This window comes from Emticicia sp. BO119 (assembly GCF_013912375.1).
In the GTDB taxonomy this organism is placed as follows: domain Bacteria; phylum Bacteroidota; class Bacteroidia; order Cytophagales; family Spirosomataceae; genus Emticicia.
Genome location: NZ_JACETV010000002.1, coordinates 1 through 57,671, shown reverse-complemented (window position 1 = coordinate 57,671; position 57,671 = coordinate 1). Strand labels below are relative to the sequence as shown.

35 protein-coding genes are annotated in these 57,671 nt (G+C 38.8%); 31 read left to right on the top strand and 4 right to left on the bottom strand.

The window, feature by feature from the left end; translation table 11 throughout:
- The first annotated feature begins 86 nt into the window (after positions 1 to 86).
- The 30 genes from H1R81_RS07270 to H1R81_RS07125 all read left to right on the top strand — a co-directional run bounded on the left by H1R81_RS07270 (position 87) and on the right by H1R81_RS07125 (position 49,995).
- Positions 87 to 1,367, top strand: a complete 1,281-nt coding sequence (locus tag H1R81_RS07270) for a sugar MFS transporter (protein WP_181840046.1) — start codon at positions 87 to 89, stop codon at positions 1,365 to 1,367.
- A 56-nt stretch (positions 1,368 to 1,423) separates the two neighbouring features.
- Positions 1,424 to 2,818: a Gfo/Idh/MocA family protein gene (locus tag H1R81_RS07265; protein ID WP_181840045.1), complete on the top strand. Its 1,395-nt coding sequence runs from the start codon at positions 1,424 to 1,426 to the stop codon at positions 2,816 to 2,818.
- Between the two features lie 6 nt (positions 2,819 to 2,824).
- Positions 2,825 to 3,556 (top strand): glucosamine-6-phosphate deaminase, encoded by a 732-nt coding sequence (locus tag H1R81_RS07260; protein ID WP_181840044.1) that lies wholly within the window; start codon positions 2,825 to 2,827, stop codon positions 3,554 to 3,556.
- Positions 3,553 to 4,737 carry an N-acetylglucosamine-6-phosphate deacetylase gene (gene nagA / locus H1R81_RS07255; protein ID WP_181840043.1) on the top strand — a complete coding sequence of 395 codons (1,185 nt, stop codon included), beginning with the start codon at positions 3,553 to 3,555 and terminating at the stop codon, positions 4,735 to 4,737. The genes H1R81_RS07260 and nagA overlap by 4 nt, the downstream gene beginning before the upstream one ends.
- 415 nt (positions 4,738 to 5,152) lie before the next feature.
- Positions 5,153 to 5,767 carry an RNA polymerase sigma factor gene (locus tag H1R81_RS07250; RefSeq protein ID WP_181840042.1) on the top strand — a complete coding sequence of 205 codons (615 nt, stop codon included), beginning with the start codon at positions 5,153 to 5,155 and terminating at the stop codon, positions 5,765 to 5,767.
- Between the two features lie 71 nt (positions 5,768 to 5,838).
- Positions 5,839 to 6,918, top strand: coding sequence for a FecR family protein (locus H1R81_RS07245; RefSeq protein ID WP_181840041.1), 1,080 nt, complete (start codon positions 5,839 to 5,841; stop codon positions 6,916 to 6,918).
- A 284-nt stretch (positions 6,919 to 7,202) separates the two neighbouring features.
- The gene (locus H1R81_RS07240; RefSeq protein ID WP_229251077.1) at positions 7,203 to 10,547 is read left to right on the top strand and encodes a TonB-dependent receptor; all 3,345 of its coding nucleotides are present in this window, start codon (positions 7,203 to 7,205) and stop codon (positions 10,545 to 10,547) included.
- A gap of 20 nt (positions 10,548 to 10,567) precedes the next feature.
- Positions 10,568 to 12,427 (top strand): RagB/SusD family nutrient uptake outer membrane protein, encoded by a 1,860-nt coding sequence (locus H1R81_RS07235; protein WP_181840040.1) that lies wholly within the window; start codon positions 10,568 to 10,570, stop codon positions 12,425 to 12,427.
- A gap of 136 nt (positions 12,428 to 12,563) precedes the next feature.
- A complete protein-coding gene (locus H1R81_RS07230; protein WP_181840039.1) occupies positions 12,564 to 13,931 on the top strand; it encodes a DUF1080 domain-containing protein in 1,368 nt (455 codons plus the stop codon).
- A gap of 43 nt (positions 13,932 to 13,974) precedes the next feature.
- Positions 13,975 to 15,681 (top strand): hypothetical protein, encoded by a 1,707-nt coding sequence (locus H1R81_RS07225; RefSeq protein ID WP_181840038.1) that lies wholly within the window; start codon positions 13,975 to 13,977, stop codon positions 15,679 to 15,681.
- Positions 15,682 to 15,705: 24 nt separating this feature from the next.
- Positions 15,706 to 17,706 (top strand): NPCBM/NEW2 domain-containing protein, encoded by a 2,001-nt coding sequence (locus H1R81_RS07220; RefSeq protein ID WP_181840037.1) that lies wholly within the window; start codon positions 15,706 to 15,708, stop codon positions 17,704 to 17,706.
- Positions 17,707 to 17,721: 15 nt separating this feature from the next.
- A complete protein-coding gene (locus H1R81_RS07215) occupies positions 17,722 to 19,740 on the top strand; it encodes an NPCBM/NEW2 domain-containing protein (protein ID WP_181840036.1) in 2,019 nt (672 codons plus the stop codon).
- A gap of 30 nt (positions 19,741 to 19,770) precedes the next feature.
- Complete coding sequence (locus H1R81_RS07210; protein ID WP_181840035.1) at positions 19,771 to 21,324, top strand: hypothetical protein; 1,554 nt, start codon at positions 19,771 to 19,773, stop codon at positions 21,322 to 21,324.
- A 21-nt stretch (positions 21,325 to 21,345) separates the two neighbouring features.
- Entirely contained in the window at positions 21,346 to 22,671 is a 1,326-nt protein-coding gene (locus H1R81_RS07205; protein ID WP_181840034.1) for a Gfo/Idh/MocA family protein, read from the top strand.
- A gap of 44 nt (positions 22,672 to 22,715) precedes the next feature.
- On the top strand, positions 22,716 to 24,983 hold the full coding sequence (locus tag H1R81_RS07200) for an alpha-L-rhamnosidase C-terminal domain-containing protein (RefSeq protein ID WP_181840033.1): 2,268 nt from the start codon (positions 22,716 to 22,718) through the stop codon (positions 24,981 to 24,983).
- A 27-nt stretch (positions 24,984 to 25,010) separates the two neighbouring features.
- The gene (locus tag H1R81_RS07195) at positions 25,011 to 26,522 is read left to right on the top strand and encodes an arylsulfatase (protein WP_181840032.1); all 1,512 of its coding nucleotides are present in this window, start codon (positions 25,011 to 25,013) and stop codon (positions 26,520 to 26,522) included.
- Between the two features lie 25 nt (positions 26,523 to 26,547).
- Entirely contained in the window at positions 26,548 to 28,920 is a 2,373-nt protein-coding gene (locus H1R81_RS07190; RefSeq protein ID WP_229251076.1) for a GH92 family glycosyl hydrolase, read from the top strand.
- Positions 28,921 to 29,368: 448 nt separating this feature from the next.
- Complete coding sequence (locus H1R81_RS07185) at positions 29,369 to 32,419, top strand: SusC/RagA family TonB-linked outer membrane protein (protein WP_409013550.1); 3,051 nt, start codon at positions 29,369 to 29,371, stop codon at positions 32,417 to 32,419.
- A 23-nt stretch (positions 32,420 to 32,442) separates the two neighbouring features.
- On the top strand, positions 32,443 to 33,948 hold the full coding sequence (locus H1R81_RS07180) for a RagB/SusD family nutrient uptake outer membrane protein (protein WP_181840029.1): 1,506 nt from the start codon (positions 32,443 to 32,445) through the stop codon (positions 33,946 to 33,948).
- Between the two features lie 184 nt (positions 33,949 to 34,132).
- Positions 34,133 to 36,826, top strand: coding sequence for a c-type cytochrome (locus H1R81_RS07175; protein ID WP_181840028.1), 2,694 nt, complete (start codon positions 34,133 to 34,135; stop codon positions 36,824 to 36,826).
- A 79-nt stretch (positions 36,827 to 36,905) separates the two neighbouring features.
- Positions 36,906 to 37,679: a DUF1080 domain-containing protein gene (locus tag H1R81_RS07170; RefSeq protein WP_181840027.1), complete on the top strand. Its 774-nt coding sequence runs from the start codon at positions 36,906 to 36,908 to the stop codon at positions 37,677 to 37,679.
- Positions 37,680 to 37,824: 145 nt separating this feature from the next.
- Positions 37,825 to 38,883 (top strand): aldose 1-epimerase family protein, encoded by a 1,059-nt coding sequence (locus H1R81_RS07165; protein ID WP_181840843.1) that lies wholly within the window; start codon positions 37,825 to 37,827, stop codon positions 38,881 to 38,883.
- 35 nt (positions 38,884 to 38,918) lie between these two features.
- A complete protein-coding gene (locus H1R81_RS07160) occupies positions 38,919 to 40,124 on the top strand; it encodes a hypothetical protein (protein WP_181840026.1) in 1,206 nt (401 codons plus the stop codon).
- Between the two features lie 35 nt (positions 40,125 to 40,159).
- Complete coding sequence (locus H1R81_RS07155; protein WP_181840025.1) at positions 40,160 to 41,188, top strand: sugar phosphate isomerase/epimerase; 1,029 nt, start codon at positions 40,160 to 40,162, stop codon at positions 41,186 to 41,188.
- Between the two features lie 19 nt (positions 41,189 to 41,207).
- Positions 41,208 to 42,371 carry a Gfo/Idh/MocA family protein gene (locus tag H1R81_RS07150; RefSeq protein WP_181840024.1) on the top strand — a complete coding sequence of 388 codons (1,164 nt, stop codon included), beginning with the start codon at positions 41,208 to 41,210 and terminating at the stop codon, positions 42,369 to 42,371.
- 61 nt (positions 42,372 to 42,432) lie between these two features.
- Positions 42,433 to 43,917, top strand: a complete 1,485-nt coding sequence (locus H1R81_RS07145) for a sugar ABC transporter ATP-binding protein (protein ID WP_181840023.1) — start codon at positions 42,433 to 42,435, stop codon at positions 43,915 to 43,917.
- Positions 43,904 to 44,842, top strand: a complete 939-nt coding sequence (locus tag H1R81_RS07140) for an ABC transporter permease (protein WP_181840022.1) — start codon at positions 43,904 to 43,906, stop codon at positions 44,840 to 44,842. Before H1R81_RS07145 ends, H1R81_RS07140 begins: the two co-directional genes overlap by 14 nt.
- A 1-nt stretch (position 44,843) precedes the next feature.
- A complete protein-coding gene (locus H1R81_RS07135) occupies positions 44,844 to 45,761 on the top strand; it encodes a sugar ABC transporter substrate-binding protein (protein WP_181840021.1) in 918 nt (305 codons plus the stop codon).
- 32 nt (positions 45,762 to 45,793) lie between these two features.
- Complete coding sequence (locus H1R81_RS07130) at positions 45,794 to 49,048, top strand: glycosyl hydrolase (RefSeq protein WP_181840020.1); 3,255 nt, start codon at positions 45,794 to 45,796, stop codon at positions 49,046 to 49,048.
- Positions 49,049 to 49,152: 104 nt separating this feature from the next.
- On the top strand, positions 49,153 to 49,995 hold the full coding sequence (locus H1R81_RS07125; RefSeq protein ID WP_181840019.1) for a ceramidase domain-containing protein: 843 nt from the start codon (positions 49,153 to 49,155) through the stop codon (positions 49,993 to 49,995).
- Positions 49,996 to 50,091: 96 nt separating this feature from the next.
- Here H1R81_RS07125 and H1R81_RS07120 read toward each other — a convergent pair whose 3' ends face one another.
- Positions 50,092 to 51,045 (bottom strand): transposase, encoded by a 954-nt coding sequence (locus tag H1R81_RS07120; RefSeq protein WP_310588069.1) that lies wholly within the window; start codon positions 51,043 to 51,045, stop codon positions 50,092 to 50,094.
- Between the two features lie 114 nt (positions 51,046 to 51,159).
- Entirely contained in the window at positions 51,160 to 51,435 is a 276-nt protein-coding gene (locus H1R81_RS07115; RefSeq protein ID WP_229251075.1) for a hypothetical protein, read from the bottom strand.
- A gap of 387 nt (positions 51,436 to 51,822) precedes the next feature.
- Between H1R81_RS07115 and H1R81_RS07110 the strand changes: the two genes are divergently transcribed.
- On the top strand, positions 51,823 to 53,037 hold the full coding sequence (locus tag H1R81_RS07110; RefSeq protein WP_181840018.1) for a site-specific integrase: 1,215 nt from the start codon (positions 51,823 to 51,825) through the stop codon (positions 53,035 to 53,037).
- Positions 53,038 to 53,571: 534 nt separating this feature from the next.
- Here H1R81_RS07110 and H1R81_RS07105 read toward each other — a convergent pair.
- Positions 53,572 to 56,442: a type I restriction endonuclease subunit R gene (locus H1R81_RS07105; RefSeq protein ID WP_181840017.1), complete on the bottom strand. Its 2,871-nt coding sequence runs from the start codon at positions 56,440 to 56,442 to the stop codon at positions 53,572 to 53,574.
- Positions 56,443 to 56,547: 105 nt separating this feature from the next.
- Entirely contained in the window at positions 56,548 to 57,474 is a 927-nt protein-coding gene (locus tag H1R81_RS07100) for a site-specific integrase (protein ID WP_181840016.1), read from the bottom strand.
- Positions 57,475 to 57,671 lie beyond the last annotated feature (197 nt).

Below are 57,671 nucleotides of genomic sequence, written 5' to 3'. Positions count from 1 at the left end.
TGCGCCTGAGTTAAGAATAGCCTTCAATCAGATAAAAGCAGTATAGAGATAAGAATAACCATTCAACCCTAAAATTCAAAGCCGTAATGTCATCGAAAAAATCGTATGTTACCTCTGTTGTTATTCTGGCGACATTATTTTTTATCTTTGGATTTATCTCATGGTCAAATGCAATCCTGATTCCTTACTTCAAAATTGCGTTCCAGCTCACCAGTTTTAAAGCCTATCTGGTAGCTTTTGCGTTCTATATCTCTTACCTGATTATTTCGTTGCCATCATCTATATTATTGAATAAATTCGGTTATAAACGAAGTATCGTTACCGGACTTTGGGTAATGGCACTTGGCGCTTTAGTTTTTATTCCGGCTGCCATGCTCAAAAGTTATGGCCTTTTTCTTACCGGCTTGTTTACGCTGGGTACTGGTTTATCTATTCTGCAAACGGCATCCAATCCTTACATTACCATTATCGGCCCTCTCGAAAGTGCTGCGCAGCGCATCAGCATAATGGGTATCTGTAATAAAGGTGCGGGTATTATAGCCCCACTCATTCTCTCCTTTATTATTCTTAAACCTACGGATATTAAGATAATTGAAAATCTGAGTGCTGAAAATCAGGTTGTAAGACAAGAATTGTTAAGTCAATTATTAGATAGAGTCATATTGCCTTATGGAGCAATAGCCTTCGCCTTATTTGTATTAGGTACTTTAATCTATTTTTCTTCGCTGCCTGAAATTGAGCATGAAAAAGAAGAGCAGACAGGCAACAAGTCTATTTTATCACACCCAAGCCTGATACTGGGCGCTATCGCCATATTTTTCCATGTGGGTACACAGGTGATTGCAGTAGATACCATTATCAATTATGGTGTTTTTCAGGGTCTTTCGCTGAATGCAGCCAAGGTTTTCCCTTCCTATGTACTCACCATGACAATTACAGGCTATATCACAGGCATTATTCTGATTCCTAAATTTGTGAACCAACATACTACCCTGAAAATCTGTACCATTTTAGGCTTGCTATTCAGCATTTCAATCATTCTTGCAAATGGAAAAGTAGAATTTCTGGGCGTTTCAACCGACATCTCAATCTGGTTTATTGTGTTGTTAGGTTTAGCAAACTCGCTTATCTGGGCAGGCATATGGCCTTTAGCTATCAAAGGCTTAGGGAATCTGACAAAAATCGGTTCTTCACTTATGATTATGGGATTAAGTGGAAACGCCATCATGCCTTTGATTTACGGATACTTCGCTGATATTTCTAATCCGCAAACCGCTTACTGGATATTAATCCCCTGTTTTTCATATCTGATTTTCTATACATTTTATGGATATAACCTTAAACATTGGACATTGAAAAATAAGTAGACCTCTATTTACAACAAATATAACGAGCTTCTTAAATAAGCCGAACTATTAAACAGATGAAAAATAACAGAAGAGATTTTTTGAAGATAGGTGGCGCTTCAGCCCTTACATTAGCAACTAACTGGGATACAAGTGCTTCAGATGCAAATAAGGATAAAAAGAAGGCAGCCTTTAATATGTCAGGCTATGCAGCCCCTAAGCTTGAAACCGTAAGAATTGGTTTTATCGGTGTTGGAAACAGAGGTAGTGGCTCAGTAATCAGAGTTAACCGGGTTGAGGGAGTAGAAACGAAAGCCATCTGCGACAAACGTGAAGTGAAAGCCCGTGAATCGGCAGACAAGCTTGAAAAAATGGGGATAAAAGTTGACCTATATTATGAAAATGAGGATTCCTGGAAAAAAATGTGTGAAAGACCTGATATTGACTTGATTTATATCGCTACCCCGTGGCATCTGCATACACCAATGGCTGTTTATGCAATGAAACAAGGCAAGCATGTAGCAATAGAAGTACCCGCCGCTGTAACGCTGGAAGAATGCTGGCAATTGGTTGAGACATCCGAATCAACCAAAAAGCATTGCATGATGCTTGAAAATACCTGCTATGATTTCTTTGAATTACTGACACTCAATATGGCTCGTCAGGGTTATTTTGGAGAGGTTATACATGTTGAAGGGGCATATCTGCATGATTTGAGAGATAGTCTGATGACTGATGGGAAATATTCAGATAACTGGCGATTGAAACAAAACCTGCGCAACGGCAGTTTGTATCCAACGCATGGCCTTGGCCCGGTGAGCCAGGTATTGAACCTGAATCGGGGCGATAGAATGGACTATCTGGTTTCTACCTCTTCAAATGATTTTACTTTACACGATATTGCAGTAGAAAACGCCAAGAAAGACAACTATTATCAACAATTTGTAGATAAGAAATTCAGAGGAAATCTGAATGTAACCACAATCAGGACACTGAAAGGGAAAACCATTATGATTCAGCATGATGTGTCTACTCCACGTCCATACTCTCGTATCCATCTGGTGAGTGGCACCAATGGGATTGCTCAAAAATACCCTGAACCGGGCAGAATCTCCGACCATCACCACGAATGGTTAAAAGAAGCCGAATTAGCCAAATTACAGGAAGAGTTTACACCACCTATTGTAAAAAAAATAGGCGAAATGGCAAAGCAGGTGGGCGGCCACGGCGGTATGGATTTTATGATGGACTGGCGCATGATAGATTGCTTACGCAATGGTATTCCGCTCGATCAGGATGTATATGATGCCGCACTTTGGAGTGCGGTTGCTCCTTTGAGTGAAGCTTCTGTCAAGAACAGGTCGAAATCTATTGATGTGCCTGATTTTACAAGAGGTAACTGGAAAACAAACGAGTCAATGGACATCACGATGTCAAAAGGAGGAAATACCGGAATCAGAAAATACAATTAATCAGCAATGGAGATAATAGTTAGCGAAAACAATAGGGAATTAGGAGAGAAAGCAGGGAAAAGTGCCGCAGAAAAAATCAGGAAAACAATTGCTGAAAACGGACAGGCCAATATCATTTTAGCAACAGGAAGTAGTCAGTTTCAGACACTTTTAAATTTGTTGAATGATAATGCTATCGACTGGTCAAAAGTAAATATGTTTCATCTTGATGAATACATCGGGCTTTCAGAAAGCCATCAGGCAAGCTTCAGAAAATACTTGAGAGAGCGGTTTATTAATCAGGTGCCTGCATTAATGAGTTATACACTGATAAATGGTGAGGGAGATATTACTGAAGAGCTAAAGCGGCTCAGCGAAAAAATCAGCCAGCATCCGATTGATGTGGCTCTGGTAGGCATAGGAGAAAACGGTCATCTGGCTTTCAATGACCCACCTGCCGATTTTGAAACTGCGCATGCCTATATTGTGGTTGATTTAGACCTGGCCTGCCGACAACAACAACTTGATGAGGGTTGGTTTAATAGTCTCGCCGAAGTGCCACAAAAGGCTATTAGTATGTCTATCAAACAAATCATGTTATCAAAAAGTATTGTTTGCTCTGTGCCTGATTTAAGGAAGGCAGGAGCTGTTAAGAACACGCTAAAGCAAAAAATAAGCCCTATGTTTCCGGCAAGTATCCTTCAGAATCATCCTGATTGTGAATTGTATTTAGATAATGATTCAGCAAGTCAGTTATGAGACTAACCAAAATAGTAAATGGTAGGGTAATTACCCCTCATGAAATCCTGCAAAATACTACTATTGTAGTGAAAAACGGAAAAATTGATAGGGTATTTACTCAACCCATTGAGATTGAAGAGGCTCAGATTATTGATGCCTGCGGAAATTTTGTGTCGCCTGGTTTCATTGACATTCATTTGCATGGCGGAGGAAGTTATGATTTTATGGATAATACCATAGAAGCATTTCAGCAAATTGCTATTACCCATGCCCAGCATGGTACTACGGCAATGGTGCCCACTACACTTACCTCTACCAAAGGGAATCTCATAAAAACACTTGAAACTTATGAATTAACGACAAAGACCCAATACAAAGGAGCCGGTTTCTTAGGTGTTCATATTGAAGGTCCTTATTTTGCTATGAGCCAGCGAGGGGCACAAGACCCTAAATATATCCGCTTACCTGATGCCGACGAATACAATGAAATTCTTAACAGGTTTCCGTTTATTACCCGTTGGAGTGCTGCACCTGAACTACCCGGTGCTGTTGAGTTTGGTAAGGTGCTGCATAAAAACAATATTATTGCTTCAATAGCCCATACAGAAGCATTATATGCTGATGTAATAAAAGCACAGGAAGTTGGCTATTCATTAATGACACACCTGTATTCAGGAATGGTGGGCGTAATCAGAAAAGAGGGCTTTCGCTATGCGGGTACGGTTGAAAGTGCCTTCTTATTAGATGATATGGATGTGGAGGTAATTGCCGATTTAAAACACCTACCTGTCGAACTGCTTCAATTAGTCTATAAAATTAAAGGTTCAGACCGTATGGCACTTATTACCGATGCCATGCGTGCAGCCGGAACGAATGCAACTACAAGCAAATTGGGAAGTCTTGAAGATGGGCTTGATGTAATAGTAGAAGACGAGGTAGCTAAGTTACCAGACAGACAATCCTTTGCTGGAAGTGTAGCTACCGCCGACAAGCTTTTAAAAAATCTTGTTAAAAATGTAGGTATATCCATTTTAGAGGCAGTAAAAATGCTCACAGCTACACCAGCCAGAATAATGAAAGTACAAAACTCAAAAGGGAAAATAGAAAAAAGCTTTGATGCTGATTTAGTGATTTTTGATAATGATTTTAACATTAGAAGCACTATTGTTAATGGCAAAGTAGTTTTCCAGAAACGTTAGAAATTAATCCTATTGGGTCAAAACCCTTATTCTTTTCAAAAGTATTTACTTTGATTACTTGTAATCAGATTCTATCAAAGAATAAATAAACCCTAAAACTATTAGAGAGATAAGTACCTTAAGAACATAAAATTGAAGTTTAGAACGATTTACTACAAATACTTTATCGATATTTTACTTTTTCGTAATATTTACAATAGAAAAAGCATAAAAAATACCTTCAAATGAATATTTTATAGATAGAACCTGTTTAAACTTATTTCTTTTGGCTACAAATGGCAATTCTTCTTGAAATATTTAATTTGTCTTCGTATTTAGTGACATTAGCTACATTTTAATAAAGAGGTAATCAATTATTCTAAAAATGTAGTTTATTTGTAACCCCTTTTGTTTCAAACTGTAATGTGAAGTATCAATGAGTTCGCAAGGAGTACATATAAATGCGTCAACCGACTCTCAACTTTGGCAACAGTTGAAGAATGGTAGCGAATTGGCTTTGGGAAAACTACTAAGAAAATATTTTAATACTTTACAAAACTATGGTTATAAATTTATCAAGAACGAAGATTTTGTAAAGGATTGCGTACAGGAAGTTTTTGTGGAAATCTGGAGCCGTAGAAATACCATTGCCCAACCCGAGAGTGTAAAAGCATACCTATTAAGCTCTGTCAGGAAAAAAATATTGCGTGAAAGCGTTCGTCAGAAAATCAATCAGGAAAGCGAAATAATCAACATCGAAAATGATTTGAATTTTGCAGAGCTTTCTCCTGAACTCCAGGTTATCGAACAGGAAAATACACAGGAAACCATAAAAAAAATAGCCGCATTACTTAATTCATTACCGAAAAGACAAAGGGAGGCAATTTATTTGAAGTATTACCAAAACCTGGAACGAGACGAAATTGCCCAGATTATGGGTATCAATGCTCAATCGGTTTCTAATCTTTTACAGGTAGGTTTCCAGACCATACGAGAAAGTTGGTTAGGTCTTTTCATACACTATTTGTTTCTGTTGAATTTTATTTTGTAAAAAAATATTTTCTGAAAGCAGTATTTTAAACCAGTTACTGACATCTTATACATATTACTTTCTTTTAGCTGATGAACTTAGATTATCGTAACTATAGCTTTGAAGACTTTAGTCGGGATGATTCCTTCCGGCAATGGGTTTTCAATCCAGACAACAAAAGCGAATTATTCTGGACAAATTGGATAGCCCAAAACCCTGACTGTGTTGAGAGCATCAATTCGGCCAAGGCTTTTTTGTTGACTCTCCATGAGAAAGAGATAGCATTAGACGACGATGAATTAGATATAATTACAGCCAGTATTATTAAAGAAAACGGCGTCAAAATTCCGTTCTGGAAAACGCAGGTATTCAGAATTGCCGCTTCAATTGCTATTATTTCAAGCATCGCATTCTTTGGTCTAAGATATTATGCTGACACTCAGAAAACAGCTTTTCTTGAAAAAATCAATCCAAGCCTGACCAACAATTATTTTGAAACTGAAAATCAGGCATCTGAGGCCAAAAAGATAACTCTTGAAGACGGGAGTATTGTTACGCTTTATCCGAAAAGCAGAATTCGCTATCCTAAGCAGTTCTCCGAACAAGCAAGAGAAGTTTACCTGGCTGGTCAGGCTTTTTTTGAGATTACTAAAAACCCTAAACAGCCTTTCTGGGTTTATACTAATTATATTTCCACTCAGGTTTTAGGAACCAGTTTCATGGTAAAAGCATTCGATAACGACAAGAATGTAAAAGTTGAGGTACACTCAGGAAAAGTTTCAGTATATAGCCGAGAAGATCTTGAAAAGGCTAAACTTCAGAAGAAGAATGAACTGGCTGGTATTATCCTGACACCCAACCAGGTTATTGACTATTCCATTACCGAGGCCCGCCTGCTTAAATCAATTAATAAACATCCAGAAATATTGAGTTCTGAATCTCCCAAAAACTTTGTATTTGACGAAGCTCCTATTGCCAAAGTTTTTGAGCAACTCGAAAACTCTTATGGTATCCATATTATCTACGACGAAAAAAATATGGAGAACTGTTATCTGACAGCCTCTTTCTCTGATGAGTCATTGTATGAAAAATTAAATCTGATTTGCAAAATCACTCATTCAACTTACGAAATGGTTGATGCTCAGATAGTTATACATAGTAATGGCTGCTGAAAAACATTTTTTTGCATTATTTCAAAAAAAACTTTAATAAAAACAAGTATCTGCATCCTATCTCTGCCATCCATAGTTAAAACCACAATTTCCTATGGATGGAACTCTATACCTTAGTAACCCTTCAAAAAAGACTTTTAAATTCTTGCCAGATCGCTCTCTTTCCGTATCACTAAGTATGCTTAGTGGGTAGCGTCCTATTGCTTTTTGCAAATGGAAAAATAAAATATTCCTATTTATTCTTTGATAAAAAACATATTAACCCTAAATTTTATCTCAATCTGATGAAAGAGTTTTTCTCCCCCCTATTATTAAAGAAACTTATGAGGGTTTCCTTTATACAATTATTATTAAGCTTGATTGGTCTGGGCATTTCTTATGCCCACTCTGCTATCGGTCAAGAGGTTCTTGAACAGAGAATTAGTGTCAAGGCTTCTAACGATAATCTGAAGTCCATGCTCAATTTCATTGAGCATAATGTAAAAGTAAAATTTGTCTACAATCCGAGAGAAATAAACATCGGCCAGAAAGTTTCTTTTGAAGCCAAGAACGAGACACTAAAAACCGTTTTAGAAAAAATCTGTAAGCCTCTGCAAATCTCTTATGAGGTAAATGGTAAACAGATATTACTTTATAAAGAAGCCGTTGGCTTTGTAGATGAGCCGAAACTGATACTGCCTGGCAATACAATTGAGGAAGAAAAACCATTAAAGATTATTTCAGGAAAAGTTTCCGATGAAAAAGGAGACGGAATTCCAGGCGTAAGTGTAGTAATGAAAGGAACTAACAAAGGAGTAACTACCGATATTGAAGGGGTGTTTCGTTTAGATGTACCCAATGAATCTACAATATTGGTTTTTAGCTATGTAGGTTATATTACACAGGAAATTGTAGTGGGTAATAAGACCATGATTGATGTAAAGCTCATGCCTGATGATAAAGCCCTTGACGAAGTAGTAGTGATTGGTTATGGAGAACAGAAAAAAAGTGATCTGACAGGAGCGGTTGCTTCTATGCAAACTAAAGATATCGTAAGAGCTAATCCCGTTTTAGCATCAAAAGCTTTACAGGGGCAAGTAGCCGGAGCAACAGTTACAAAGGCAGATAATCGCCCGGGAAGCTCCTATAACATAACTATCCGAGGTGAAAACACCATTAATAACTCGACAGCACCCCTCGTTGTGATTGATGGACTAATGGGAGGAGATATTAATAATTTGAATCCCAACGATATACAATCTATGGATGTGCTTAAAGATGCCTCTTCAACCGCTATCTATGGTGCAAGAGGGGCTAACGGTGTAATTATAATTACTACTAAAAAGGGGTTATCTGGTAAGCCAAGAGTGAATTATGATAGTTATGTAGGTGTGAAAATTCCGGCTCACTTACCCAAATTGATGAATAGTGAGCAATTTTATAAAGCTACTTACACCGATCGGATTTTAGAAGGAGCAACTGAAGCTAAGTTTACTACCATAGAATTAGATAATATTAAAAATGGCCACACAACCGACTGGGTTGACTTAATCACTGACCCTGGTGTGCAGACTAATCATACGCTAAGTATATCAGGTGGTAATGAAAAAACCACTTACCGTTTTTCAGGTGGATTTCTGAATGAAGATGGCAATGTATTGAGCACCAACTTTAAGAGATATAACCTTAATGCTGGGCTTGACAGCAAATTAGGCGAGCATTTTAAAGTAGGTTTTACTTCTTATGCTACTTATTCTATTCAGAATTTAGGCTCTCAGGAGTCTCTAAGAGGGGCTTACCGGGCAAGGCCTACCGGAGTTGCCTATTTTAAAGATTTACCAAATCCTTCAGAAAATCAGGATTTTGATATTAATGGTGCAGCTTTCTGGATGGGTATTAACGACAAGCAAGTACCCAACCCATTAAGTGATGTTGACCCCAATCAGTCGAAACTTCAAACTACAGTTTCTAATATTATGGCTAATGCTTATGTTGAGTATTCGCCAATTAAAGGTTTAAGTATTCGTTCATCCTTGTCTACTACTTATGGTACTACAAAATTAGGAGATTTCAGAGGAACATGGACTAAATCTCAGATTGGTCAAAAACCAAGAACCCAGTTAGATAATCGTATCGTAGGAAGTTATACACTTGATAACATCATTAATTATAACGTAGAATTAGGTCAGCACAAAATTAATCTGACTGGTCTGCAAAGTGCTTTCTATCAACGCAATGAGGCTTCTTCCATTGCCGTAAAAGATTTACCCTATGATTCAGACTGGTTCGCTATCAATACCGGAACTGTTACAGCGTATAGCAGTTCTTTAATTGAGCGCTCACTCTCTTCTTACATGGGTCGTTTGAATTATACTTTCCGGGACAAATACCTTCTAACCGTTACAGGTCGTTCAGATGGAGCATCTCAATTGGCCGCAGGTAATAAATGGGCTTTCTTCCCTTCAGTTGCTTTAGCCTGGAGATTGATTGATGAATCATTTATGCAACGTGTCAAAGTTCTTTCAAACCTGAAACTGAGAGCCAGCTATGGTGAAGTGGGCAACTCAACCGTGAACCCATACAGCACACAAGCAGGACTTTTGAATACAGGCTATGACTTTGACGGTACTGCTGCTTATGGATTTGCTCCGGCGAACCTTGGCAATAAAGATTTGCGTTGGGAAAGAAGTAAAGAGTTAAATTTTGGTTTAGACTTTGGATTATTCGGTAATCGTATTTCGGGAACTTTAGAATTATATGATAGAAAAACAGAAGATCTGATATTGAGTCAGAAAATCCCGACCACCTCGGGTTTTTCTGATGTAACCTCAAATGTTGGTAAAATCCAGAATAAAGGAATCGAAATTTTATTGAATACAGTCAATATTGCCACTAATGATTTTACCTGGAATACAACACTGACATTTACCAAAAATAACAATAAGTTGCTTGAGTTGTACGGCAATGGACAATTGGTCGATAAAGGAAATAAACTTTTTGTAGGATATCCTATCAGAGCTAATTTTGATTATGAGTTTGCTGGTATCTGGCAAACAACAGATAAGGATTTGGCTGCTAAATATAACCAGGTGCCCGGTTCGGTTCGTGTAGTAGATCAGAATAACGATGGTGTAATATCATCTACTGAGGGAAAAGACGACAGAGTCTATTTAGGTTCTGAATTACCTAACTTTATTATGGGTATGACCAACCGTTTTAAATACAAAAATTTTGATTTATCGTTCTTTGCCTATTATAGAAATGGTACCTTATACAACAACAGAACTTTATCAGGTACTTTCGGAGAAATAACTGCCCAACGCTACAACAAATTAGCTGAACTGGACTATTGGACAAGTGAAAACCCCTCAAATACTTACTTTGGTGTCGCAGCTCCAAACCCATATCGTAGTGCCATTAACTATCAGGATGCCAGTTTCTTACGGATTTCAGATATTACTTTAGGATATAACGTTCCTAAAGGTTTAATGGACAAATGGAAACTTTACAATGCAAGGGTTTATACACAGGTAATTAATCCTGTTATAACCTCAAAATTTGTTGGATTTGATCCAGAATTCAATTCAGCAATTTATCAGGATGATGTTCCGTCTATAACCATCAGCCTGGGAGTTAACCTTAGTTTCTAATCTATTTTAATCGAAAGACAATGAAAGTTATATATTCAAAAACTAAATTTTTGCTTGTCGCAGGTTTATTACTTGTTTCGATGAGTTGTAAAGATTCTTTTCTTGACGAAAATCCGAAGAGTACCCTCACTACCGATGTTTATTATAAAACAGAAGCCGGTTTTGAAGATTTAGTAAAAGCCTGTTATCCATTATTAAGAAATATCCATCAAAACAGAGCATTGGTGCAGAATGGTACTGACATCTTCTCTGCACAAGGAGGCTGGAATCCCTCAGCAGTAAATGGTAAGGAAACCCCGCCGAGTCAGTATGATGTATATGATACACGTTTTAATGCTACTATGCCCGAAATCCAGAGCCTTTGGCAAATGTTATATGCCGAAATCGCCCGAACAAATACTGCTATTACCCGCTCTGAAGGCATTACTACAATGACCGCAGCATTGAAAGATACAAGAGTCTCAGAAGCAAAATTTTTAAGAGCCTTGTGTTTCTTTTATGCGGTTCAGCATTGGGGTGATATTCCGATGCCTTTGGCTGAAATTACAACTCCTAAAAAAGATTTCCCAAGAGTGCCTGCTGCTGAAGTTTACAAACAGATTATTGCAGATTTACTCGAGTGTGAAACTAAATTACCTGTTACTGCCTCAAACTATGGTCGTATCACAAAAGGAGCAGCACAATTTTTACTGGCAAGGGTCTATCTGACAAGAGGTTGGAACTTCAACAATTCATTGGGTGGTTCAAATGCAGATTTTGATGCCGCGCTCCAATATGCTGATAAAATCATTGACACCTATCCTCTGGCCCCTAATTATAAAGATTTGTTTCCAAAACGCTCTGATAATCCGTTAACCCAATATACGGGAGCACAGAATGATAAAAATGCAGAAATTGTTTTTGCAGTTCAATATAATAGTGATGTACTAACTAATAAAACAGACCCTGCATTTACACAGGATGCAGCCGGAGGAAACGACCTACACTCTCGTTTTGGCCCAAGTGGAGAGGGTTTTATCGGTAGTAAAGGACGCACCAGTGACTATAACCGTTGTTTAGGTATTCACCAGATAAATACAGCAACATATCGTCTTTTCGACCCAGATAATGACACCCGTTATGCCCATAATTTCGTAAGTATAGGTTATGCGCTCTCAGCTGTAAAAGATTATAAACCGCTGCCGCAAAGTAACCCGAATCTCAAAATTAATTTTGCCGTAGGTGACACCGTTTTAGTTAACCGCCCCTGGAATAAACCGACAACCACTTTAGCAGAAAGAGGGGTTGATCTGGGAGGAACTAAAAACTATGCCGTAGTAAACACTTACGAATACGGTGGAGGTTATCCTATTGATAATTCCGGCTTGAACGTACAAGCGCCATTGATGTGGAAATTCTGGCAACCGGGTATTCCTTATGGTGATGCATATGGTACATTCAATGAAGCTATTTTCAGATCTGCCGAGGCCTATCTTATAGCTGCCGAAGCTATTGTAAAAGGAGCTAAAGGAGGGAAATTGAGTAGCGCAGAAAACTATTATAATAAGGTACTTGACCGCGCTTTAGGTGCTAAACAGGGCTCAGACCCGAAACGGGCTGCCACTCCTGAAGACCAGAAGTCGCTGGATGCTGTTTCATATCGGGCAACTGCTTCCAATATCAGTATTGATATGATTTTAGATGAAAGAGCTCGTGAATTAATGGGTGAATATGGTCGTTGGTTTGATTTAAAAAGAACAGGCAAACTGGTTGAGCGTATAAAAAAATACAATCCATGGGTAAAAGGACAATCAATCACTGACAAGCACAATCTAAGGCCGATTCCACAATCAGAAATAGACCTTTCTTTCCCTAAAATGACACAGAATCCAGGATATTAACTCTATCCCCAATCCTCACTCAACTATGGAGAAGGGAGTAAATTCTCTCTCCACAGTTGAAAAAAGGAATTTATAGATTAGGGCTACATTTAGACACACCTTACTTTAACCTAACCATCTATTCAACCTGAACACTATGATTCGTATAAGTAAAGTAGCATTCTTCGGAATGCTACTCTTAAATTTCACTTCGCAAGCTCAATGGAAAGACCTGTTTAATGGTACAGACCTGAAAGGGTGGATTAAACGTAATGGCAATGCTGAATATAAAATCGAAAATAAGACCATTATTGGAATTTCTCGGCTGAACACACCTAATACATTTCTTTGTACCGAAGCCCTCTACGGAGATTTTGTTTTAGAAGTAGACGTAAAAGTTGAGGTAGGTTTAAATTCCGGTATCCAGATACGAAGCATCAGTGACCCTAATATTATGAAAGGAAGGGTACACGGGTATCAGGTTGAGATAGACCCGGCCCAACGTGCATGGAGTGGCGGTATTTATGATGAAGCAAGAAATGGCTGGTTATACCCGCTTTCGGCCAACCCTCATGGGCAAAAAGCCTTTAGAAACGGACAATGGAATAAATATCATATAGAAGCTATTGGCAATAGTATCAAAACCTGGATTAATGGTATTCCATGTGCCAACGTGCTTGATTCACAGACAGCCAGAGGGCTGATAGCCTTACAGGTTCATCAAATCAAAAAGCCTGAGCAGGAGGGCTTGACCGTTCAATGGCGAAATATCAGAATTGCCACTGAAAACCTAAAAGAAGTAGTATGGAAAGGTGAAGAAGCACCCGAGGTGAGTTACCTGGTCAACCAATTATCTGAAAATGAAATCAGAAAAGGCTGGCGATTATTATGGGATGGCAAAACTTCGGCAGGCTGGAAACTGGCTAACGGCAGCACATTTCCGAAAGCTGGTTGGGCTATTGAAGATGGAGTTTTAAAAGTAATGGGTTCTAAAAAAGACAGTGTACGCAAAGGTGGCGATATAGAAACCGCAGAAGAGTTTTCAAATTTTGAACTTGAATTAGATTTTAAATTAACAACAGGAGCAAATAGCGGTTTGAAATATTTTGTAGTAGATGACCCTAAGAAAAAAGAAGGCACAGGTGCCGGGCCTGAATTTCAGATTCTGGACGACAACGTCCACCCTGACGCCAAAGCAGGAATAAATGGTAACAGAACCACAGCTTCATTATATGACCTTATCACCGCTGAAAACCTTTCAGAAGGAAATAAGGAGAAACGGATTAACCCACCTGGTAAATGGAACAAATTAAGAATTGTATCTAAAAACGGCCATGTAGAGCATTGGCTGAATAACCTCAAAATGGTAGAATATGACCGTCATTCGCAAATATTCCGAAATCTGGTAGCCAAAAGCAAATATGTATCTTATCCGAACTTTGCGCAGGCTTATGCCGGACATATCCTGCTTCAGGACCACGGCGATGAAGTGCATTTCAGAAGTATAAAAATCAGAGAATTATAGTTGATATGCTTCATCAACAAATTTTAAAAAATTAACCCTAATCATGAATAGACGGACATTTGTACATACAGGTTTTCTTTCGGTTTGCGCAGTACCCTTTTTAAAAATTAACGCTTACCCTACGAGTTTTCAAAGCAAACCTGGTTGGCTACTGGAATGGATAAAGATTCACGACCAACAACTTCCGAAGTTCGAAACATTTAAAGTAACCGATACCGGGAACAAATATTTCGGAGGATATATGGACGATGTAGAGATACCGAATCCGCATTCGACCGGTAGCTTTGTACTGAAAGCCTGTATGTTGATGTCCTGTCCTGAATCAATTTATTATCAGTCAAAAGATGTACTCAAAAATGTTGAAGAAGCTGCAAATGCCATGCTCAGATTTCAGCATTCAGACGGCACGATCGACTTGCTGGCAACCAACTTTCATTCAACCCCCGATACTGCTTTTATTTTAGAAAATATGGTTCCGGCCTATAAGTTTCTTAAACAATCGCAGACTAAAGGTTCTGAAAAAGCCTTGAGTTCATTACAAAGTTTTCTGAAAAATGCGGGTGAGGCATTGATTGTCGGGGGTATTCATACTCCTAACCACCGTTGGGTAGTATCGGCAGCATTGACCAAATTGAACGAACTATTTCCAGACAAACGTTATACCAACCGTATTAACCAGTGGTTAGCCGAACATATCGACCTTGACCCTGATGGGCAATATACCGAAAAAAGTACAAATAGCTATTCTCCAATCGTCAACCGCTCTCTGATTATTATGGCGAGAGGTCTTGGGAAACCCGAACTACTAGAACCTGTTCTAAAAAATCTGGAAATGACATTGTATTATGTTCATCCGAATGGTGAAGTGGTTACCGAGGCCTCTAACCGCCAGGATAAAGGCACGATTGGCAATATGTATAAATATTACTATTGTTACCGGTTCATGGCTATCCAGAAAAATAACGGCGAAATGGCCGCTATGTGCCGACAAATAGAAAAGACAAGTACAAAAGAACAATTAGCAGGCTATCTTGATTACTTCCTTGAAGACCCTTCATTATGGAGAGAATTACCTGCCGATAAACCTTTACCAACCAGCTATACCAAGGCATTTCCTTACTCTGGCGTTGTCAGAATCAGAAGAGGAAACTGGGATACTACCATTTTATCCAAAAATACCGGCTGGCTTACTTTTCATAAAGGAAATGCCGTTTTACAAGCCATGCGGGTAGCTGCTTCTTTTTTCGGCAAAGGGCAGTTTCAATCTGAAAATATAGAGAAAGAAGACAATGTATGGATATTAAAAAATCATCTGGAAGGCCCCTATTACCAACCTCTTGATAAAGATAAAATCTCTGCTGATGGTGATTTAGATAAAATGCCGCGAACACTACGGAAGCAAAGCGAGATTCAGAAACTGGATACTACAATAAAGATTCAGGAAACTAATAACGGAATAGAAGTAGAAATCGACATGGCGGGAACCGAAGGTGTTCCCGTCACGCTCGAATTGATTTTCAGAACGGGCGGAACATTTGCAGGAGTTAGCAGCCATCCTGTTAATCCCAAGGCCTATCTTTTTGCAGGTCAGAGTGGTTCGTATTCAGCAGGAGGCGATACTATACATTTTTCATCAGGAAGAATCGAACATAAAAACATTCAGCTACGAGGAGCATTGCCGGCTTTAGATGCTCCAACGGTTTATATAACAGGCTTCACCCCTTTTAAACATACCATTAGATTATCATAAATCTAAGTTCCCTATAACCCTGACATGAAGAGAATAGCAGCACGGGTGCTTGTGTTTATCCTATTAAACACAAGTGCTGTTGCACAACACATAAAAAACATCTGGTTAGATGAGTTACCCATCAAATCATTTTCAGAGGGGATTCCCGCAGTATTGCCTAAAACAAATGCTGCCGGAGATTCTATGAAAATCACAGGAGTATATTACACGCATGGCGTGGGTGTCAATTCTACCAGTATTCTTTCATTTTATCTGGATGGCAACGCCACAGAATTTTCTGCTATAGTAGGGGTAGATGATAAAGGTGTGAAGAATCTTCCCCATAAATTTTATGTAATCGGCGATAAGAAAATATTATTTGAAAGCGGCGAAATGCAACTGGGAGATGCCGCCAAAACTGTAAAAGTAGATGTGAGCGGGATTAAACGACTGGGGCTTCTGGTGCTGGTAGATATGGAAGTAAACAGAACTTATTCAAACTGGGCAAATGCAAAGTTCCTAATGAAGAATGATGCACTTCCACAAACTTTACCAAACACTGACGATAAATATATATTAACCCCCGGGGCCGATAAAAACCCTAAAATAAATTCAGCAAAAATATTTGGGGCAAGGCCTGGCAATCCGTTTCTCTATACCATAGCTACAACCGGAGAAAGACCAATTTCATTTTCAGCCACAAACCTGCCCAGTGGGCTTTCTGTAGATGAAAAAACCGGAATTGTTTCAGGTAAAGTCTCTCAAAAAGGCACTTACAAAACTATACTGAAAGCCAAAAACAGCTTTGGTGAAACGCAGAAAGAGTTGAAGATTGTTATCGGCGATACGATTGCTTTAACCCCTCCTATCGGTTGGAACGGCTGGAACTCATGGGCCAGAAATATCGACCAGGAAAAAGTAATTGCTTCAGCAGATGCGATGGTTAAAACGGGTTTAAGCCAACATGGCTGGACTTATATCAATATAGACGACGCGTGGCAAGGGAAAAGAGGTGGTATGTTTAATGCTATTCAACCCAATGAAAAATTTCCCGGGTTCAAAGAGATGATAGATTATATACACGGTCTTGGTCTAAAGATAGGGGTATATTCAACGCCTATGATTACAAGCTATGCCGGGTATAATGGCGGTTCTTCAGATTTTGAAGATGGTAGAATTACCGATTCAATCATTAACAATAAAAGGGCTTTTCGTTATGTAGGCAAATACAGGTTCGAAGAAAACGACGCTAAACAAATGGCAGCCTGGGGTATTGACTATCTGAAATATGATTGGCGGATTGACGTTAATTCTGCAGAAAAGATGTCTGTCGCTCTTAAAAACTCAGGCAGAGATATCGTGTATAGTATTTCAAATTCTGCACCTTTTGCAAAAGCAAAAGATTGGGCGAGTCTAACCAATACATTCAGAACCGGCCCTGATATCAGGGATAGTTGGCTAAGCCTTTATCATTCTGCTTTTACGCTGGATAAATGGGCACCTTACGGTGGTCGTGGACACTGGCTTGACCCCGACATGATGATATTAGGTAATGTTACAACCGGCTCAGCCTTACACCCTACCCGCCTTACACCTGACGAACAATACAGTCATGTGAGTCTTTTCAGTCTTTTATCAGCCCCTTTATTAATTGGCTGCCCGATAGAACAATTAGATGCCTTTACCCTGAATCTATTGACCAATGACGAAGTAATAGAAATCAATCAGGATCCTTCAGGTAAACCTGCCAGATTGGTAAATGAAACAAACGGGGTACAAATATGGCTGAAACATTTAGAAGATGGTTCGTATGCAGTCGGGCTTTTTAATATTGCTCATTTTGGCCAAACTCCTGAATCATATATTCATTGGGGAGATGAAAAGACAGTGAATTATGAGTTTGATTTCAACAAAATTGGTTTGCAAGGTAAATTCAGATTAAGAGATGTATGGAAACAAAAAGATATAGGCATTTTCAGTAAATCTTTCTCAACAGCAATCAAGCATCATGGGGTTATATTGTTACGAATGTTTCCCGTAAAATAATGTTGTATTATAAGCATGAAATTAAATAAGCACTTAACCACTATTTTTATAACTCTGTCGCTGACTGCATCCGCTCAAAACATCAGAGCGGTGTGGTTAGATGACTTGCTAATCCAGACATACTCGGAAGGGATACGCCCGGTACAGACCAAAAAAAATTATTCAGGAGATACGCTGCGCATGAATGGCAAAAAGTTCGAAAGGGGCTTGGGAGCGCAATCTCCATGCGTATTAGCTTTTTTACTGAACAATAAAGCGAGGCATTTCTCAGCCTCTATTGGTGCTGATGATTTAGGCAATAAGAATATTCCGTTGAATTTTTACGTTCTGGGCGATGGGAAAGTGCTTTTTGAAAAAACTGGCATGAGAATCGGCGATGAACCCGTAAAAGTTGAGGTAGATTTAAAGGGTATTAAACAACTGGGACTCTTAGTAACAGATAACGTGGGGGGAGTCAATAATAAGCGAACCTACTGTAACTGGATAGATGCGCAGATAGAAATGACTGGCGATTATATACCTGAGCATGTAATAAACTCAGGCGAGAAATATATACTGACACCCCAACCGGCTTCCAAACCAAAAATCAACTCGGCCAGATTATTTGGGGCAACTCCAGACAATCCGTTTTTATATACCATTGCTGCCACAGGGCAGAAACCAATGAGTTTCTCGGCTTCCAAGCTACCCAAAGGATTAAATTTAGATAGTCAGACGGGTATCATTACCGGAAGTATCCACGAAAAAGGCACTTATAAAACTATACTCAAAGCCAGAAATAGGCTCGGCGAAGCTACTAAAGAGTTAACTATCAGAATTGGTGATACCATTGCACTGACCCCGCCTATCGGATGGAACGGATGGAACTCATGGGAGGCTAAAATTGACAGAGAAAAAGTAATAGCGTCCGCTGAGGCGATGGTAAAAACAGGCCTGAAAGACCACGGCTGGACCTATATCAATATTGATGATGCCTGGCAAGGGAAACGTGGCGGGCCAGGGTATGCGCTTCAACCCAATGAAAAATTTCCCGATATCAAAGGTATGTTTGATTACATACATTCTCTTGGTCTAAAAACAGGCTTATATTCTACACCTTATATTTCAAGTTATGGGGGTTATACCGGAGCCTCTTCTGATTTTGAAAAAGGCGGCGAAACTCATGAATCTATCATAGTTAACAGAAGAGCTTTTAATAGAATTGCCAGATATAGATTTGAAGATGTAGACGCTAAACAAATGGCAGACTGGGGAGTCGATTTTTTGAAATACGACTGGCGGATAGATATTAACTCTGCCGAGAGAATGCAGACAGCTTTAAAGAACTCAGGGCGCGATATTGTTTTTAGCTTATCTAATAACGCCCCCTTTGACAAAGTACAGGATTGGGTTCGTACCTCTAATATGTATCGTACCGGGCCAGATATTAAAGATAGCTGGACAAGCCTTTACCTCACCTCTTTTTCACTTGATAAATGGTCGCCCTATTCGGGTCATGGGCATTGGGCCGACCCCGATATGATGATTATCGGAAAGGTTTCTATTGGTCCGGTGATGCACGATACGCGGCTAACTCCAGATGAGCAGTACAGCCATGTAAGTATGTTCAGCATACTGGCCGCACCCTTGCTGATCGGTTGCCCGATTGACCAATTAGATGAATTTACACTTAACCTGCTATCTAATGACGAAGTGATAGAGATTAACCAGGATCCCTTAGGGAAAGGAGGAAGATTGATACTGAATGAAAACGGAATTGAAGTATGGCAAAAGCCATTAGAAGATGGCTCTTATGCCATTGGACTGTTTAATACAGCAGATTTTGGTAAAAACCCTCAATCCTATTTCCATTGGGGAAACGAAAAGTCAAAAGTATTCACGCTTGATTTGAAAAAAATCGGATTGACAGGCAAATACAGATTCCGCGATGTCTGGAGGCAAAAAGATTCAGGAATTTTTACAGATTCATTCAAAGCCGAAATCAGGCACCACGGAGTCGTATTGCTGAGAGTATTTCCTGTGAAAAAACAGTAACGGATATTATCAATCTTAAATCAAAGACAAATGAAAAAGAAATTTATAAGTTGGGTTATAGTTTTTGTCGGGGTGTTGGGCTTTTTATCAGCAAAGGCCCAGCCAAAAGACAATATATATATCCAGAAATTTACTTATCAAAATCTATCAGCTTATCAGAAAGAACTATTCGATACTTTTCTTGAGAGCGAAGTTCCTGACAACATACCTATCGAAAATACTTTAACCAATCATGCAAGCCTACGTACAAAAACCCGTGTGGCGCAAGGCTTACTATTCAGAAACAATACCGGAGATAAAGAGAAAGCTATCACTATTCTAAGTTGGATTTTGAAAAACCAGTATCAGGATGAAAACTCTGATTTATATGGTATCTGGAAAACCTCTGTCGAAAACGATAGATTCGACAAGAACTGGAGAGAGTTTATTGGCAGTGATCTGATAATTATACGCCATAAATTCAAAGACCTGCTCCCACAAGCATTAATTAAAGATATAGAAACAGGTCTTGTTCATGCAGCTAAGGGAGCATTCAAAAGAAACGTTGGTGCAGACTACACCAATATATCTATTATGAGCGCCTTTCTGATGGAGTATGTAGGAACAACCTTTAATATAGATAACCTTAAAAATGCAGGTATTGCCAAAGCAAAAGCTATTTTTAGTTTATATCAATCTCATAAAACATTCAGCGAATATAATTCTCCGACCTATTATGGCGTAACACTTGTGGGGCTTGGCTTATGGCGCGAGCTGGCCTTCTCAAAAGAAATGCAGACAATGGGTAAAAATCTTGAAAAAGAATTCTGGCATGAGATAGCTAAATCTTATAACCCTAATCTTAAAAATATGCCCGGTCCGTATTTCAGAGGCTATGGCATGGACATGACTAAATATTTTGCCATCACGGGCATCTGGATTGCCCTGGCACTTGATAATGAAAAAATGGCACCTTTAGCACCCGCTAATGGCCCTAAATATGGCGAAATGAGCAATCTTTCTACTATTCTGAACCTGGGTTTATCTATTCCGAAAGAAGATTTAAATGCATTGAAATCGTTCTCAAAACCACGTTATATTACTGTTAATGTTCCTAATCATTATAAAGGAGACAGTATAAAAAAAGTAAGCATTCTGATTAATAAAAACTGGATGATGGGTGGCTTATGGGGTAGTAAACGAGTATGGGAACAGTTAAAAATCGGCACTTTTCATTGGAAAACCGATAATGGCGATATTGGTTGGCTGGCAATTTTAGGTAATGGAAATACGAACGTAAAAGTAAGCCAATCCTCCATGTCTGTCTATACAAATAGTCCTTTGTCTTTTAAGCTCGAGATTTTAGTATATGCCCCGGGTCTTGAAAAAGAAGCCTTAGAAAAGAGAATATGGGATTTGTCAGGTCTGAAATTAAATACCAGAACCTCTCTTAAACCTGTTCAGATTGTAAAAACCAATGGTAAAGAGGCTGAAAGCAAATATGCCATTTCAGATGCAATTCCTTACTTCTACAAGCTCATTTATGAAGTACCAGACAACTGGAACAAAGACCAAACCTTAATTGAAATATCACCTAACCAATAAATATTAATCCGTTAATTAAAAATGAATTCTCGTAGAAATTTTATCAGACATACGGCTACTGCCATTGGAGGTTTAGGCTTAATGGAGCTATTGCCCTTAGAAGCTCTTGCATCTATCAGAAAAAAAGTTGCTCCCAGCGATAAAATCAATGTGGGTCTGATTGGAGTCAAAAATCAGGGCTTCAATAATATACGTGCCTTTTTAAAAATAAACGAGGTGAATCTGAAAGCTATCTGCGATGTAGATGATGACCAGCTAGCCAAACGAAAGGATGATTTAAGCAAGGCCGGAGTCCAGAATCTCACAACTTATAAAGACTACCGCAAAATGCTTGAAGATAAAGAGTTAGATGCCGTAGTAGTGGCGACGCCTGACCATTGGCACTGCCTCCAATTGGTTGATACTCTTTCTGCCGGAAAACATGTGTATGTTGAAAAACCCGTAGCTAATTCTATAGGTGAAGCTAAGGCAATGGTTCGTGCAGTAGAGGCATCAGGTAAAGTAGTGCAGGTAAATCAGTGGCAGCGTAGTCAGAAACACTTTAAAGATGCGGTAGCCTTTGTGAAATCAGGTAAACTGGGCACAATCATCAATACCAAAACCTGGATGTACCGCGGTACACAGCCTTTACCGATAGTTCCTGACACGCCAGTTCCGGCAGGTGTTGATTATGATATGTGGTTGGGGCCTGCATTAAAACGACCTTTTAATGCCAATCGTTTTCATTATGAATTCCGTTGGTTCTGGGATTATGCCGGAGGGTTGATGTGCGACTGGGGTGTACACCTATTGGATATTATGCTTTGGGGTATGGGCGTTAACGAACCTTTATCGGTTTCTTCTGTCGGAGGAAAAAGGCTTTTCCCGAACGATGCCCGCGAAACCCCGGATTATATCCATGTTACTTATGATTTCGGCAGTTTTTCCAATACATGGGAGCATTATATGGGTATTAGTGAAGGGCAATATGGCAAAAATCATGGCATTGCCTTTATTGGTACCAAAGGCACTCTGGTAGTAACCCGTAATGGTTGGGAAGTAATACCTGAGAAGGAAGGCAAAGGGTTCAGAATGGAAGCAATACCATTAATCGAAAAATCAGATAACGGGCTGGAGTTACACACCCGGAACTTTATAGATGTCATCAAAAATGGTAAAAAAGACCAGTTAGCTTGTCCCATTCATGCCGGAGCAACTGTGGCTGTCAATGCACACATGGGCAATGTTTCGCTCCGTAGTGGAGATAAGATTTATTGGGATGCTACTAAAGGGAAATTTGATAATAAAACAGCTAATAGTTTAATAAAACCAACGTATCATAACGGTTTTGTTTTTCCAAAGGTATAAATTTCGGGCATCAATGGTCTCTTTCATTCAACCCGTTCTTAATTATGAATAAAATTCTTTTGAGCATACTTTGTATTTTATTGGTTTTTGAATCAAAAAGTCAAGCCCCTTTTCGGCTACGTTGCGATTTATTGCTCAATACCAGTCAGGTGTATCAAAAGGGTATTCCAGTAAATGAACCGCTCGAATCTGCCATTACTCAAAAACAGCAATTTCAGTTTGCTTTTATCAGCAATAAACAGCCTCATTTTAGCTGGGAGATAGTCAATTCAGTAGGTAAAGTAACAGCTTACCGTGTTTTACTTGCCTCCAATGCACAAATGTTAAAGCAAAACAAAGCTGATTTCTGGGATTCAAAAAGAACCAATTCAAATCAGAACAAAGCTATATATAATGGAAAACTGTTAGAACCGGGTAAAATTTATTATTGGAAAGTACAGGTCTGGGATGACAAAGGAAAGGTTTCTGAATTTTCAAAAACATCCTCTTTTTATCTCGATTCACCCGACGAAACCCAACCCTTTGCTTACCAACCTTTAGCAGCAGAAATTCAGGAACCAACGCAGATTATCCAAACCGGTCCGGATTCTTATTTTCTGGATTTTGGAAAAGACGCATTGGGGCAACTCACCTTATGTCTGACAAGCCTCGAAAGTGATTCTGTCTGGGTCGAAGTGGGTGAGGTCTTAGAGAGTCCGGCTCGCATTCAAAAAAATGCCGGACGGAATATCCGATATTTAAAACTTCCTCTTTTTATTAAACCCGGCACCCATGATTATGACATAGTCTGGGAAACCAACGAAAAACGAAATAGTCGTAACCCAATTTTAATGCCCGATTACATCGGCGAAGTTTACCCTTTCAGGTATATAAGTATTCATAACTTTAAGGGTACTATTAATAAACAGTCTGTCAAAAGAAAGACTGTATTCTATCCTTTTGATGAAAACGCGTCAAGTTTTACTTCAAGTGATACTGTTCTGAATCAGATATGGGATTTATGTAAGTATTCCATGAAAGCTACCAGTTTTACAGGCTTTTATGTTGATGGAGACCGTGAACGGATTCCCTATGAAGCTGATGCATTGATTAATCAGTTATCGCATTATGCAGTTGATGCTGAATATAGCATCGGGCGGCGCTCGATGGATTACCTGATTTACCACCCAACCTGGCCAACTGAATGGAGTTTACAGAATGTATTGATTGCCTGGAATGATTACCTGTACACAGGAGATACTACGTTTCTGAAAAACTATTATGCTGATTTACGAAACAAAGCTCTGATACCGTTAGAGGGTAAGGGAGGACTAATAAGTACCCGCACCAATAAACAAACCGATGAGTTTTTAAAGACCATTCATATCACCAAAACTTTCGATAACAGGCGGGGCTTACATGATATTGTAGACTGGCCACAAAACGGAGATGTTATCGGCGACGAAAAAGAGTACAAAGGCGAAAACGATGGTTTTGTGTTCAATACCTATAATTCAGTTATTAATGCCTATTATTATCGCAACCTTGTCTTGCTCCAAAAAATAGCGACGGTTTTAGGCAAAAACGAAGAAGCGCAAGCATACGAAGCCAAGGCCAAAAAGGTATATAATTCTTTTCTGCAAACGTTTCAGGATACTAAAACAGGAATTATCAAAGATGGCGATAGTACCAACCATACTTCATTGCATGCCAATATGTTTGCTATGGCTTTTGGGCTTGTTCCGAAAAAAGACCTGACTAATGTGGTTCAATTCATCAAAAGCAGAAAAATGGCTTGTAGTGTATATGGTTCGCAATTTCTGATGGATGCCTTATATGAAGCCGGAGAAGCAGACTATGGACTTGAACTACTCTCCTCAACGGCTCACAGAAGCTGGTACAATATGATTCGGGTAGGCTCCACTATCTCTTTAGAAGCATGGGATAAAGTGTACAAACCCAATCTCGACTGGAACCATGCCTGGGGTTCAGTGCCTGCCAATATTATAGTCCGGAAATTAATGGGTGTCGAACCAATCACCCCGGGCTTTGAAACCTTTCAGATTAAACCCCAATTTGGCAGCCTGACTTCTGCCAGTCTCCAAACACCGACTATCAAAGGCCCGGTTTCGGTTTCATTTAATAAGGGAGAAACATCTACAACTATGAAGGTTATTATTCCCGGAGGAACACATGCTGATATCTATGTGCCTGCTGATGGTAAAAGAAAAACCTTAAGTATCAACGGACAATCAAGCAATATTAAAGCACAAAGCGGTTATTATCTACTACCTCATACGAAACCAGGTAGTTATGCTTTCATTTTGAACTAACAGTATTGATTATAAATTGAATTAGACATGAAGAAAAAATACATTTTAAGCATACTTATTTGCTGCAATATCCTGTCGGTAGGGTTTGCGCAAAAGCCAAATATTGTTTACATATTGGCCGATGATTTAGGTATTGGAGATGTATCATCATACAATCCGAATGGAAAGATACAGACTGAGAATATTGATAAATTAGCTCAGAATGGTGTTCGCTTTACTGATGCTCATACGACTTCAGCGGTCTGCACTCCTACCCGATACAGTATCATGACAGGTCGCTACAACTGGCGCACCACTATGAAAAAAGGTGTTTTACATGGCTACGATACACCATTAATCGACGCCAAAAGAGAAACCGTCGGCTCGTTTCTGCAAAAACAAGGCTATAAAACAGGCGTTGTAGGCAAGTGGCATTTAGGTTGGACCTGGAATAATATAGAGGCCGGAGAAAAGAAAGTGGATTTCTCTAAAAAGGTAGCTGATAACCCTAACTCCAGAGGTTTTGATTATTCTTTCTGTATTCCGGCATCTTTAGATATGCCTCCTTATGCCTATGTAGAAAATGGTTTTTGTACTTCTGTTCCTAAAGACACGTGTGAAGGTAGAAAAGGAATAGAATTATTCAGAGCAGGTATCAGTGCGCCGGACTTTAAACCTGAAGATGTTATAGGCAAGTTTACGGAAAAAGCCCTCAGTTTTATTAATCAGAATGCCAATAAAGACAAACCTTTCTTTTTGTATTTTCCCCTGGCGGCTCCGCATACACCAGTTTTGCCAATTGGTGATTTTGTAGGTAAAAGTAAGGTTTCTCCCTATGGAGATTTTGTGCTGATGGTTGATGACGTAGTGAAACAGGTGGTAGCAACCCTCAAAAAAAATGGTATTTACGATAATACCATTATCATTTTTACTTCTGATAACGGTTTTGCTAATTCAGCCAACCTGCAGGCGCAATTAGCTAAAGGTCATAATCCCTCAATTGATTACCGGGGGTTGAAAACGGATATTTTCGAAGGCGGCCATCGCGTACCTTTTATTGTTCATTGGGGTAATGTGATAAAAAAAGGTAAAGTTTCAGAGCAATTGGTCTGTAGTTCTGATCTTTTCAGAACAGTTGCAGAGTTGAACAAAGCCAGACTGGGCGATAATGTAGCAGAAGACAGTTATAGTTTTTTAAGTGAGATAACCGACAAAAAATCAGGCTATGAGCAAAGAGCATCTATTATTCACCATTCATCCAATGGTTATTTTGCTATCAGAAAAGGGCCTTGGAAACTGATTATGTGTTCACATTCTGGCGGAAACAGTAAACCAAAAGAAGACAGCGAAGAAGCAAAAAAACTGCCTCCTATACAACTATATAACTTAAAAACTGACCTCGACGAAACTAACAATGTATATGCACAATATCCTGAAATTGTAAAAGAGCTAACAGCGCTACTTACTAAACACGTGCAGGATGGCAGAAGTACTAAAGGACAGAATCAGACCAACGATGGCCCGACTCACTGGAGTCAGCTGAATTGGCTTGGTAAATAGTTAAATGAATAAAACTGAAATAAGTATGAAAAGATTAAAATATATTCTTGGTTGCCTGATTAGCATTTTTGCCGTTACCTCTTCTTTTTCGCAGAAAACAAGACCAGTCGATTTAGTGAATCCATTGGTTGACGCGGCTAACTCAAGGTGGTTCTTTTTCAATTCGGCCTCCAGGCCATTCGGCATGGTCAATTTAAGCCCTGATAATGGTGTAAACTCCGATTGGGGTTCGGGGTATCGTTATCATTCAGATAGTATCAAATGTTTCAGCCATGTGCATGGCTGGCAACTGTCTGGAGTTCCTGTAATGCCTGTTACCGGGGAGTTCAAAGGGCATTTGGGTACTGCCAGATATGGTTCAACATTTTCTCATAACACAGAAGTGGTTAAGGTAGGATATCATAAAGTTGTTTTAGATGCCTATCACATAACTGCTGAACTAACCTCTACTACAAGAGTAGGTTTTCATAAATATACTTTCCCGAAATCTGCTCAAAGTCATATACTTTTTGACTTTTCAACCTTCCTGGGTCCCTCGGATACACAAAAAGGATATGTGAAAAAAATCAGTAATCAGGAGATAGAAGGTTATGCCATTATGGCTCCAACCACCCGTCGGCCAAAAACTTTAACCGTCTTTTTTGTAGCTGTTTTTGATAAACCATTTGAAACATTTAAAGGATGGCGAAAAGGGCAGTTAGAAGAGATAAAAGAATCTATAGAAGGCGAAAAAACGGGTGTATATGTAAGTTTCAAAACGAATCAGGGAGAAGTGCGGAAGATGAAAGTGGCTATTTCTTATGTAAGTGAAGAACAGGCAAGACTCAACCTTAAAGCAGAACTGCCGCATTGGGATTTTGAAAAAGTTGTAAGTGACAGCCAGACTGACTGGAATAACTGGTTGAGCAGAATCGAAATTCAGGGAGGAACCCAGATGGAACAAAGTCGTTTCTATACCGATTTATGGCATGCTCTTCTGGGCAGGAGAATCATTTCTGATGCCAATGGAAAATACTCGGATATGACAGGGCCTGAACGCCTGATAAAGCAGATTCCATTAGGTGCTGATGGAAAACCCAAATTCAACCATCATAATTTTGATGCTATGTGGGGAGCGCAGTGGTCGCTCAATACACTCTGGCATCTGGTTTACCCCGAAGTAACCGAATCGTTTGTTAATTCGATGCTATTAATGTATAATGATGGCGGCTTGATTCCGCGCGGGCCTGCCGGAGGAAATTATAGTTTTGTAATGACCGGAGCCTCTTCTACCCCATTTATTGTAAGTGCTTATCTGAAAGGTATCAGAAGTTTTGATATTGAAACAGCCTACGAAGGTATGAGGAAAAATCATTTTCCGGGTGGATTGATGAGCAAGGCAGGATATGAACACAAGACATTTAAAGGCGGTGGAATTGAATATTATTTAGAAAGAGGTTATGTGCCGCATCCTTTAGCTAATATCAGATACGGGTTTCATCAGGATGGCTCCACGCAGACTCTTGAATATGCTTATCAGGATTATACCCTGGCACAGATGGCAAAAGCATTAGGTAAAACAGATGATTATGCATTGTTTATGAAACGCGCCGAAAACTATAAAAATATCTGGAACCCGGAAATAGGCTGGATGTGGAACAGGACACTTGACGGAAAATGGGGAGAACCCGTAGATATATTGCGTTATGATAATGGCTGGGAAGAAGGCAATGCCGCACAATATACCTGGTTTGTGCCGCACGACATCCAAGGCTTAATCAACCTGATGGGTGGCCGTGAAGCCTTCACTGCAAAGCTCAACTCATCGTTTGAAAAAGCGCAGAAACATGATTTTGTATCAGGGAAATCGCACGATAAAGAAACTCTTGAAGAATACAGGAAGGTCTTCATCAATTATGGTAATCAGCCTTGCATGCAAACACCATTTCTGTTTAATTTCTCTGGTTCACCCTGGCTCACTCAATACTGGACACGGCAGATTATTGGTAAAGTTTACAGCGGTATCTCGCCAGACTTTGGCTATAGTGGCGACGAAGACCAGGGTTTAATGGGCAGTCTCTCTGTTCTATTAAAAACAGGCATATTTTCAACTAATGGGGGCACTACACCCAAGCCTTATTATGAAATCAGTAGTCCGATTTTCAACAAAATTACTTTTCATCTCAACCCCCAATATTATAAAGGCAAACAGTTTGTGATTGAAGCCAATAATAATTCCTCAAACAATGTATATATTCAATCGGCTCAATTGAATGATAAACCGCTTAACAAGCCCTGGATATTGCACGAGAATTTTGTTAATGGAGGAAAACTTGTATTGAAAATGGGGCAAAATCCAAATAAGAATTGGGGGAGTAACCCTGAAAATGCCCCTTTATCGATGTCATTAAACCCCTAAAGATTCTTTATAGTTTGGGCAAGTCAACTTGTCCAAACTTGCCAATAAATTATGAAAACTTTTTGCTAAAACTGCTTATACTATATCCTGGATAAAAGATGTATTCAACTCATCAACCAGAAGTATTTATTCATGCTTTTGCCAAAAGTCCCTCAACATTATTGCCCTCATTGCCTTACCAAACACAAAATTCTACGCGCAATTAAATCATAAGATCAAAACCTCCATATAATACCTATAATTCCAATATAGTAATATTTCAATAAAGAATATGACTCTTTTTGTCATAAACAGAAGAGTACAGGACGCTTTAAGGATAAAAAGTAAATAATTTTATAAAAAACATGATTAATCCGTGTCTTTTTAACCAATATCTACTTTTATTCACCCTAAATCAGGCGTATTTATGAAACCAAAATTTACTATTCATTTGAATAGGATTTATGCAATGGGAGGAGCCTTTTTGCTAATGCTATTCTGTTCATCCTTTGCCTTCTCACAAATAAAGGGCACTGTAAAAGGTTCTGATGGAGCGGCATTAGCAGGAGTAAACGTTTCAGTAAAAGGAACAACCCGTGGAACTCAGACTGGAGTTGATGGTACCTATAAAATTGATGCCACTAAAGGCTCAGTTTTAGTCTACAGTTTTGTTGGTTTTACTGCAAAAGAAGTAACAATTGGCAACGAATCTGAAATTAACGTAACCTTAGAACTTGACGAAAAGCTATTAGGGGAAATCGTTGTGGTAGGTTATGGTAGCCAGCTAAAGAAAAATGTAACCGGAGCAGTACAAACGGTTGGAGCAAAAGAAATAAAAGATATTCCTGTATCACAAATCGGACAAAAACTCCAAGGTCAGTTAGCTGGAGTACAAATTAACCAGACCACTGGAAAGCCCGGACAAGGTATGAGTATCCGCATCCGCGGGCAGCTATCTGTGTCAGCCGGAAGTGACCCTTTATATGTAATTGATGGATTCCCTATCACAGGGGATATCGGTGCAATGAACCCTGATGAAATTGAAGATATTTCTATTCTGAAAGATGCCTCTTCTACTTCATTATATGGTTCAAGAGCTGCTAATGGTGTAGTATTAATTACAACTAAAAAAGGCAAATCGGCCGGCACTACTGTAAGTTTCAACACTTTTGCAGGTATTCAGGAGGTTCCACAAAGAGGACGTATTAAAATGCTTAATGCTGAAGAGTTTGCACAGTTTAAAAAAGAGTCCTACGAAGATGCTGGTCAGGCAGTACCTGTTGAATTTCAGAATCCTGCACAATACCGAGATAAAAACAATGATTGGTATGATGCTTTACTAAGAAAAGCACCTGTTCAAAGCTATAATCTGACCGTTACGTCGAACAGAGAAAAAGCAAGAACTTCTTTTGTGGGTGGGGTATTCAACCAACAAGGAGTTGTATTGAATAATGAATATAAAAGATATTCATTAAGAATGAACTCAGAATATGACGTATCTGACAAAGTAACACTTGGTTTTAATATTGCTCCGCAATATGTGTTTGACAATACCCCAAGAACTGACGGAGACAGAGGAACAGGAATTTTGTTTAATGCCTTGCATACCTGGCCAATCATGCCTATTTATGAAGCAGATGGCAAAACGTTAACTTTGTTTAACAGATTCCCGGCCAGTACTGGAAATATCTTTGCGTATCCGAACTGGGTAAGGGCAGCTGAAGAATTGGTAAATGAAACTACCACAACCAATTTAATTACAAATGCTTACATTCAATATCGTCCAATTAAAGACCTTGTTTTAAAATCAACTTTCAATGTTGAAATGTTGCGTTCAAAGTTTTTCTTCTTTAATCCATCCACTGCTACAAGTGCCATTAACGTGGCCATTCCGACAACAGCAGTTTCGATACGCCAAAACTTTGAAAATCTGACATGGCTGAACGAAAACCTCGCGACTTACACAAAAACCATAAACGATCATAATTTTGAACTACTAGCAGGTTTTACACAGCAACGTTTCCAACAAGAAGGTACACGTGTTCAAGCTGATACCTATGCCGATGACCGACTTCCTACAATTCAGGGTGCCATTAATATCAACCGTGGTGGTACATCAAGCCAGGTGCAGGAATGGGCTTTAACTTCAATCCTTTCGAGGTTAACGTATAACTATAAAGGTAAATATTTGTTAACAGCTGCGGTTCGTCGAGATGGCTCTTCCCGTTTTGGTTCCGACAACCGTTGGGGTACCTTCCCATCAGTTTCATTAGGGTGGGTTCTTTCAGATGAGGCCTTTATCAAATCAATTCCTAAAATATCTTTTGCCAAATTAAGAGCAAGCTACGGTGTAATCGGTAACAATAATATTGGTAACTACACCCCTTATGCCTTGATAAATAATACAGTAAATGCTGTTTTTGGCAACACTGTAGCACCTGGTGCTGTGGTTACATCATTGGCAAACAATAATTTAGGTTGGGAAACAACCAAACAATTAGACCTTGGTTTAGATCTCGGCTTATTCAATGACCGAATCACATTTGTCTATGATTACTATACAAAGCGTACTACTAATTTGTTGTATAGTGTACAAATTGCTCAGGAGGCAGGATTCAGCAACTTTAACGATAATATCGGAGAAATTAAATTCTGGGGTCATGAGTTTGCCTTGAATACCAGAAATACAACCGGAAAATTGAAATGGAGTACTAATGCCAACATTTCTATCAACCGCAATAAAGTTATCGCTCTGGCTAATGGTATTGACCGTGTTTACGGAACTTTCCATATTACAAAAGTGGGTTATCCGTTCGGTCAATTCTACGGACACGTTTCTCAAGGTATGTACCAGAATGCCGAAGACCTGAAAAACTCACCACAGGTACCTGGTCGTTCGGTAGTAGGTAGTATCAAATTAACCGACCAGAATGGTGATGGAATTATTACCAACGGCGGTGATTTTGATGATAGGGTAATCATTGGTAATCCTTTCCCTAAATTTACTTATGGAATTGTCAATAACTTCACCTATGGCAATTTTGATGCAAGCATCGTTGGTTCAGGTTCACAAGGCAATCAGCTGTTAGTTCGACATATTTACAGTACTGCCAATCTTGATGGGGTATTTAACTTAGTAGAAGGCGTAAAATATCGTTTCCGTTCTGAATCTAATCCCGGAAAAGGAATGTATGGTACTACTGTTGGTGGCGGTAACGTAACAGGTATCGAAAGAGACTGGATGAATAGCCGTTTTATTGCTGATGCCTCATTCTTTACAATTAAAAACGTAACTATTGGTTATACGATCCCAAGACCTAATAAAGTATTCAGATCAGCACGTATTTATACTTCAGTTCAACAGCTATATGTATTTACCAAATACTGGGGTGGACCAAACCCTGAAACATCAGCTCAAGGTGATGGTAACGGTAACGGTGGAAACCTTAGCCAAGGTATCGACCTCTCGAACTATCCTGTTCCAAGAACTTACACGCTTGGCATAAACTTGAACTTTTAATTAACATAAACATCCTTAAGAGAATGAAAAAGATATCAATAATAACCTTGTTTATGTTTTTGGGGTTAACGGGCTGCAAAGACTTTTTGACGGTTGTCCCAGAAACGAATCTTAGTACCGCCATATTCTTTACTAAAGAAGCTGATTTTCAACAAGCAGTAAATGCATCCTATGTACCTTTACGCCCGATTGTCAACGACCGTGCATGGCTATTAGGAGAAATGCACTCAGATAATGCTTATTATTTCAGAAATATCCTTTTTGGTGCTACTGAGCAACAGGAAGATATTGCAGATTTTGCTGTACCAACAGCTAATGGTGTTACTTCAAACACTCATGTTCTGAATCAATATCGTCTAGACTATCAGATAATTGCACGTACTAATCAGGTCTTATCTGCCATTGATAAGGTTGAGTTTAATGCTGATTCTAAAAATAATCTGAAAGGACAAGCACAGTTTTTAAGAGCCTATGCCTATTTTGAATTAGTGCGTTATTTTGGTAAAGTGCCTTTGCACCTTACGCCGGTAACAAACCGCCAGGAAGCAACGCTCGAGCTATCAGATGTTGAAGCTGTTTATGCACAAATTATCAAAGATGCAAGTGCCGCTATAACAGGGCTTCTACCAAAATCGAAACAAGAAGCAGGAAGAGTTACGTCAGGTACTGCAAGAATGTTACTGGCAAATGTATATATGGTAAGAAAGAACTGGGCAGAAGCAGAAAAATTATTGAAAGAAATTGTAGCAAGTGGCGAATATAAATTGATGCCAGATTTCAATGATGCTTTCTCTACCAATACAGGAAACAAAAATAATATAGAATCTATGTTTGAAGTACAGTTTCAGGAAGGTGCTTCTGGCTATAACGGTGCTATCATTTATAACTATCTGCCTCGTCCGATGAGTCCGGAAGAGTTAAAGCCAATCACCGGAACATCAAACCCTCAACCATTAACAGGCGAAGGGAATGGAGCTCCAACTCCTGATTTAATTAATGCTTTTGAAGCTGGTGACAAGCGAAAAGATGCCACCATTGGTTACGTAACGATAAGCGGAAGTCTGCGAGCAAATAAGGTTTTCCCTTACAACAAAAAATTTGCAAAAACACACTCATTGCATGGTAATACAGGTAATAATTTCCCGATTTATCGTTATGCGGAGGCTCTTTTATTCTTAGCAGAAGCATTAATGGAGCAAGGAAAAGGAGCAGAAGCATTAACTTATCTTAATCAGGTACGTACGCGTGCAGGGTTACCGGAAGCTACCATGACAGCGCAGGCAGATTTAAGAAAGCAGATTTATCAGGATCGCAGAAGTGAGCTGGCATTTGAAAACAAACGTTGGTTTGATTTGGTACGCACAGGCACAGCCGTTGAGGTAATTACTGCCTATGGGCAAAGAGTTAAAGCCAATCCGGTAGAATATTATTACCCTGAAGGTGCCACAGTCCGTAGCCATGCTTTTTCTAATATCAGTTTACTATATGGTTTACCTGCTGACGAAGCAGCATTATCGCCTTATTTTTGATTTAATTTAAACACTGCATAAGTAAAAAATAAATATGTAATTTAGGGAAAATAGGGGTATTAAGCATTAACTTAAATATCTATTTAAGCATCATTAATACCTCATATTTTATCTTTTATTAATTATTTCTACATTTATGCAGTGTCTATACAATCCTCTATTTACGCCTTAACTTATTACAATCATGTTATCCAATCAACGAACACTCCAACTTTCTGTCGGCTTACTGGCTTTAGTCTCCGCAGCGTCTTTTACGATGCTAAGGAATACGCCACCACCTGCATCAAACAATGATGATCCGAAAATTAAAAAATTAAAGCTCTCAGAAGGATTTTCAGCACAGCACCTCTACAGCCCTTCAGAAAATAACCAGGGTTCGTGGGTCTCCATGACTTTTGACGACAAAGGCCGGATGATTGCCTCTGACCAATACGGGAAACTATATCGACTGAAAATCCCTGCCATTAGTTCAGCCAATAAGGTTGAAGTTGAAAAACTTCAGATTGGTATAAGCCCGAATATTGATACCACTGGTATGGGTTACGCACATGGGCTATTATATGCTTTTAATAGCTTGTATGTAATGATTAACAATAGTAAGAATAACAGGATATTCCCAAGAAAAAGTGGCCTTTACCGCTTGCAAGATACTAACAACGACGATCAGTTTGACAAAATCACACTGCTGAAAGAAATGAATGGTGATGGTGAACATGGCCCTCACAGCGTTATCTATTCGCCTGATAAACAATCATTATATGTTATATCAGGAAATCATACTGATGTACCTCCGATGGACTCATATCGTTTGCCATCAAACTGGAAAGAAGACAATTTATTCCCATTAATAAAAGACCCACGTGGGCACGCCAACGACCGCATGGCACCCGGTGGGTGGATTGCCCATACTGACCCTGAAGGCAAAAACTGGGAATTAGTAAGTGCTGGTTACCGTAATGCTTTTGATATGGCCTTTGATGCAAACGGGGATTTGTTTGTGTATGATGCAGACATGGAATGGGATTTTGGCTTGCCTTGGTATCGGCCAACCCGTATCTGCCACGCTACCAGTGCCAGTGAGTTTGGCTGGAGAACCGGAAACAGCAAATGGTCGCCGACTTTTGCAGACAATCTACCTCCGGTAGTAAATATCGGTCAAGGTTCACCAACCAATTTACTACATTTAAAAGACGCCAAATTCCCTGCCAGATATAAAAACACTTTATTAGCTTTCGACTGGAGCTTCGGCATTATGCACGCCATTAATCTGAAACCTTCAGGCTCCTCTTTTACAGGTACCAGGGAAGAGTTTTTATCAGGTCTGCCATTACCATTGACCGACGGGGCAATTGGCCCTGACGGTGCCTTATATTTTCTTGCAGGTGGACGCAGATTAGAGTCTGATTTATACCGTGTTTATTATACAGGTACAGAAAGTACTGCTCCAGTTGCTGCTGCTCCTATCAATGCGGCCAACTCTTTAAGACGAAACTTAGAGAAATTTCATGTAGGAGGGCCAAATAAAGATGCGGTAGCTACAGCATGGCCTCAATTAAAAAACCCTGATAGATTTATCCGTTACGCTGCCCGTTTAGCTATAGAGCATCAACCGGTAGGCGAGTGGCAGGAGTTAGCCCTTAAAGAAAAAGACCCTGTTGCTTCAACACAAGCCCTTATCTCATTGATCCGTATGGGTAAAAACGATAAACAAAGTGAAATTCTGAATGCCTTATTAGGAATTAATATAAAAGCTTTGAACGAGGCGCAACAGTTAGATGTGTATCGTGCTTTTGAGCTGGCGTTTTTACGAATGGGGCAACCAGATGCTACAATCAAACCAAAAATTGTGGCTTATCTAAGCCCGCTTTATCCAGCCAATTCGGCACAATTAAATCGTTCATTGAGTAAACTTTTGCACTACTTAGATGAGCCAAGTGCTATCAAGAAAACATTGGCATTGATGACCATTAAAGACGAACCAGGCACTAATGCCCTTATGCAGGAAACAGCAACTGCTTCAAGCGATTTGATTCTGAGAAGCTCACAATATGGAGGCGACATTGCGGCCATGTTGGCTAAGGTTCCGCCTGCCCAGCATACTTATTACGCTAATGTACTCACGATGGCAAAAACAGGCTGGACACCAGAAGAGCAGGAAACTTACTTTAAATGGTTTAGTGATGCTTTCAATTACAAAGGTGGCCGTAGTTATGTAGGATTCATCGACAGGTCTCGTAAATTAGCCCTGAAAAACGTGCCTGATACTAAGAAAGATTATTTCGATAAACTCTCAGGGGCAGAAATGTTAAGCAAATCGGGCAACGATTTAATTACAGCAGCGACTCCGAAAGGGCCAGGTCGTTTCTGGAATTTAAGAACCGGACTTCCATTAATAGAAAATGGTCTGACCGGACGTAACTTTGAACAGGGGAAAGCCATGTTTGCAGCTACCACTTGTAAAGCCTGCCACACCATGAAAGGCGAAGGGGGGGCAACCGGACCTGACTTAACGCAATTAGGCACCAGGTTTTCAGCAAAAGATATGCTGGAAGCTATTGTTGACCCTAACAAAGCGGTATCAGACCAATACGCAGCTACTCAGTTCAGTTTGAAAAATGGGGGCTCAATTGTAGGTCGTCTTGTGAATGAAGATAAAACTGCTTATTATGTTTCACAGAATCCTTATTCGCCTGAAACCCTTGAAAAAGTATTGAAAAAGAATGTGACTTCTAAAAAGCCTTCTAATGTTTCAATCATGTTTCAGGGACTGATTAATAGCCTGAATGAAGAAGAGTTTAAAGACCTGATGGCTTACCTGATGTCAGGAGGCAATGCAAACAATCCAATGTTTACAGCGAAAGCTGAGTCACAAAAATAACGATTTAGGGTTTAGAGCGTGGCACACAGATAAACGCGTGTGTCACGCTCTAAACTTTCCTGAAAAACAAAATAATACAATGAAAACAAAAAAAATTTCAAAACTTAGCCAAGTAATTTTACTTTTCATTATCTTGCTAACAGGTTGCAAGGTATCAAATTCAGGTAACAGTGAAAAAGGTTTCAAGTCTATTTTCGATGGAAAAACATTAAATGGCTGGGAAGGAGATACTAAATACTGGCGAGTAGAAAATGGTAATTTAGTAGGAGAAATTACACCCGAAACCCTGCTTAAAACCAATTCATTTATCACATGGAAAGGCGGAGAACCTGCCGATTTTGAATTAAAAGGAGAATTTAATATAACTGAAAAAGGAAACTCCGGGATTAATTATCGCAGTGAAAAATTGCCTGATATACCTTACGCATTAAGAGGATATCAGGCTGATATAGACGGAGCAAATCGTTATACAGGCCAGAATTACGAAGAACGAGGACGCACAACTCTGGCTTACCGTGGGGAGATTGCCAGTATCAATCCACAGAGTGGTACTTGGAAGCCTGAAGATGTAAGAGCTAAAGTACAAAGAAATGCCTGGACAGAACGAAAAGTTATTGGAAGTTTAGGTGAAAATGAGGCTTTAAAAACAAAAATCAAAAGTGAAGACTGGAATACTTTTCATCTGATTATTAAAGGTAATCGTTTACAACACTATATCAACGGTATCCTGATGAGCGATGTAACAGACAACGATTTAATAAATGGCAAATCAAAAGGGCTTTTGGGTGTTCAGGTGCATGTTGGTCCACCAATGAAAGTGCAATACCGTAATTTAAGATTGAAACAATTATAATTAGCCCAGAAAATACAGAAAGTTTCACTAATCATTTGTATCAGGCAGGTAAACATCTTAAACCTACAATTATAACTACCAAGAATAGTCAATCATTCAAATAGTTGAGTAATGCTTGACAAGCACCAAAGAAAGTATCAGAAATATGAATGATGAACAAAAAGTAGATGCGTCTCTATCAACAGAACCAGGGTGGAAAAATAAAATATCAAATCCGGCTCAGCTTGGTGGTATCGAAACAGCTATTTTAGACAATGGATTAGGGCGCGGCAACAGAATCGCCTGGATAAATACTGGTACTGGCTTAAGATACAAAGTTGTTTTTGATAGAGGGATGGACATAGCCGATGCCTTCTATAACCAATATAGTCTGGCATGGTTGAGTCATGGAGGGTTCACTGCTCCACAACCGCAGTCAGACAAAGGAATTGACTGGCTTAGAACATTTGGCGGCGGCTTACTCACTACCTGCGGACTATCGCACGTAGGTGGTCCTGAAAAAGATGAATTTGGCGAAAGAGGTGTTCATGGACAAATTTCCAATACCCCTGCTGAAATCGTGTCAATCATTCAGCCTGATCCTGTTGCAGGAAAAATGGACATAAGTATTACCGGAATCATCAAAGAAACCAAGGTATTCGGACCAAGTTTAGAGTTGCGCAGAACCATTTCAGGGAGATTGGGTGAACCTACCATCAGAATTCATGATGAGGTGATTAACCGTGGCAATACCCCTACCCCATTGATGCTGCTTTACCACTTCAATTTTGGTTATCCCCTGGTTGATGAAGGAACAGAAATTCTATGGAAAGGCCAATGGCAACCACGTTTTGGATCTAAAAATGCCAGAATCTTCAGAGAAGGAAATGATTTCAAGAAATGCCCTGCTCCGATTGACGACCATCTGGGTACTGGCGAAGAGGTAGTATTTATTGACCCGACAGCCAACGACTCAGGTGAATGTACCTGTGGACTCTCCAATACTAAAATAGGTTTAAAGGTTGAAATCAATTTCAACAAAAGCGAATTGCCACATTTGATAAATTGGCAGCATTGGGGTAAAGGTGAGTATGTAACAGGCATAGAACCGGCCACTAATCCACCAATAGGACAAGCACAGGCAAGAGCCAATAAAGAATTAATCTTCCTGTACCCCTACGAAACCCGTACATTTGACTTAGCAATAAATGCCTTAGAAATATAGAAATCAAAATACAATCAACCCCAAAGAATTATATTATGTCAAATTTAAGTTTAGCACAAAAAGCATTAGAACAAGGAAAAGGAATTTTACGATTAGCTCCGACTTGGGTTCCTCGTTCATTTTGTGTTCCCGGACGAAGAATAAAATTACATCCAGATGATTATTACGTATTAGGCGGCGTGCGTGGCGGTATCGATGAGCGTTGGCTGTCATCAACCACACCTGCCAAAAACGGTCCACTAACAGGAGAAAATGAAGGTTTGAGCTTTGTGGTTTTAAACGAAGGAGAAAGAGTATTACTCAAAGATGCGATAGATGAATTGGGTGCAGAAATAATCGGAAGCCGCCTCTGGGACGAATATAAAAGCTGGCCAATGTATTCGAAGTTTTTTGACAATATGGGACCATTGCCACACCATATTCACCATAATGACGAAGAAGCTGCGAAAATCGGTCAATTAGGAAAACCAGAAGCCTATTATTTTCCGCCACAATTGAATAACCACGGTGGAGATTTCCCATATACATTTTTTGGTATTGCACCGGGTACAACCAAAGAGCAAATCAAAGAATGTCTGATGAATTTCACCAAAGGTGATAACAAAATAACCATGTTCTCCCAGGCATTCCCATTGATTCCGGGTACGGGTTGGGACGTTCCTCCGGGCATGTTGCATGCGCCTGGCAGTATGTGTACTTACGAGCCACAAAAAGCATCTGATGTATTTGCCATGTACCAGTCTTTGGTAAACGAAGCCATCATTCCGGAAGAATTATTGTGGAATGGAACACCACCAGACCAGATTGGTAATTATGACCAATTGATGGGTGTAATTGACTGGGAATTGAATACAAATCCTAATCTTTTGGAGACCCGTTTCATGGCGCCAAGACCAGTAAAAGATGTAGCCGAAATGGAAGCAGAAGGCTATAACGAAAGCTGGGTTTGTTACCGTTCAGAAGCATTCTCGGCTAAAGAATTAACTATCCTTCCGGGGCAAACAGTAACTATTAAAGATAGTGCCGCTTACGGTATCATTATGATGCAGGGGCATGGTAAAATGGGCGTTTGGGATATTGAAACCCCATCATTAATCCGTTACGGACAGTTGACGAATGATGAGTTTTTTATTACAGAGCAAGCTGCTGTCGAAGGTGTAACCATAACCAATCATTCATCTTGCGACCCGATTGTGATGTTGAAGCATTTTGGCCCGAATAATCCTGATTTGGTGATATAAAACATTAAAATACAACCTCAAAATCTATTAATTCAATGGAAAATAATTATCCCAAACTTCATAACGCTACCTGGCCTGGTATTGTAGGAAAAGGGCCGGATTCAGAGCCACCGATTTCATTAGACACTATGCTTGAAATGACGGCTGCGGCTGAGGTAGATGGTGTAAAATTCGATGGTGTTGATTTAGGTCTTTTCGACCCTCATTATGATTTAGATACATCAGACGATGGAGTAAAAAGATTAGCCGATAAAGTTGCCAAACATAATCTTGAAATAGGAAGTCTGGTTGCGCCTATCTGGGGAGGTCCTGCGATGGGTTCAGCTGATGAGCGCAAACAATTTGTTGAAATGGTGCGTAAATCCTGCGAAATTGGTCAGAAACTACGTGCGATGGGCATTCGTCCCAATGGCATTGTCAGAATCGACTCAGCAAGTGGCGTTCATGACTGGGCTAATGACCCGGCTGGTAATTCAAAATTAATAGCTCAGACTTTCAGAGAAGCCTGCGATGTAGCCGCCGATTACGGTGAAAAATTAGCGGCAGAAGGTGAAATCTGTTGGGGAGGTATGCATTCCTGGAAAACCATGCTTGAAACCTTAGAAGCCGTTGGCCGCCCGAATATTGGTTTCCAGGCTGATATGTCGCATACAACACTCTATCTATTAGGCTATAATGCACCGGAACACCGCATCCTGCCGGAAGATTTTCAATGGGGCGATAGAGAGACATTCCTTAAAGGGTTGAAAGAACTGACTAAAGCGCTTCGTCCGTGGACAATTGATTTCCATGTGGCACAAAACGATGGTACTGTTTATGGTTCAGGCTCACATGATAAAACAGGTCGCCACTGCCAGGCAACAGACCCGAATGGTAAATTAGATATTGCACATGATGCGGGTTATTGGCTACGCGATGAGGCAGGTGTATTGACCAAAGCATTCAGACATATCTGTTGGGATGGTTGTATGTTCGCCAATGATGTGATGACGCAACAAAAAACATGGAACGATATTCTGGCAGCTATGATAAAAGTTCGTCAGCAACATGGATGGGTAGAATAAACCGAAAATCAACTAAACAATGTCAACAAAGAAACAACTCAGAATAGGATTAATAGGAACGGGTTTTATGGGTAGAACCCATTCCAATGGATATAACCGTGTTCCGAACTTTTTCCCGGAATTAGAATACACACCTGTCTTAAAGGCGGTTTGTTCAAGAAATGCCGAAAAAGTACAGGCATTTGCCGACCAATGGGGCTATGAATCAATCGAAACCGATTGGAGAGCATTGATTGCACGTGATGATATTGATGCAGTAGATATCTGTACACCTAACGATAGCCACGCAGAAATCGCGATTGCTGCTGCCAAAGCAGGAAAAATGATTCTGTGCGAAAAACCACTTTCACGTAATCTGGAAGAGGGCGAGGCAATGGTTAAGGCTATTGAAGAAGCAGGAGTACAAAGCACCGTTTGGTACAACTACCGCAGATTACCTGCGGTAACACTGGCCAAACAAATTGTGGATTCGGGCAAATTAGGGAAAATATATCACTACCGCGCTAATTTCTTGCAAGACTGGACCATCAGCGCTGACCTTCCGCAAGGAGGTACAGGCTTATGGAGAATGGACTCAGAAGCAGCAGGTTCTGGTGTAACAGGAGACTTATTGGCACACTGTATTGATACCGCTATGTGGTTAAATGGTGCCATTACTGATGTCTCGGCAGTAACTGAAACATTCGTGAAAGAACGTATGCACCAATTGACAGGCAAGGTTCAACCAGTGGGTATTGATGATGCCTGTATTTTCCATTGTCACTTTGCGAATGGTTCATTAGGACTTTTTGAGTCAACTCGTTATGCACGTGGACACAAAGCGCTTTACACTTTTGAAATCAATGGGGCAGATGCGTCTATTCGTTGGGATTTACATGATTTAAACCGTATGGAATATTTCGACCACCGCGACGATTCTATTGTGCGTGGCTGGCGTTCAATCATCGTAACAGATGGCGACCAACCATATATGAACAAATGGTGGGTTGGTGGTCTTGGCATTGGCTATGAGCATAGCTTTGTCCATCAAGTAGCCGACTTCCTGAAAAGTCTGGAAGCAGGAACTCCTTGCCCGCCAACATTCAAAGAAGCATTGCAAACCCAGAAAGTATGCGAAGCCGTAATTAATTCGGCCAATAGCAGAAGTTGGAAGGATACTAACGTTGATGGTGATTTTGTTTAAATCGATATAGTAATATATGATGCTGGCAAGGTGTAATGCCTTGTCAGCATTTTTTGAATATATGAGTCAGAAGAGAATCCTCGAAGTACAAAATCTTTGTAAATCTTTTTCGGGAGTGAAAGTGTTGGATCACATTACTTTTAATCTTGAAGAGGGAGAAGTTCATGCACTGATGGGAGAAAACGGTGCAGGGAAATCTACTTTTATGAAGATTCTGATGGGGTTGCTTCCGGCTGATTCGGGTGAAATAATTTTAGATGGCGAACAAATACAGCATACCAATGTGCATGAGATGCTGAAAAGAGGCATTTCGATGATTCATCAGGAAATACTGATGGTTCCGGAATTAACCGTTGCACAAAACATCTTTTTAGGGAAAGAAATCCATCATTTCAGTTGGTTAAACGATGCAGCTATTTACAAAAAAACCAGAGAGTTACTCAAAACGCTGAATGTAAATATTGATGCCAACGCAAAAATGAAGCATCTGAGCATTGCTGATAAGCAAATGGTAGAAATTGCTAAAGCTATCTCAAACAATGCCAAAATCATTATCATGGACGAGCCCACATCGGCGCTTTCTGATAAAGAAGTTTCTACGCTTTTTACTATCATTAAAGACCTGACAAGCAAAGGGGTCGCCATAATTTATATCTCACACAAAATGGACGAAATCTATCAGATTTCAGATAGAATTACCGTCTTGCGTGACGGTCAATACATTGCTACAAAATCTGCACAGGAACTACCCATAAAAGACCTCATTTCAATGATGGTAGGTAGAGAAATAGAAGACATTTTCCCTAAAACCGAACACTCTATTGGTGAAACCATCATCAGAGTTAGTAATTTAAGCCAGACAGGAAAGTTTGAAAATATCAACTTTGAGGTAAAATCAGGAGAAGTCTTAGGGATTGCCGGATTGGTGGGTGCAGGCCGCACCGAAGTAGCCCGGGCAATTGCCGGATTAGATGAATTTGAGGAAGGAGAGATTTTTATTAATCAAGAAAAAGTAGCTGTTCGGTCACCGAAAGCTGCCATGAAATTGGGTATTGGCTATGTGAGCGAAGACCGTAAAGCATTAGGATTTATCCCACAATTATCGATCAAGCAAAATATCACTTTATCATCTTTGCCAAGCCTGTCAAATTCATGGTTTGTTTCTGATACACAAGAAGAAGCCCTGGCTAATCAGATGAAGAATAATCTGAAAATTAAAGCGTCAAGCATCAATCAGAAGCTAATTTATCTGAGCGGGGGTAATCAGCAGAAAGTGGTTATTGCCAAAGTTTTATCGTCTTCCCCCCAAATCATTATTTTAGATGAACCCACGCGTGGAATTGACATAGGAGCAAAATTTGAAATTTATAAATTAATTAATGAATTAAAGAGTAAGGGGTTAGCAGTTATCCTGATTTCGTCTGAATTGCCTGAAATTTTTGGCGTGAGCGACCGGATACTTGTATTGTCAAAAGGCAAAAAAACTGCCCTATTGTCAAGACAAGAAGCGACCCAGGAAAAAGTCATGCAGTATGCAATACATTAAAAACCTAAGACAATACGGCATTCTCATTGCTTTTTTGGCCGTTTGTCTTACCCTAAGTTTGATCAGTCCCCAGTTTCTGACACTCTCAAACTGGTTAATTATTTTTACCCAGGTTTCTATCAATGCCTTATTGGCTTTTGGAGTCACATTCGTCATTATTACAGGCGGAATAGACCTTTCCATTGGTTCAGTAGTAGCAGTTACAGGGGTTGCAGCAGCCTTATTGGCCCGGCAGGACAGTTATCCGGTTATTATTCCTATTCTTGGCGGGTTATTCGTAGGCTTATTGTTTGGACTATTAAATGGATTAATAATTACCAAAAGTAAAATTGCACCATTCATTGTCACATTAGGCGTGATGACCATTGGTCGGGGTTTAGCATTGATTATCAGCAAGGGTCGCCCAATCTCTAATCTTTCTGAGTCCTTTAATTTCATAGGGGGAGGCGATATTCTGGGCATTCCGTTTCCGATAATCATTTTGTTTGTAGTATTCATTATCTGTTCGATTGTCTTAAAAAAAACCATCTTCGGGCGATATGTATATGCCGTAGGTGGCAATCAGCAAGCGGCCTGGGCATCAGGCATTAATGTCAATCAGGTAAAAATGGCAGTCTATGCACTCTGTGGCTTATTATCAGGTTTAGCAGGTATTCTACTGACATCCAGAATCACAACTGGCCAGCCCAATGCCGGAATGAGTTTTGAATTAGATGCTATTGCAGCAGCCGTCATTGGCGGCTCAAGTACTTCGGGAGGTGTAGGGAGTATTCAGGGAACATTGTTTGGCGTAATCTTAATAGGTGTTTTAAATAATGGCTTAGACTTACTGAATGTGAGTTCGTATTATCAGCAAGTGGTGATGGGTGTTATCATTATTGGCGCTGTTTTATTAGATAGTTGGAATCAAAAAATTAAAGATTAATATGAAAAAACTCATCCTTTTTGCCGCAGTTTCAATGCTTCTATCTTGTAATTCTGCCAAAAAAGAAGAAAAGGCGAAAATCAAAGTAGGCGCTACCATGCTCAGTATGCAAAACGAATTCATTGTCAATATCAGTGACGAAATGCAGAAAAAGGCTGATGAGCTTGGAGTAGAATTGATTCTGGTTGATGCCGAACATTCGCCTTTGAAGCAAATCGAACAGGTGGAAAGCTTTATCTCTCAGAAAGTAGATGTTATCATCATGAATCCTTGCGAGGTAGAGGCAAGTTCGCCAGGAGTAAGCAAGGCATTAGCAGCAAAGATACCAATAGTTAATGTCAATTCAGCTACCAGTACCTCCCCTACTGCTTTTGTTGGGTCAGATGATAGAGAATCCGGTAGAATTGCCATGAAACATATTGCTGAAAAACTGGGAGGAAAAGGAAACGTGGTAATGATTAATGGTTTCATGGGTCAGGCCGCCCAAATTCAAAGAGAAGAAGGAGCAAAAGAAATTCTAAAGCAATACCCCGATCTCAAACTAATTGCCAGCCAGACTGCTGAATGGGACAGAGCTAAAGGAATGGATTTGATGCAAAACTGGATTCAGTCTTACGGCTCAAAAATAAATGCGGTGTTTGCGCATAATGATGAAATGGGTTTAGGAGCTGTAAAAGCACTACAGGCAGCAGGCATGAAAGACAAGGTACTCGTGGTAAGCATTGATGCCATTCAGGATGGACTACAGGCTGTTAAAAATGGTTCTTTAGATGCTACTGTTTTTCAGAATGCCAAACAACAAGGGGCAGGCGCGATTGAGACTGCTTTAAAATTAGCAAAAAAGGAAGCGGTTGAAAAGGAAGTCATGATTCCATTTCAGTTAGTGACGAAAACTAATATCAGTGAGTTTTTGAAATAATTTTATTCAAGTACTAATCTATGTTTATGAATATGAAAAAAACTATCGCCCTCATTCTGTTCATTCCAGGTCTGGCTTTGGCTCAAAGTCAGCAATTGAAAGATTTCCAAACCCCTCCTAATGCAGCTAAACCAAGAGTCTGGTGGCATTGGATGAATGGGAATATCACCAAAGAAGGCATCCGGAAAGACTTAGACTGGATGAAACAAGTGGGCATAGGTGGCTTTCAGAATTTTGATGCTAATTTGTTTACGCCAGTCGTAGTGCCTAAAAAACTGGTATTCATGCAGCCTGACTGGAAAGATGCATTCAGATTCGCAACAGAACATGCCGATAAAAACGGTCTTGAAATGGCTATCGCAGGCTCTCCCGGTTGGAGTGTTACGGGTGGCCCCTGGGTAAAGCCCGAAGATGGCATGAAGAAATATGTGTGGACAGAATTAAAAATTGAAGGCGGTAAGCCATTTGCCGGGAAATTACCACAACCATCCGGTGCTCTGAGTAATTTTCAGAATGTTGAGGCCTTTGGTGAAGGTTTATCAGGGGGATTTGTAGGAACAAAACCTGATTTTTATAGAGATGCCTTAGTAATTGCTTACCGGATTCCTGCTAAAGAAAAAACTTTGGCAGAACTCAATCCAAAAGTGACATCAAGTGGAGGAGAATTTGACCTCAAAAAATTGACTGATGGTGATTTAAGCAAATCAACACCATTACCGCCTAAAGCCATAGATGAAGATATCTGGATTCAGTATGAGTTCGATTCGCCGCAAACTTTCAGGGCATTGTCAGTGGTTGGAGCTAATCATGGCCCTTTAGAACAATTTAATGGTAGTCCTGAAAACAGGTCTTTACAAGTAAGTGACGACGGCGTTAATTTCAGAGAAGTCACTAAAATACATGGTAGTGCTGTGCCACAAACTACAGTCAGTTTTGCGCCAACTAAGGCAAAATATTTTCGATTTGTGTATAAAACGCTGGCATCTTCTGCTGGATTTGCAGCCATGATGGGGGGTAATGCACCACCTCCGCGACCTGAAGGTGTAAGCGTAGCAGAGTTCGTTTTATATACTACCAGCCGTATTGATAAAGCCGAAGATAAAGCAGGTTTCTTGCCGTGGACAGAAACCACCGCTTCTTATTTGCCCGATAACACTGATGCAATAGCCGCAGACGACATCATAGATGTAACGGCTAAAATGAGCAATGACGGTACTTTAAACTGGACAGCCCCTGCAGGGAACTGGATGATTGTGCGTTTGGGTTATTCTTTGACAGGTCGTCAGAATCACCCGGCTTCGCCGGAAGCAACAGGTTTAGAGGTAGATAAATTAGACAAAGACGCCGTAAGAAGATATATCAATACCTATCTGGATATGTACAAAGATGCTACAGGTGGTATGATGGGTGCGAAAGGTCTTCAATTTATGGTTTTAGATAGTTATGAGGCCGGACATATGAACTGGACTAAGACTTTTCCAGAAGAATTCAGAAAACGTCGTGGGTACGATTTAATTAAATGGATTCCAGCTTTAACAGGCAGGGTGGTGAAAAGCGCAGAAGATACCGAGAAGTTTTTATGGGATTTTCGTAAAACTATTGGTGAATTAATAGCTGAGAATCATTACGATGTGATAGGTGAAGAATTGCATAAGCGCGGCATGAAACGCTATACTGAATCTCATGAAGGCAAACGCATTTATTTAGCTGATGGAATGGACGTGAAACGCAATGCGGAAGTGCCAATGGCTGCCATGTGGACACCGGGTAGTTTAGCAGGGGGAGCAAATGAGGAAGTACGTAGTGAAGCCGATATTCGTGAATCTGCCTCAGTAGCCAATATTTATGGGAAACCTTACGTGGCTGCAGAATCAATGACTGCGGTACAAAATGCTTTTTCATGGCATCCTGAAAAGTTGAAACGTACGGCAGACCTTGAAATGGCATCCGGCTTAAATCGTTTTGTCATTCATACCTCCGTGCATCAGCCGCTTGATGATAAAAAACCGGGCTTTTCACTTGGACCATTCGGACAATATTTTACTCGTCAGGAAACATGGTCTGGAGCAGGAGCAAAAGCCTGGATGGATTATCTGGGTAGAAGTTGCTATTTGCTTCAACAAGGCAAAAACGTGGCTGATATCTTATACCTCTATGGTGAAAATACTAATATCACATGGGTTAGTAGAGAAAAATTACCCAATATTCCTGCAGGTTTTGAATTTGACTATGTAAACTCATCGGCTTTAATAAATGCTATCCAAGCTAAAAATGGTCAGTTGGTAGCTAATAGTGGAAATACCTATAAAGTGTTGATGTTAGATGAATCTACAAAGGCTATGACCTTAACAGTTCTGAAAAAAATCAAAGCTTTAGTAGATAGTGGAGCAAAAGTAATCGGAGAAAAACCAGAAAAATCACCAAGTTTAAGTGATAATGATTCAGAATTTAAAAAACTTGCTAATGAAATCTGGTCTAAGCCTAATATAACAACCTTTGATAAAGTAAATTTAAAGCCGGATGTAATCATTAGTGGAGCAAAGAATAAAATACTTTACCGTCACCGTCAGAGTGCAGACCAGGATATTTATTGGTTAGATAACCGTAGCTCAGAATCAACAAATGCAGAAATAAGTTTCAGGATAAGTGGAAAGATACCTGAATTGTGGAACCCACAAACCGGAAAAACAGAAAGAGTATCCTATAAAATAGTGAATGGCCGGACAATTATTCCTCTAAAATTTGAATCTTGGGATGCTTACTTTATCATTTTCAAAGGTAGTTCAGCAGCTAAGAGTTATACAAAAGCCGCAACCTCCGATAAATTGATTAAAGAAATAGCAGGTACTTGGAAAGTGAATTTTAATGGCAAAACCGCTGATTTTGCCAAGCTTTCTTCTTGGTCAGAAAACACAGATACAGATATTAAGTATTTTTCAGGAACGGTTACTTACGAAAATACATTCAATCTGTCTTCTGTTGATAAATCAGGGAAATATATAATTGATTTAGGTGATGTGAAGAATATAGCTGAAGTAATTGTCAATGGAAAAAATGTAGGCACAGCCTGGAAAAAACCTTTTAAACTGGATATTTCAGAAGCAGTAAAGGCTGGAGAAAATAGTATCCAGATTAATGTTACAAATCTATGGGTGAACCGTTTGATTGGTGACGCTCAACCGGACGCCAAAAAAACTACATTCACTACTATGCCTTTTTATAGAAAGGATGCAAAATTGTTGCCCTCAGGCCTATTAACTCCAGTTAACCTATACTTGAACAAATAAAAACACTTTAAATACGTTTTATCGAAAATCCCTGAATTGTTAATACCTTTCAGGGATTTTTCGTAAATACTCTTTTCTAAATACCCCATAAACTTAACGCCTCTATGTCCAAACATTTATTTATAAAGCTATTAATTAAATCGGCCTTTTTTACCATAGGAATGCTTTTGCTTTGGATAGGTATCAATACATTTCTTTCTCCACATATCTGGGATGGCATGACTATCAGCAAATCTGCATTGACTGTTGAATATTGCGAGTTTAACGACATAACTCAGTTTTTCCATCAACGTATAAATACCTATTCGAATCTATCCTATTTCTTCTTTGGTGTTTTGATTATTCAGATTGCCCTGGAAGACTATAAAAACCAGAATAAGAAATCACTTAATAGAATGGAACAATTTCCATTACTATCTGTATTAATGGGCTTCTATTTCATTTACCTGAGTTTTGGCAGTGCTTTTTTTCATGCTTCTCTTACTTATATCGGGCAAAGAGTAGATATGAACGGTACGTATGGCGTTTCAATTACACTATTAAGTATTGGAGTCTATCATGTTTTCCACAAAATCCATCTATCTGATACTGCCAAATACATTTGGATTGGCGCATTGGTAGTATTTATCTTCGCATTTTTCAAAATTGCATTATTGGTTTCAAGTTCGATTCTGTTACCTGCAATGATTTTATCATTGACTATTATGAATGCGATTAATTATTTTCAATTCCGAAAAGAACGTTCCATCCTATTGGCCTTTCTGGGTTTTGCATTAATTATTATTGCGATAAAAATACGCACCTTAGATGTCCAGAAAGTAAGTTGTGACCCTCACTCATGGTACCAAGGCCATGCTTTATGGCATTTCTTAACTGCTTTAAGTAGTTTTTGTAGTTATGCTTTTTTTAGATTTGAAAATTTTTTACCAAATCAAAAATTAGAATAATACCTGATTTAAAGATTTACTGAGAGAAGATTTTGTAAAGAAAGGAATTTTGTATGAAAAAACGGATCAAGACTAAAACCTGTGGGGTAGGTATCTCTAAGCATAGATTTGAGTAAGTCTGTATAAGAAGAAAGGTATATTCTTGACGCCTCTGAACTGGCTTCTAAACGCCTTGATTTTGGCATTAAAAGATTCAGCAGAAGCATTAGTACTTCTGTTCTCAAAGAAGTTTACAATCGTTTTATAATGATTCTGGATTGACCTTGCCACTGTATTGAAGGCTTTAAAGCCTGCCTGTCTTACTTTTTCATGCCATTTAGCCAGCCTTGTCAATCCATACAGTTTGTCATTGGTATTTTCAAAGATATAAGATAGGCTCATCGTCAAGTCATAGGCTTGCTTAATGTCAGGATATAACTCGAACAATAATATGGCTCTTTGTTTCTGGTTTTCTGTCCAGTCTCTCTCTTTTTTGTATAAGACATACCTGCTTCTGGCCAATAGCTGTTTAACAGTATCTCCATTAGAAAGTATTTTGGGGATGTATTCAGTATCGGTTTTCTTAGCCAATTCGATAGCATCATTTTCAGCATCTAATGCTTCCCATCTGTGTTTGATTCTGATTTCCTGTAAAGCCTCTGTGGCTAGTTCTTGTACATGGAAGCGGTCTGTAACTCTGGTAGCATTTGGGAAAGTTCTTTTGGCAATTAATTCCATATTAGCAGCCATATCTAAGGTAATCTCTCTGACTTTCTTGCGAAGATTGATAGGGATTTTCTGTAACACATCAATCACCGTTTCTGCCTTAGTACCCGCTATAATGGCAACAATACTGCCTTTTTTACCTTTAGCTGCTTTATTTGTTAGAATAGTATAAAGTTCTCCATCAGACAAACTGGTCTCATCGATGGATAAATATTTACCTATATTCTCTGGAAAAAGAAGCCATTTCTTAGCATGACTTCGCTGTGACCAACTCCTAAAATCACTTAGATAATTCTTATACTGTTCCTGTAGTCTCTTACCGTTGACTCCATAATAACCAGCAATAGATTGTGTAGCATCTGCATTAGAATCGATTGATAGCTTTTAAAAAAGCTGCGAATTCCTTAGTTATTCGCGTTCCATCTGCCACTAAATCCCAATTTCTGTAAACTACTTTATTTAGAGTATAGCTATACCACCTGCGGCGTTTAATGTGTAGAAAAACTTTATGTCCTCTGATTGGAAAATCCTGAACTGTAATCTCATCAAAGAAACCTCGGGCCGCGTAGGCTTTGACTCCATCTTCTGACCTTCAAACTCCTTGGGTATCTGATTAATCTCCAGTAGATATAAATGCATTACCTCCTCTGTAGTCTTATAGGAAGTAAGTTCAAAATTCTCAACTATGATTGTGGGAAGTAATAACTTTAATAGTTCTCCGTAACTCTCTTGCATCTGTTCAATTAGTAAAATGCAAAGGTCTAAATTATTTTATCACCCCACAACTTTTAGGTTTGATCCGAAAAAACTCTTTGGAGCCAAGTATAGCGATCAATTTTGTATACTATATCATTTATGTTGTATCAAAATGAAAAAAGCCCTGATTATCAGGGCTTTTGCTACTCTGTAGCGGGAACAGGACTCGAACCTGTGACCTTTGGGTTATGAGCCCAAATTATATTGTATCCTATTGGCCCTTATTGAATTTAAATCCTGTGATTATCAGTATTTTATAAAAATTTAAATTCAATAAAATACTCAAAAAAACACCATTTGTTGTACCTATGTTGTACCAAAATTTATTATCTTTGTTATATATTACAATTAAAGATAATAATTTCTATGGCATCTTCAGTAAAAATTGTCCTCAGAAAAAAGAGAAATAGTGATGGTACATATCCTTTGGCCGTCCGGGTTACAATAGATCGTAAGACCACTTATATCTATTTAGGTTATAATCTCTTGGAATCTGATTGGGATTCGGTTGGTCAGAAAGTTCGCAAATCACATCCTAATTCAACTCGTCTAAATAATCTACTTCTTAAAAAGAAAGCGGAAACAAGCGATGGATTAATTGACTTACAAAGTCATGACAACACTGTTTCTTTAAAAAATGTCCGAACGAAAATAAAACCATCAGGAGGTGTAAGTTTTTTCAGCCAGGCGAAGCTATTCATTGAGAACAAGAAAATGGCAGGAAAATATAATCAAGAAAAACCAGATCAGTCTCGCATCGATTGTTTTAAAACCTTCTTGAATGACGAAGATATAAATTTTGATGAAATTACGATACCATTATTAAATCGCTTCAGGGCATATTTAAGAGGGGTGCGTAAGCTTTCCGAAAGATCTATAATAAATCATCTTCTTATTATCAGAACCATATATAATCAGGCTGTAAACAGTGAAATCATTGATAAAAAGAAATATCCGTTTGGTAAAGATAAAGTGCAAATCAAATTCCCTGACTCCTTAAAAGTAGGATTAAATCTTGAGGAAGTAAAACAGATTGAGGAGATTGACTTAAGAGATAATTCTTATTTAAACCATGCTCGAAATTTATGGCTCATTTCATTCTATTTTGCTGGTATCCGGTTTTCTGATCTTATACTTATGAAATGGTCAGATTTACAAAATGACCGCTTATTCTATTCAATGGGTAAAAACTTAAAACCTGGCTCTCTTAAGGTTCCTGAAAAAGCTTTGAGAATACTCAACCAGTATCGAAAAGATGAAAGTAAGCATGATTTGATATTCCCAGAGTTAAAAGTATTAGAAAATATCGAAGACACTTATAATGTACAAAGAAAGTCTTCTTATGCAGATAAAAGCATTAATGAAGCATTGGAGAAAGTCGCTACTAGAATTAAATTGACCAAACCTCTTACCATGCACATCTCACGACACACATTTGGTAATATCTCAGGTGATAAAATTGATGTTAAAATGCTTCAGAAACTCTATCGCCATTCCGATATTAGAACAACAATTGGGTATCAAGCAAACTTCATACACAAAACTGCTGATGATGCCTTAGATGCAGTTATTGGAAATTAACTCATCAAAAGATTTAAAATCCATATAAACGTAAATAATTATACGAACACACTCCCAACTTTACAATTTTAATAAACTGAAAAATTACTTAGCATAATATTACTCAATAGTGAGCTTTATTTTTAAAAAGATTAACTGTTTACAATTTATATTAAAGAATTATATAAGCGAAGTCGTTATAAAATATCTTGAACAATGGCAAAATTATAATTGTTCGTAAGAAAAACATTTCAAGGTCTTCTATATACACATCCAGTTGACGGGTAGGAACACCTTTGTTGACTAATAAGGTAGCGATATGCGCAGGATTTTCGATAGCATTCCTGTCTATTATCTCTTAATCAGTGGGTCGAGAGTTCGAGCCTCTCCGGGGTCACCTGATAATCAAGCACTTATGAGATTTTTCTTGTAAGTGCTTTTTTATTTGCACAAGATTTGCACAGGAATTTTTTATAACTTTAATTTGAAGCTTGAAATCAATTACTGATTGATAGTACTTTCACTAATAAAATATATTCAATAAATGCCATTATTCTAACTTCCAGTAACTCCCCTAACAAACATATCAACAAAGTTTAGCAGCTTATTCCAGATTCTGTCTCCTGTTTTTTTACGTTGCAAAACAGAAGGCTTTTCTCCCTCTATCAATTCTAATAATTCATCACGCAATGGTTCTCTTTCAGAAAAAAGATAATTTTCAACTATCTTTTCCGCTTTCTCTTTAGACAGATTTTCTTCTTTTACTAATTCAATAAATGCTTTTTCCTGTTCTTTGCTCCAGAATTTTTCGAAAGCATCTGGAATAGCATCCGTATCTTCAATAAAGGGTAGATTCTCCTGAATAAACTTTTCTATCAATTCTCTTTTACTCCTTAAAGAAACTTCAGTATTTAAAAGATTAAAGATTTCCTTTTCTATGCCTTCTTTATCATTTGGATTGTGTTTAGATTTTAACTTTATGAGCAATTGAAGAATGTAAGTTACATTAATCGTATCTCGTCTTATCAGCTCTAATTCAAAATCAATATCATTCAAAATAGAAATCTTATCTTCATTAGGTATTAGTGGGATTCCATCTTTTATGTCCAGATATTTGCTTGTATAATCAGCAAAAAGTTGTTCTTCGATAACTAAATCGTCCCATTCAAACTCACTATAATGACTCATTTTCTTATGCAGTCTTATTAATGTTCTAAAGGCGATAATAAACTGCATTTTTTCATCTTCTGTATATAAGCTATCAACTGAATTAACTTGTGGAGCAATTTCCATTAACCTTTGAACACCCTCATTAAATTCCTCTACATATTTTTCATACGGCTCTACAATGATTTCATCAATCGCTTCTTTATTACTAAATAAAGCTATGGCTTCATCGGTCCTATCTTTCAGATTACGGAAACAAACAATATTCCCCTGTGTCTTATTTTTATCGAATGTCCGGTTAGTACGACTAAAAGCCTGTATCAAACCATGATATTGCAAGTTCTTATCTACATACAACGTATTTACGTACTTACTATCAAATCCAGTCAGAAACATATTTGCAACTAATAGAATATCTGCCTCCTTGTATTTTGCTCTCTTAGCAACATCATTATAATAGTTATAAAAGCTTTGACTGTCTTTAGTGCTATGCGAAGTACCAAATAATATATTAAAATCATGAATATAGGCATCTAAAAGCTCCCGACGATGTGGTTTATAGCCATATTGTAACTGAGGTTCGGCTGCCATACTCGCGTTCCCATACATCGCAACCTGATTATCCATCTCCTCTTCATTCTGCATAAAACTGAAAATAGTTACTACTTTCAGCTTGTGTTCGCCTCTTAATTTTTTAGCCTTAAAAATTTCGTAATATTGAATTACAGCATCAATATCCTGCACACACATCATAGCACAGAAGTTCTTGTTTTGCGTTTTCTGGTCATGATATTTGATAATATAATCTACAATCGCATTTTTACGTTCAGGGGCTTCAAATACTTCTGTTTCATTAATTTGTTCTACCTGTAAGTCTATTATATTTTCTTTCTGCCTAAATGTCCTGATATATTCAACTGAGAATCTTAATACATTTTCATCTCTAATAGCATCAGTAATCACGTATTTATGCAAGCACTTACCAAACAAACTTACAGTTGTTTTTTCTCCATTGGCATTTTCGGCTAAAATAGGCGTACCGGTAAATCCAAATAATTGAATATTGGAAAAATAGCTAACTATGTGCTGATGAGTATCGCCAAATTGTGACCGATGACATTCATCAAAAATAAAAACCATTCTTTGGTGCTGAATAGCACTCATTCTAGAAATATTTCGCCCCACAATGGCATTATTGAGTTTTTGAATAGTGGTAACAATAATCCTTATGTTAGGGTCATTAAATTTTCGAATAAGGTCATCTGTATCAGTTGCCGAACTCACACATCCTTTGCTGAATTTTTCGTATTCCTGATTAGTCTGATAGTCTAAATCTTTCCTATCTACTACAAAAACTACTTTCTTGATAGCAGGAATTCTGGACAATATCTGGCTGGTTTTAAAACTGGTAAGTGTTTTACCGCTACCTGTCGTATGCCAGATATAACCATTCTTTTCCACCGAGTAGCCATTCAGAATCTCATTTTCAGTAACTTTTTTAATAATTTTTTCAACTGCAAAATATTGGTATGGACGTAGTACCATCAGCCTCTTGTCTGTTTCGTTCAATACAATATACTTACAGATAATTTTACTAACATGACAGGGTTCTAAAAAGACATCCGTGAATTCAGTAAGAATATTATTTAGTGGTTTATTGTTTTCATCTGTCCATTGAAATGTCTGTAAAAATTCTGGCTTATGTACACCAAAGTTGCTGAAATATTTGGTGTCGACTCCATTACTAATAACAAACAATTGAACAAAATGAAATAAACCATTCCCTGCACCAAAACTATGTTTTTGATAACGATTGATTTGATTAAAAGCTTCTTTCATCTCCAATCCCCTTCGCTTCAACTCAATCTGTACCAAAGGTAAGCCATTAATAAGTAGGGTCACATCATAGCGGTTCTCATATTTTCCTTCCTGCTTTATCTGATGAGTAACCTGATATTCATTCTGGCACCAATGGTCTACATTCAATAATTCAAAATAAAGATTGTCTCCATTATCCCTTAGAATATGCTGCTTTTCCCGTAGTGTTTTTGCTTTCTCAAAAACTGAGCCTTTGTTTAATATATTCAATACCTTCTCAAATTCGGCATTGCTGATTTCTATATTGTTATGCTTTTCTAACTGAGTTTTTAGGTTATTTAGTAATGCTTTTTCATCAGCTATGAGAACATAACGATAGCCCAGTTTTTGCAATTGAGCAATGAGTTGCTCTTCTAATACTTGTTCTGATTGTTTACTCACAGTAGTTATGAATTAGGAGTTCAGGTTATTTTAGCCACGTACCGAATCACAAATTCAACAAATTAAATAACTCTAATTCATTACTCCTAATTCATAAGCTAAAACTTATCGTAATCCTTTAAACATTTGCTCAATCGCTTTCTTTTTTTGTTCAAGATTAGGATGAACATAGAGATTTAAAGTCGTACTGATATTAGAATGCCCCAACAAAACACTCACTGTTTTGTAGTCGCAATTACTTTCTATACACCTTGTAGCAAAACTATGTCTAAGCCCATGAAATTTTAGTTCAGGCATACCTAATTCCTTCATCATATTTTTATAATAACTTCGGTAGGTTCTTGGTTCGGTAGGTTTGGCGTCGTTGGTTAATACGAAAAAGCTGTTGTTTACTATTTTTTTGAAAGGCTTAAGCATTCGTAATAAATCTTTGCTCATAGGAATATCACGGATAGAGTTCTTTGTTTTAGGGGTATCCAGAATAAGCTCGGTTTTGCGATGCCCATCTTCAACTGTATAAATTCTCTGAATAGTTCGTTTCACACTAATTATTTCGTTTTCTGTATCAATATCCTCCCAGGTGAGCGCGCACACTTCACCAATTCTCATACCTGCACTCAAACAGATATAAACACCTAAATTCCGGAAGGTAAAGTGTTCATTGATGTATTTCATTATCTTTTTTTGATCAGAGCGACTAAGTACTTCAATACTATGTTTCTCGCGCTCTGTTGGGTATTGAATGTCGAAGGGTTTGTATTCCAGCCATTTGTTTTTAGCTCCGAATTTGAGAATCATTTTTAGGACGATCAAAATATCCTTTACCGTCTTCTGACTCAGCCCACTCTCTAATTTCTGAAACACAAAGGCTTGCACATCTACTTCTTCAATTTGACCTTTATCACCAAAAACAGGTAATAAATGATTTTCAATTAATAGCACATAAGCTGAAAAACTTGATTTTTTCACATACTGTTTTTTGTCTGTTTTCCACAGACTAATCACTTCTGACATTTGTTTTTGTACATTCATAAGAAATTGGATTTAAAAATTATTTATGAATCACAAAACAACACTAATAGGATTTGAAACGCTAAATACTTTATGTTCCTAATTTAAGATTCCCAGAGTTTAATGAGGAATGGGAGGAGAAGAAATTAGTTGATATAATAGAATTTAAAGCAGGTTATGCTTTCCCCAGTAATAAAATGCTTACTGAAAAAAGTACA

Bases quoted from the DNA above. Each gene is read 5' to 3' on its own strand.
- H1R81_RS07160 (WP_181840026.1), top strand. From the start codon at position 38,919: ATGTCAAATTTAAGTTTAGCACAAAAAGCATTAGAACAAGGAAAAGGA.
- H1R81_RS07250 (WP_181840042.1), top strand. From the start codon at position 5,153: ATGAGTTCGCAAGGAGTACATATAAATGCGTCAACCGACTCTCAACTT.
- H1R81_RS07220 (WP_181840037.1), top strand. From the start codon at position 15,706: ATGAAGAGAATAGCAGCACGGGTGCTTGTGTTTATCCTATTAAACACA.
- H1R81_RS07245 (WP_181840041.1), top strand. From the start codon at position 5,839: ATGAACTTAGATTATCGTAACTATAGCTTTGAAGACTTTAGTCGGGAT.
- H1R81_RS07125 (WP_181840019.1), top strand. From the start codon at position 49,153: ATGTCCAAACATTTATTTATAAAGCTATTAATTAAATCGGCCTTTTTT.
- H1R81_RS07270 (WP_181840046.1), top strand. From the start codon at position 87: ATGTCATCGAAAAAATCGTATGTTACCTCTGTTGTTATTCTGGCGACA.
- H1R81_RS07205 (WP_181840034.1), top strand. From the start codon at position 21,346: ATGAATTCTCGTAGAAATTTTATCAGACATACGGCTACTGCCATTGGA.
- H1R81_RS07185 (WP_409013550.1), top strand. From the start codon at position 29,369: ATGGGAGGAGCCTTTTTGCTAATGCTATTCTGTTCATCCTTTGCCTTC.
- H1R81_RS07260 (WP_181840044.1), top strand. From the start codon at position 2,825: ATGGAGATAATAGTTAGCGAAAACAATAGGGAATTAGGAGAGAAAGCA.
- H1R81_RS07175 (WP_181840028.1), top strand. From the start codon at position 34,133: ATGTTATCCAATCAACGAACACTCCAACTTTCTGTCGGCTTACTGGCT.
- H1R81_RS07100 (WP_181840016.1), bottom strand. From the start codon at position 57,474: ATGAATGTACAAAAACAAATGTCAGAAGTGATTAGTCTGTGGAAAACA.
- H1R81_RS07115 (WP_229251075.1), bottom strand. From the start codon at position 51,435: ATGCAAGAGAGTTACGGAGAACTATTAAAGTTATTACTTCCCACAATC.
- H1R81_RS07190 (WP_229251076.1), top strand. From the start codon at position 26,548: ATGAAAAGATTAAAATATATTCTTGGTTGCCTGATTAGCATTTTTGCC.
- H1R81_RS07210 (WP_181840035.1), top strand. From the start codon at position 19,771: ATGAAAAAGAAATTTATAAGTTGGGTTATAGTTTTTGTCGGGGTGTTG.
- H1R81_RS07200 (WP_181840033.1), top strand. From the start codon at position 22,716: ATGAATAAAATTCTTTTGAGCATACTTTGTATTTTATTGGTTTTTGAA.
- H1R81_RS07225 (WP_181840038.1), top strand. From the start codon at position 13,975: ATGAATAGACGGACATTTGTACATACAGGTTTTCTTTCGGTTTGCGCA.
- H1R81_RS07155 (WP_181840025.1), top strand. From the start codon at position 40,160: ATGGAAAATAATTATCCCAAACTTCATAACGCTACCTGGCCTGGTATT.
- H1R81_RS07145 (WP_181840023.1), top strand. From the start codon at position 42,433: ATGAGTCAGAAGAGAATCCTCGAAGTACAAAATCTTTGTAAATCTTTT.
- H1R81_RS07235 (WP_181840040.1), top strand. From the start codon at position 10,568: ATGAAAGTTATATATTCAAAAACTAAATTTTTGCTTGTCGCAGGTTTA.
- H1R81_RS07165 (WP_181840843.1), top strand. From the start codon at position 37,825: ATGAATGATGAACAAAAAGTAGATGCGTCTCTATCAACAGAACCAGGG.
- H1R81_RS07180 (WP_181840029.1), top strand. From the start codon at position 32,443: ATGAAAAAGATATCAATAATAACCTTGTTTATGTTTTTGGGGTTAACG.
- H1R81_RS07135 (WP_181840021.1), top strand. From the start codon at position 44,844: ATGAAAAAACTCATCCTTTTTGCCGCAGTTTCAATGCTTCTATCTTGT.
- H1R81_RS07150 (WP_181840024.1), top strand. From the start codon at position 41,208: ATGTCAACAAAGAAACAACTCAGAATAGGATTAATAGGAACGGGTTTT.
- nagA (WP_181840043.1), top strand. From the start codon at position 3,553: ATGAGACTAACCAAAATAGTAAATGGTAGGGTAATTACCCCTCATGAA.
- H1R81_RS07170 (WP_181840027.1), top strand. From the start codon at position 36,906: ATGAAAACAAAAAAAATTTCAAAACTTAGCCAAGTAATTTTACTTTTC.
- H1R81_RS07240 (WP_229251077.1), top strand. From the start codon at position 7,203: ATGAAAGAGTTTTTCTCCCCCCTATTATTAAAGAAACTTATGAGGGTT.
- H1R81_RS07130 (WP_181840020.1), top strand. From the start codon at position 45,794: ATGAAAAAAACTATCGCCCTCATTCTGTTCATTCCAGGTCTGGCTTTG.
- H1R81_RS07110 (WP_181840018.1), top strand. From the start codon at position 51,823: ATGGCATCTTCAGTAAAAATTGTCCTCAGAAAAAAGAGAAATAGTGAT.
- H1R81_RS07215 (WP_181840036.1), top strand. From the start codon at position 17,722: ATGAAATTAAATAAGCACTTAACCACTATTTTTATAACTCTGTCGCTG.
- H1R81_RS07230 (WP_181840039.1), top strand. From the start codon at position 12,564: ATGATTCGTATAAGTAAAGTAGCATTCTTCGGAATGCTACTCTTAAAT.
- H1R81_RS07265 (WP_181840045.1), top strand. From the start codon at position 1,424: ATGAAAAATAACAGAAGAGATTTTTTGAAGATAGGTGGCGCTTCAGCC.
- H1R81_RS07140 (WP_181840022.1), top strand. From the start codon at position 43,904: ATGCAATACATTAAAAACCTAAGACAATACGGCATTCTCATTGCTTTT.
- H1R81_RS07195 (WP_181840032.1), top strand. From the start codon at position 25,011: ATGAAGAAAAAATACATTTTAAGCATACTTATTTGCTGCAATATCCTG.